Genomic DNA, 56,863 nt, shown 5'->3' on the forward strand with positions numbered 1-56,863 from the left:
AATGCCATGAGCTGGAGTCGCACGGGCAGTAAAGCCCTCGCCGTTTTGAAAGTCGTTGAACTCAACCAACAATGGCCTTCCTTATGGGATTTCGAGGATTTGGCTGCCTAATCTTGATCACAGGATTTGTGACAGAAAGAATTAAACGGCGACATGGAGTCAGTGTACCCGGCCCGTGGCGCGATTGATCAGGTCATGGCGACGTTTTCGGACAAACGCGTCGGCTTTGACTTGAATGGAACTCCATTTGGAAACCTCGCGGATACCAGTTTTTATTCAACGGGTTACGACCGCTTCCACCTCAGTCAACTAGCGGATGGATATATCTACGAAAAGCCGTTTTCCGAATACGAAGCCTGCACGCTGGATGAACACTTTGTGACCGAACGGGACCTGCCCGAAATCCAGCGCCAGTTTCCCGACCCATACTGGCGGCCCCGCCCCAAAAACCTGGCGGAGTACTGGCAACAAATTCGCGACTATGCCGACATCCCCCGGCGCTATGGGAATGTCAAAAAGTAGCCAACGCTTTGGGGTGCAGCGGCTTGACGCAACTTTTCATACCAAAGCGGTGTCAAGCCACCACACTCCAAACATCGGAGTTTTCAACTTATCAGGCTTCTGGTAGAGTGCCTTCACAAACACGTAAATCATCCATTTAATAAGGAAGCACTCTCCAATGGAACGAATCACATTTAACCCGGACCAGTGTGGTGGGCGGCCCTGTATTCGAGGCATGCGCATCCGGGTGACAGACATTCTTGATCTCTTTGCGGCAGGGCTATCCGCAGAGCAAATCCTGGAAGAAATGCCTGATCTTGAAATGGCCGATTTACAGGCGGCTTTAAACCTGAATGAATAAGAAACCCTGAGCCATGAACCTTTCACGTGTAGGTTTCTGGTTTTGCACCTCGAAGAGCTGCAGTTCAGATAGCCGGTCGGTTGCGAGGCTTTGCGAGCTACCACCGGAGCCGATTAGTCTTCTGCCTCCCGCACCAGCCCCGCCCCGTTGGGGCGGGGCTGGTGCGGGAGATACGATGGTAGGCTTTGGGTCCGGTGGTAGGCCCAAAGCGGCCAACCGACCGGCTATCCGAACTGCAGCCTTTCAGGATGCCCACGCCAACACCCTCGCCGAAGACCACCGCATCAAACACAATCTTTGGAGTGCAGCGGCTTGACGCCGCTTTCATAGCAAAGCGTGAAGGAACTGAAATCAGTTTCCCGAAATCAAATTTGGCATTCCCGTCCTGATCTATTATTCTTTGAATATCCAATCAACGGCAGGAGAAATAGACAATGACCGTCGTGACTGAACCCCAGATTCATCTTTGGACCCGTGATGAGTACTACAAAATGACGGAAGCTGGTCTTTTTCAAGGAAAACACGTTGAACTGATTGAAGGACAGGTTATTGAAATGAGTCCAATGGGAAGCCTGCACGCTACGGCAGTCGCACTGGTTGGGAGAGCGTTGGAACAGGGATTCGGACCAGGATTCTTTGCCCGGTGGCAGATGCCGTTGAATGCCGGAAGTAAATCTGAACCGGAACCTGATATTGCGATTATTGAGGGAACGATTCGGCAGTTCAAAAATGCCCATCCACAAACAGCCATCCTGGTTGTAGAAGTAGCCGAAACTTCCCTTGCCTATGACCGGACTGACAAAGCCAGCCTCTATGCCCGGATGGGCATTCCAGAGTATTGGATTGTAAATCTGATTGACCGCCAGCTTGAAGTCCGGCGCAGCCCAGTTGTTAATGAGTTTCAGCCTTTCGGTTTCGGCTATTCCGAGATGATCATTCTCACTGAAGATCAGCACGTATCCTCACTTGAAAAGCCAGCGATTGCAATTGCTATCTCTGATATTTTACCGTGAGTTACAAGGTCTTAATGAGTTCATCTCACCAATTCATTCAATGAATGGATTTTTACCCACAAGACTGCATTTTTAAAGCATCAAACCAGTAGTAGAAAATGAGGCAATTTCCCTAACAAAGCGCTTGACGGATTTTTGCTTTTTCTTTAGGCTGTTTTCACAGCGTCTCAATTCAAAGATCAACCATAAACACTCTCAAAACAATGGGTAGCATCCATACGGAAAACACTACGGAGGGAAAACTAATGCCTTTGCTACAAGTAGGTTACTACCAACCACAGGCATTATTCGGCGTCTTACACGAAATGGACATTCCCAAAGGTGCGGAAATAACAATTGAGAAGGTAGAAAGTGGCATTTTATTAAAGCATCTGACCCCCGATGGAGTCTTAAACCGCCAGGGTTTAAGGGAATTGCTGAAAGAAAGAGCCATCGAAATGGCCGAACGTGACTTACAGATGGCTCAAGGGTGGTTTCCTTGAATAGAGATAGAATAAGAAAGGTTGATAGACCAATAGAAAATGGCTTGAGGTTGGTTGAGTTGTAAAATAGGCAAGAGAAAACGTCCGTTTTAGCTTTACTAAAGATCATGTAAAGGTGTTATTTCTTTACCTATCAGATTTTTTGAATAGTGGGATAGGTTAGGAGATTTTCAGGAGAATAAAAATGTGGAAGTTCACACTTTTAACATCACTGATTCTTGCACTTGGGATTTCCAGTGTTCTGGCTCAAACAGGTAGCCAAATTGCTCCGGGAGTACAAGAAAAAGTAGTTCAACAAATGATACTTGATGGCCAAGTGACAAGGGCTTGTGTCGAGGAAGCGGGTGGATTTACAAAAGTGGTTAGTGTTTTACCCGTTGATTTAAATGGGGATGGCAACCCTGAAATGATTATTTATGGACACAATTGTGCCTGTGTTGGTGCTCGGCGCTGTCAGCAATGGATATACGTCAATACAAAATCTGGTTACAAGCTGGTTTTTGGCCCTGGGCAGGTAGACGAAATTACTCCTCAAAAGACTGTTACAAACGGATATAAAGACCTACTGGTGGGTTTTGTGTCGGGGAATGATGGCTGGCAAGTTATTTATAAGTTTGATGGGATACGCTACCAAGAACAAAATAAAATGCTCTCAGGACTCGGACAAAAAAGTAAGACAAGAGTTAACAAACAATCTCAATCTCTAGGAGTTATACCCAAATTTATTACCGCTCTTCAGAATCAGAATTATAAAACTGTAATAGACCTTACCTATCAGTTTCAGGCTGAAGTAGAAGCAATCAAGAAAAGAAATCCGAAAGTTCTTTGGGAACGCTTAATTCAAGACTATTACAATAAGAAAGTTTCAGATTTTGAAATGAACCCAGGTTTTTGGCAGGATTATTTTGAAACAGTAGCAGGAAGCGGAGGGGATCCAACCAAACAAATTCGTGGTGCCTTAATTTACTTGCCATCATCATGTAAGTGGAAAATTACAGAAACCAGAACTCAAACTACTAGAAGTGTTTGGGATGGGAAAGTATATACCAGAACAACAACCTACGTTTCTGTAGTCTATCCAAATTATAATGATTCACCGGAAGTCGAAAATAGATTATTGAAAGAAACAATTTTGGAGTTTACAGAGGATGTGCCAAGTAAATTAATTTTAGGTATTTCAAGAGTTGCTAATGCTGATATCCAATGGCCTATCCCTCAATTAACTGAGGAATATGCAATTCAATCATTTGCTAATGCGCTTTCCGAAAAAGAAAAAGAACCCTATTTGGTATTAAATAGATTTATTTTTTCAAATGCAATAAGGTCCAGCAGATTAAGAGAACAGTATTCAAAACTATATAAAGATAAAGATAATACCTGGATAATACCTGGGCTTCAATTTACTAAAAATATAGAAGCTTTAAAAGAAATACTAACTAAACATGGCTTTAAAATTTACCCGGAAACATTTTCTCGACCAGGATTGTATGACTCTTATAGTTTTGCTCTGGTTGATCTACCAATTACTTGGAAGTCGTTTTCTTTATCCAGCGAGACGGATTTTCGTATTTTTGAAAAATTATCCTTCTCATTAAACTCATTGAAACAAAAGGAAGAATCAGCTACAGCCATTATTATAATGAACCATGAAGGGTGTACACCGATTTGTCAATTTTTAAGAGAGAGTTGGAAAAATGGAGTTGGTTATGCTTTTTACATTCAACAGGAAGGATACAATGGGAAACCCTTTAGAGACTTTCAAGGAAAACATGATGATGCAGGATATTTAAATGAAGATTTACAAAACTCACAAGAATCAAGAGAAGTATCCTTTTATTGGAAACCTCAGAAAGGCTGGTATATAACAGGAATTAAACATTAATCTTCAAATTACTATTTTCAAAGCTAAATACTCACCATTCGCGTAATAAAAATCTAGTTTGTCGAATTCTTTTTCCAGGTTTCTCCCTTTTTCGTTCAAAACTGGCTGGAAAACTGATATCACAAGAAATTTCTGAGCCTCAGTGCATCAAATTCAGAGATTGAATCTGAACTAATTGATTCAATCCTGTATGATTACAACTCAGAATTGAAGCGGATAAAAAAATTTCTACCTTTCTTGTTTCGTCAGGTATGTGATGAAAGACCAAAAAGCTGGACCAGACTTCATTTTGAAGAAGCTCAGGCTCAATTTTTGAGGGTTTGAGAGTCTTTCAAGACAATTTTAACAAAAACTGGAAAAGAATTTACGAAACAGGATTTTTATTACGCGAACGGTGAGTAAATAGTTGATAAAAACGTTCCTTTTTCCTTTCCATTTTGTTTGGCAAAACTCATAACTTGTTCTTTTCTTTTCTGAAAAGAGAAAATACCAAACTTCGGGTTTCACCGATCAAGACTCTAAACACCACCTATTGATTAGCCTTTTAGAATATCTCCTTTCCCTCTGGAAGCGCTTCCAAGAGTCATTTAAAGTGAAGTTTTCCAGCTCGCTTGTTAACTCTTCCTACAGGAAAAAACTCACCTCTCAATGTACATTAAATCGTTCCAACTCAAGGAGATCAAGGCTTTTTCAGATGTCAAATTCGACTTTGGCAAAGATGACCAGTATGCCGGGTGGAATGTCTTCGTCGGTGGGAATGCTTCGGGGAAATCTACCATTTTGAAAGGCATTGCGCTGGCTCTGGCTGGTCCAGTCGAAGGCCGCGTTTTGCTCCCGACGACTCAAGGGTGGCTTCGCTATTCGGCTGCCAGCGGGACAATTGACCTGGAACTGGTTTTTGACAAAGAGCACGATACCTTCAAAGGCAAAGGGGCGACACCGATTGGTCCCTTTTTTGCCGGGGTTCAGTGGCACAAGCCTTCCAAAGAAGATCAACTCCCCATCTTTGAAGCGAATAAAAAAAGCCGGTCCCCGCTGAAGATTGCAGAGCGAAGCCTGTGGAACACCAATGCTTCAGGATGGTTTTGTGCCGGGTATGGGCCAATGCGCCGGTTGACCGGGACTTCGGCAGATGCGATTCGCTTTACACTTGCCGGAGGAGTGATAAGCCGATTTCTGACGCTTTTCCGCGAGGACGCGGCACTCACCGAAAGTGAAGAATGGTTGAAAAAAGAGCACGCTCGTTCCTTGGAACAAGGAACGAATTCGCAATCAGCTCAACTTTTGGAAAATGTGACCAGCTTCCTCAATGATGGGCTTTTACCGAACAACATGAAGATTTCCAAAGTGACGGTTGATCAGGTGCTGCTGTCAAATCAGGAAGGGCTTGAGTTGCCCATGCGTGATTTAAGCGATGGATTTCGGAGCGTATATGCTCTCCTGCTGGACCTGATTCATAGTTTTGCGGAAGTGTATGGCGTTGAAGGACTTTTTACCAAAAACCCTGATTCTCCGTGGCAAATCAACAAACCGGGAGTTGTGTTGATTGATGAGGTAGAAGCCCATCTCCATCCGGTCTGGCAGCAGACACTCCCGGAATGGTTAAAGAGCCGGTTTCCACTGGTTCAATTCATTGTCACGACCCATAGTCCATTGATTGTGCAGGCAGCCAGTCCAGGTGGAATTTATGTTTTGCCGCTCCAAAATGAACCTCAACGGGCAGCTCGGCGACTGGATGATCATGAATATGAAAAAATCAGACTCGGAAGAGCTGAGAAAATCCTGTTAGGTGAAGCCTTTGGTTTGAAACAAACTCGGAGCACCTGGGCCAAAAAACAAATTGACCAGTGGAAACGACTCAAAGCGAAAAAAGAAGCCGAGGTTGAGCTGACCACTGCTGAGAAAAGCGATTTTGAAAGGTTGGAACGTGACATGCAGCTTGTTTTTGAGTTTCCAGAGAACCAGGAGTAGTGCCAAATGCGCCAGTTGCCTCCGCGAAAACCCTTGCCGCCAAGAACCCAGCTTAAACTTGCGCAAGAAACGACCAAAATCAAAGATTCTGCGGAACCTCAAAAAACAGCGCTTGCCCGCTACAAAAATGCACGTGACTGCAAGTGGTTCATTCCGGTAACCGATACCTTGAAGGAGCTGGCGGCCCCTGGCGAACGATGTATGTTTTGTAGTTCGAACGAACCATCTCAAGTGGAACACTACCGACCAAAAGCAATTTTTCCAACGCTTACATTCGTCTGGGAAAACTATTTGTGGGCTTGTGGTATTTGTAACCTGGCTAAACTCGATCAATTTCCGACTGAGGAACATCAGCGATTGATCAATCCACTTGATGAAAATGTATGGGACTATTTCTTGCTTGATGAGGAACATGGCCAGCCCATAGCCCGATGGGATGTGGCACTCAATGATAAAAATCCTCGGGCAGTTAAAACCTTGGAAATTCTGAACCTGGAACGAGAAGGATTGGAACGACCTCGTAAAGCACGGCTCAAAAACCTGAAACAGCAAATCAATGATAGCCTGAGGTTGTTAGATCACGGAGATCTCACCAGAGAAGACCTTCGTCAACGAATTCAAGACTGGCGTCAGGAGCCGCTTCAACCGGATATCGCCGATTACTTCCTCAACGGCCCAGGAAAAGCCAAAGAGCCCTTTCGAACGTTATTTCAAGTCCTTGAAGCTTGAAAGTTGCAACCACAAGGACGCAGAGGGTAAACTATTACCATCTATTTGAAACAAAAGCACTTATCCTTTCCCTTCTAAGTACAAATCCCCATAAAAGAAGGACGAAATTCAACCACCCGCTGGGAGAAACATTGGTTTTCGCCCGGATGGGCACTGGAACACACTGGTGAGCGAGTCGCCGAAAATCCCACGGAAAACGGAAGTCGGGCCAGTTTCCAGCGCCCATCCGGGCGCGAACCACTGGGAACCGAGATCCGGTGGTGTGCCCAAAGCGGCAAACCACCGGCTATTGTCCGGCGCCCATCCGGGCGAAAGCCAATTCGGAGTCACCGAAATTCCCTCCCCCATTTATAGGAACTTGTACTAAGTGATTGAGAATCTGATACTTCCTGGTTATCTTCACCACGCCCGAACGCCGCGTTTCTCCGCAAAATAAATCAAAATATCGAAATTTCCCGGCGACTGGCCAAGCATTCTTAGCAACAGCGCCACCTGTCCGCGATGGTGGACGGCGTGGTTGGCAGCGTGTTGCAACAATTCTCCAAGCGGCATTGATAGTTGTTCACCTCGATCATTTGGGTATTCAACAGACTGGGTCAGGTCTGCGTCGGTCAGCCCTTTCAAAAACTCACGAATGCTGGCTTCAACCTTGTTCCAACGTTCCATCAGGGATTCAACTGTTGGAAAATCAGCCGGGTTCAGGCGCGGGCCGCGTTTGGGGCCGCCACACCGGTCCGCCCACCCCAGTTCAACACTCAGAATATGGGTCATCGTGTTCTGGATTGACCCATAACTCCCTCCGACAGATTGTGTAAATTGCCCAGGTGGAAGGTGTGAAATCACTTCACAGAGCTTTCGGTTGGCCCAGTAACCATAATCGAACAACATTTCGAGATCTTTGACGGTCATTGCTTCCTCGCGCTTGATAGAAAAATGAAGAAACCCGAATTATGGAGTATAAAGCTGGCTTGTCAAAGTTCGCATTTCTCCGTAGAATGCCCCGGTTACAGCCACCAATCAAAAACCTCAGGACTCCTGACTGATAGTCCAGGCTTGAGAAGTTACGCTTCTTGTTGCTGGCAAGTCAGTCACTGTAAAAAAGGAATACCTTGTTATGACTGATGATACCTTAAAACTCTGGCAGGTCATTGTTTACGGAATCGAATATACGATTGATGAAGAAACACTCAAAGCCTGGATTCTGGCAGGAAAAATCCGCCACGAGGACCGGGTTAAGAAAGCTGGAACGAACTGGACTGAAGCCCGCAATGTTCCCAAACTACGGGAACTGTTAGCCCAGGCGGCGTCACTCCAGGTGAGTAACTCGCCCAGTCAAGAAAAAACCGAGACACCCGATAACTCCACAACGATTCGTCCCGGTACTTTTCCAAAGCAACCACCCCACCAATTCACCCCATCTCCTGGAGCCTGGAAAAAGGGAGATCTCCTCGTGGTTGAAGATGAATGCAAACTTCCCCATCGCTGCCTCAAATGTAATTCTGACAAAGATGTCGTTCGTTTAAATTACCAGTTTAGTTATCGCCCCCGCTGGCCACTGATTTTTATTCCGGTGATTGGAGCACTTCTGGTTATGCTCATCGTGGTTTTGCTTAGTCAACACAGGCAGATGGAAATTTGGCTCTGCCGGTCACACTATGAGACACGATATATGGCCAGTATTTTAGGTTGGGTGGTTTTTGTTCCAGGTTTCATTATTCTGGTTAACACGATGCGAACCAATGCCAGAATTGAATTTCTGATTTGCATGATGACTCTGGGAGCTTTTGGCATCGTGCTGGCCTTCTTTGGTCAAATTGCTCAGGTTCTGGAAATTCGAGATTCAGTCATGTATCTCAAAAAAGTTCATCCAGATTATGTGAAGCAATTCCCAGACTGGCCACACTTTATCTGAAACAAGGGCAGTTTTTGGGTTGGTGTCCAATGCGGACACCAACCGGAATTGCCGGATTTTACCGTGGAGCCAGCGCGGATAACCCAATCGCCGCCAGCCCAATCACAATATCGAGAATCACCACTCCGACAAACAACACAAAATTACAAACAAACCCAAAGATCCCCATTCCTTTTTTGAGCCCGGTTCGGAAGGTTCCGATGATTGACAGCGACAGGCCAATCAGAAACCCAAGCGGACCAAGTGAAAGGGCATAATAAATCAGCGAGATAAAGCACACATCGCTGGTTGTGCGCAGCATCTTGCTCCAGCGCTCGTCTGTGAAGATATCGCGCAGGGTTTCACTTCCCACGACTCCGAGCAACAACAGCACCATCATGCCCAGGTTCACAACGGCGATCAGTACCGACGTTTTGGCGAATTTTGAAGAACGGTTGAGAGCAACAGCGGGAGCAGGTTGGGTTGGTATCATAACTCATTCCAGTTCATAGATTTTTGGTATTCTACTCACGGAAAACACAGAAAACACGGAAAAAATCAACCACAACCTCACCAGCTCAGTATCAAGCCACCGCACTCCACTTTTTCAACTTGTCAGAATTTCAGTTCATCCGTAAGATAGCTGGCCTACCCCAACCGCCCTCACCGGGCAAATGTATCAGTACCTCATTAAAATTCAATATATTCAGCTACTTATATAATTATTCACGAGTTGATTTCAGGAGATTTTTTCTATGTCTGATTCGATGTTTCCATTTCGCTTTACCGATATTCAGCTTTCGACCGGAGTCCGCCTGCACTATGCCGAACAGGGGAACCCAGCCAACCCGCCAGTGATTTTGCTCCATGGGTACTCAGATTCGTGGTTTTCATATAGCCGGGTGATTGATGGGCTGGCCCAAACTACCCACGTTTTTGCCCTCGACCAGCGCGGGCACGGAGATTCTGACCAGCCGGAAACGGGATACAGCGTCCCTGATTTCGCGGCTGACGTCGTGGCCTTTCTGGATGCGATGAACCTTCCATCAGCGACGGTGGTGGGGCATTCGATGGGCAGTCTGGTGGCGCAACACGTTGCCTTTTCCGCCCCGGATCGGGTGGCACGGCTGGTTTTGATTGGTTCAGCCACGAACCTCCGCTGTCCGGAAGTTGCGGATTTACACCAGGCAGTCATTGCGCTGGATGACCCGGTACCAGTTGAATTTATCCGTGAATTTCAGGTCAGCACCATCTATTTCCCGATTCCGGATGCGTTTCTGGAACGCGCCATCACCGAAAGCCAGAAACTGTCAGCCAACGTCTGGCACAAAGTCATCACCAGCCTGGTTGACTTTGATTCCACCACGGAATTGAGCCGGATTCAATCACCAACTCTGATTTTGCGAGGTGATCACGACACAATTTTTCCGGCATCGGCCCAGCAGGCACTCGAAACCGGAATCGCCAATTCAAAAGTGAAAATATATCCAGAGACGGGCCATGCGCTCCATTGGGAGCGACCAGAGCAGTGGCTTGCGGATGTTCAGGAGTTTCTGAGATAACAGGTTCCGGGTTCCGGGTTCCGGGTTCCGGGTTCCGGGTTCCGGGTTCCGGGTTCCGGGTTCCGGGTTCCGGGTTCCGGGTTCCGGGTTCCGGGTTCCGGGTTCCGGGTTTTCGAACCAGTCACCTTATGAGTTTAGTTGAAACGAACAAAACCATTATTCGGGCCTTTGTTGAGGCAATCAATCACCAAGAATGGAATCGGTTGGATGAGCTGGTTTCTGCCGATTTCATTCGGTATAGTGTTGCAGCGGGGTCACCTGGTGTTCGAAGCCGGAATGACCTTAAACACTTTCTGCAGCAGGAGTTTGTCACCTTTCCAGATGCGATTGAAACCATTGAAGATCTATTTGGTGAAGGCGACAAAATCGCCGTTCGGCATCACTTTCAGGGAACGCAGCACGGACCAATGGGAAATTTCCCGCCAACCGGGAAAAGGATGAAAGCTGATTACCTGGCGATTTACCGTCTTGAGAATGGCCTGATTGTTGAAGCCTGGGCCGAATGGGACAACCTGAGTGGCCTGACTCAACTTGGACATCTGTAAATGTGGAATGTAAAATTGAGGATGAAGAATTGATCTGTTCCTGGTGACTGGTGCTTGGAAGGTATTGATCCCTAAGCACTCACCACTCAAAGGTTTCTTCATTCTCAATTCTTCATTCTTCATTCTCAATTCTTCATTCACTACGGAGGATTCACGATGGGTAATCTTGATATATACAAAGACCTGTTGCGGCATATGGAATGGGCGGATGCAACCGTCTGGACAGCGGTCCAGGCCCTGCCTCAATCCGAACCAGATTCCAAATTGCTGGGCTACCTTTCACATTTGCACATTGTCCAACAGGCGTTTTTACTGATCTGGAAAGGTGCTGAAATCGGAAGCACACTTCCCACGTTTGAAACCAATCAGGTTCTCCTTGAATGGGTTCGCTCAAAATACCCTGACATTTTTGCTCATCTTGACACGGTAACGGAGGATGATCTGGGAACGCCAACCCAAATGCCCTGGGCTGCCATGATTGAAAAACAACTGGGGTACAAACCACAGGTACCCACGCTGGGTGAAACCATCCTGCAAGTCGCCTCACACAGCACCCATCACCGTGGACAGGTCAATACGCGATTGAGAGAACTAGGTGGCGAGCCGCCAAGGGTTGATTATATCGCCTGGATTTGGATGGGTCGGCCTGCCCCCAACTGGCCAGGGTAAGGTTCGCTGGAGGTGGTGCCGCTGGGCCATTCGGCTTGCTGAAAAAGTGATCCAGCGGCATACTCTGGCAATTCTTTGCACACCACACAGTATCCTCCCCCAAGTTGATACTGATTGTGCCGGTACCACACGCTCTGATTTTTGAAACCTCAAAAATACTTTTTTCTCAATCATTTACTCAGTACCTCCCCCCTGAAAAACCTGGACGTCAAGCATCACACTGCCCTGCTTTTCCAAAACCAATGAGTCAGTACCACCGGCGTCAGTGGGTGGGGCTGTTTGCTTTCAACCCCACCCGCTCACGCAGGTGGTACTGACAAGTCCTTTATTTTCAACACCAGCCTGGCCTAACACAAAATCCAGTAGAAGCGGCGATACTTGACTGGATTCCACATCACGTTGCCGTTGTTTCCAACCGATTTGATAAGGAGACTTACCATGAGCGAACGCAAAACCCTGACCGATGAATCAGGTGCGCCAGTCGTTGATAACCAGCATTCCCAGACTGCCGGTCCAAATGGTCCGGTGCTGTTGCAAGACCATCACCTGGTTGAAAAACTGGCCCGCTTTAATCGTGAAAAAATCCCTGAACGGATTGTCCATGCCCGTGGATCAGCCGCCTATGGCTACTTTGAAGTTACCCACGATGTCACCAAATGGACCAAAGCCAAGTTTTTTAGTGAGATTGGCAAACGCACGGAAGTCTTCCTGCGCTTTTCAACCGTGGCGCTCGAACGTGGATCCGCCGATACGGTGCGTGACCCGCGCGGGTTTGCCATCAAGTTTTATACTGAAGAAGGCAACTATGATCTGGTCGGCAATAACACGCCGATCTTTTTTATTCGAGATCCACAGAAATTCCCTGATTTCATTCACTCACAGAAACGCGACCCCTACACCCACGTGCAGGATCCAAACAACGCCTGGGACTTCTTTTCCCATTCACCGGAACTGACACATCAATTCACCTGGCTCCACGGAGATCGCGGCATCCCATACTCCTACCGCCACATGGACGGCTTTGGCTCGCATACCTATCAATGGATGAATGCCCAGGGCGAAGCCTTTTGGGTGAAATATCACTTCAAAACCGATCAAGGAATTAAATGCCTGCCAGCGGCTGAAGCGGCCCGGATTGCTGGTGAAAACCCGAATTTCCACCACCTGGATTTGCTCCACGCCATTGACCGGGGTGATTTTCCATCCTGGACGCTCAAAATGCAGATTATGCCGGTGGCCGATGCGGCCAACTATCGGTTTAACCCATTTGATTTGACCAAAGTCTGGCCGTATGCCGATTATCCGTTGATCGAAGTTGGAAAACTGGTGCTCAATCGCAATCCAGACAACTATTTCGCCGATGTTGAACAATCAGCGTTCAATCCGGCGAATTTTGTCCCCGGCATTGGCCCATCACCAGACAAGATGTTGCAGGGCCGACTGTTTGCCTATGGAGACGCCCACCGGTACCGGCTTGGCGTCAACCATACCCATCTTCCCGTCAATCGCCCACACGCCACTGAAGCGCACAACTATGGTCGCGATGGTGCGATGCGTTTTGACGGCAATGGCGGGCGGTCAAAGAATTACGAACCCAACAGCCACGGCGGGCCCGTCCAGTCAAACGAACTGCACTATGCCGGGATTCCGGTTCAGGGCGTGACAGGCTCACATGCCTGGGAACACCATGCCGAAGGTGATGACTTTGTCCAGGCCGGGAGTCTCTACCGGGTGATGAGCGAAGAGGAGAAAGAACGACTGATTGCCAATCTTGCCGGAAGTCTGGCTCAGGTAACCCGTGATGATGTGATCGAGCGCAGCATCGGCTCTTTCCGCAAGGCTGATGCCGACTATGGCGAACGACTCGCCCAGGCGGTGCAGGCATTGCGTTCCGCCTGAGATAAAGTTGAGTTCATCCAAAAATGGGCTGAAGCGATGTGCGCTCCAGCCCATTTTTTTGGAAGTTTTTTTCACCTTGAACCAAAAGTTGTGTCACCCACCAGAAACTACGGTTGATTCAAGGCTTTGCGTACTGGCTGAAATCGGTCGTTGACTGGATAACACCAGGTAGGCCAGCACATAGGCGACTACGCCAAAGAGCGCGGTATAAAAAAAACCAATCGTCATGGCAATCGCCAGGGAAAAAACACTGGCCAACACGCTGGCAATCCCGTTCATAGCCCAAAACCAGGGCATATTCTGGTTTGAGAACAAACCCATTCCAGTCGGGAAAGCAAACCCCATGACCAATCCAGCCGGAAAGAGCAACACCACGCTCACCAGTAAGCGCAGAAAGAAGGTCCACCCAAGCGTGGCTTCAAACACCGGCGTCAGAAGCAGATTCACTCCCAGCACCAGGAGCGGCAGCAACATCCCCCAGTTCTGAATCTTTAACACCGAAAGCCGCGAAGCTGTGAGCGACCCCAAACCAGCACTCAGCAGTAAGGTTGCCAGAACCACGGTCGTGGCATAGCTCGGATGACCAAGATAGAGTACAAACCGTTGCATCCAGGGAACTTCAACCAGCATAAAGGCCAGTCCAATGCACCAGAAATAGCTACTTCCACGCCAAAAATCAGAAGACCTTTCCCAATTCTGCCGGAACAAAAATGGAATCAGGAAAAGTCCAATGGTTAAACCACTAATGAGCCCAAGCAATGTTCTCAATAAAGCAACCGAATGCTCATTTTTTGAAAGTGAACTCAGGATTTGTTTATCAATTGATTTCCACAACGAAATGGTTTGGAAAAAAAATGGTTGATCATCGGTCGGAGGAGCTAAATTCAACCCAGCCGATGTGTATTTTTCGGTGCCTTGCTGAAAGACCTCGGCGATGGGTGAATCAGCCGGGGTTTCAGATGAGACTGGCCAATGACGGACAAACCCACGCTCAGTACAAATCTGATCAATTTTTGCAATTTGCGCTGGATCAAATGGAGTTCGCGAAAGAATCAGCGTACAGAGGGCTCCAGCCTGTAGGGCGCAGAGGTGCTGGCGAGGATCGGCAATTCCTTCTAATTTCAATGCCTGATTGGCCAGGACCATCAGCCGCAGGGTTTCGAGGCGATTTGGTCCGCCAAACCAGCGGCTGATGGAAATCATTCCAGTCGGAGAGGTTCGCTGCCAGTACAATCGAAACGCCTCCACGGTGTACAGATAGTTTTCCGATAAGGTAAAGGCTCCCGCCGCCGTGGCTGCCCAGCTATCAATCAGTGAAATTTGAATCATCCCGTAATTGCCAGCCGAATGCGTCAGGAAGCTGCGCCCCTCGCTTACATAGGGAGTCACCCCTGGTAAGTGATACACATCCCCGGAATATTCGCGAAACGGGCCAGATAAGGCCGCGACAATATGGGCATTGAGTTCAACGGCATCAACCTGCTTCACTCGAGCTTTCACGGCTGTCAAAATGTCACGCCCGCCCCCGCCGCCAATCACACAGGCTCGATTAATCGGGCGAAGTTGATAGCCTACGGTCGTGACGTCAAAATCAAGGAATTTGAGGTCTTGAGGGGTTCCTTTCAGTTGGGTGATTGGTGTGCCAGCCGAGCCGTCTTGTTGGAGCCAAAGCTGGTCAATCGGTTCCGGAACGTACTTCCTTCCGGCGCCCCACAGAAATGAATTGGTTAACTGGTTGCCGAAAAAGGTATTTGGAAAAATTGTAATCCGCGCCGTCGGCGTCCATTTTTCATATAAGGTGGCGGTGCCCTCAACATTAAATTTTGAGTATCGAAGCTGAACGGGTTCTCCCCAGAAAAAAATTCCAATCAGGAAAACCATCATCAGACCTGGTCCCATCGAGATCTTTTTCTTCAATACACAGGCCGCAATCAATGGAAGAAACCCGGCTCCGGCACAAATAACCGGCGTTGGAATCGTGTTCATCAATGGGACAAGGGCCAGGGCGCCACATGTCGCGCCCAGTAAGTCAGCCGCATACATCCGGCCAATATCGGCCCCTCTGGCCTGCATCAACAGGAGGCACACCGCCCCGCCCAAAAACAAGAGCGGCAAAAAGACACAGGCCACCATCAAATAGGTCTCATAATCCAGAAAAATCTGCTGGTCCGGCAACAGATTGGTCCGCGGCGTAATCATTTTCCCCTTCAACAAAACAATGATTGAAAGCGGCACCACCACCCCTGAAACCAGTAACAGTCGCTCTAACCAGGATTCGCCTGGTTTCTTTAATGAAAACCAAACCCCAGGAACGCCAAGGCCAAGCATTGCCAGTGAAACTGCCAGAAAGGCAAAGTGATACCAGGAGACGACACTTAAAATTCGGGTAATGGCGATTTCAAATAACAAAACTGCGCACGAAACAAGGGCAATGGCAATATAAGACCTTACCAGAGAAGGGGTTGACGAAGGATAGGACATAACAAGCAGGTGTTTCCTTAAAGACTGGGGGACACAAAGGCAGGAGGCAGTCTGATGGTTAAAAAGCCCGGTGATTATAGGTGGTTTCAGAATTCAGACAAGCCTCGCGTTTCAGAAAAAAACCAGCGCCTTGTCAGTCAGAGCTATCCGCAGGCACAATTCGGCTCCAGTTGTGAAGAAGTACTATTTTCGGGCCTGGGAAGTATGGCTTTTAAAAAGTAAGGGACTTCCTGACAATTCCAATTCATTTCTAACCACGAAATACACGAAATACACAAAAAATCAACCACTTCCAAAATCTAACCACCTGGTTCACTTATGACAAAGAACCGAATCCCAAAATAAGACGAGTGAATTGTTTATGCAGGAGTTGAATGCCCCAAAGTTGGTTTCCATTCGCAGAGTTGATCACACTCAAACGATCTTTATTGATGGACTTGCGGAACTGCTGATTGATTCAGTCTCCAATGGTGCGTCGGTGGGATTTCTCAACCCGGTCACTTCCAGCACCGCGAAAGCATACTGGCATCATGTGTTTTCAACGCCGGAGGACGAGCTGGTGTTATGGGTCGCAACGTGTGAGGAAACGATTGTTGGTTCGGTGCAACTGGCGCTCTGCCCGAAGGAAAATGGCCGCCATCGAGCTGAAGTCCAGAAACTGATGGTGCATTCAACCGCACGTGGACACCGGATTGCCTCGCGATTGATGCAAACCCTCGAAACATATGCCCTCCAAAACGGTCGGTTTTTGCTGGTCCTTGACACCGAAGCCGGCTCACCCGCCGAAAGCGTTTACCAGCATTTGAACTGGCAGAAAGCGGGTGAAATTCCAGATTATGCCCGGAATGCGGCGGGGCAGTTGCACGCAACAGCCTATTATTTCAAATTGCTGCGATGAAATCGTTTCCAGGTGTTTTCACCTTTATTTTGGTCAGGTTTATTTTCACTGGTCGCTTTAGACGGAAGATGTGATAGGATGGTGCGCCATCTGGATTGGGATCGCTTGAGGTAGGTCAGGTTTTTGCCGCTGCCTCTATCACCGCCAGGTGAAACCGATTTTATAAATTAGAATAAAATTCGGAACTATCCAGGTCTTTCCATTCAGCAGTCAGTTGCCACCCAGTGAACTTTAAGGGAATTGGTACTTGAATCAAAAAGTCTGATCAACAAAGGAGTATGGACGATGCCGATTTCTGTTACCTGTCAATGCGGGAAGTTTTATAGCTTAAAAGATGAATTTGCCGGCCAACTGGTCACCTGCCCAGGCTGTGGGGTCAATTTTCAAGTTGGCAATCCCCAACCATATTCACAACCACCTGTCGTTCCAGGATATGGGTTGCCTGGGGCGCCACCACGCTACCAGCAACCAGCCCAACAATTTACCGGAGATCCGGCCTTTAACCGTAACAAGTTCTTGTTAAATCAAAAGATGCTGACCATCAATGAAAAATACGTGGTGTGCGATGAGAATGGGAATCCCATCCTCTACATTGAGCGACCAGCCCATCTGCTGCGCAATCTTGGGGCGGTTTTAGCTGGAATCGTTGGAGGCGCTCTCGTGGCGGCGTTTTTTATTTTGCTGGCCTCCGTGCTCCCCGAGTCAATCCGATTCATTCCAGGTGTGTTAGCGCCAGTGGGCTTTATTACTGTCCTGCTTGTGCTCATCATTCTGCTCCAGCAAAAACGCCATGTGACAGTCTATCGGGACGAAAGCAAACAATCGCCGCTCCTCACTATTTTTCAGGACAAGAAATTCGAACTGATTGCCGCCACCTTTACAATCAGAGATGCCCAGGGTGTCGAACTGGCCCGGTTTCGAAAAAATTACCTGTACAACCTTTTTCGCAAACAGTGGGAATGTTATACCCCTGACGGCAGAGTCATCTGTAAAGCCAAAGAAGATTCAATTATTTTGTCGCTGTTACGGCGGCTGATTGGCCCACTTTTTGGGATACTGCGAACCAATTTTATTTTCCTCCAGGGCGAGACAGAAAACGTGATTGGTGAATTCAATCGGAAATTCACAATTCAGGATTGTTATGTACTGGATATGAGTGCTGATTATCAGCAAACGCTTGATCGAAGGCTTGCGGTCGCCATGGGCGTCATGCTCGACACGGGTGAGCGCCGTTAAACATAGGTTGTAGAATAATTTATACCATTTTGGAATGAAGTCCCCTTATTACGGCGAGGCTCAACTATTGAAAAAATTGTATTCCCCTTAGCCCTTAGCCCGATACCCTCAGCCCAAAATGGTAGTACCGTCTCTTCCAGACAGACCTCAGGTAAAGCCAATCACCTGTAAACCAAAACAGTGGAGGTGGTCACCGATGATGGATCACAATGATTCCTTCGCTAAACCTCAACCGAACCCGGTCCCTGGTTTCAATCAGACCCCGTTGAAGATCACCGAAGATATGTTGGACGGGCCAGCCCCTGAGACCAGAATTGATTTTGAGCGAGGCATGTCGTATTTCCCACGACTGACGATCCTGCTCATTATAACCAACGTTGTTATCTTTATATGGCAACTGGTATCGGGAGCACTCAATAGCAAAGAAGCCATCATTGCCGGCGGAGCACTGGAACGCGAACGGCTTCTCAGTGGGGAAATATGGCGACTGGTCACCCCGATGGTGCTGCATGGAAGCATTGATCACCTGATTGGTAATTGCCTGGCGCTCTACGTTCTTGGCATGGCCTGTGAACATGTCTTGAGTCTCCCGCAAGTTGGGGTCATTTATCTGGTTAGCGGAATCTGTGGTTCGCTCCTGAGCGTCCTGGCCCAGCCGGGCCCGTCAGTTGGGGCCTCGGGAGCGATTTTTGGACTGATGGCGGCGACCGTCGTGTTTTTGTACCGATACCAGAAAGCATTTTATGTCCGTGACCACCGGATTGGCTTTGTCATTGCTGCCTGGGGACTCTATACCATTGCAACCGGGTTTCTCACGCCCTATGTTGATAATTTTGCCCACATTGGCGGAGCAATTGGCGGGGCAGTGGCGATGTGGGTTCAAACCCCAGCACGATTGATCACCCTTCAGGCAATTGCCAATCCACCACAAACATGATTGAAACCCAATCATCATCAGCAATGCTCAATGAACTCCCGTCCCATTTGAAAATTTCTATCCAACAACTCGCCTATGACGCGAACGCCCGGTGTCAGTATGAATTACTGTCTGGCGGACTTGTCTGGTCAGACGAATTCACCCTGACACTCTTGAACGAACTCTCTCGCCTGGGTGAAGGTCCGATTGCTTCTTTGTTCAGATATCTTTGGGCCTATCGCACATCGTTGATCGAAGGGCAAGAACGCCAGGAATTTCGGCACATCTGGACTGAAATGCAGGCTATATTTCCTGACTGGCCAGGATTTCGACCTGAACGTTCATCCCCTGACTTGAAAGAACGACTCATCAAAGAACAAAAGCAAATGGAAAAACGAATTCGGCGGATAGAGCGACGGTGTTGGGGTGAACAGAGGTAAACTTCTCATCCTCTTCCATGTCTTCATCTTTTTTCAGCAAGGGTGTTTTGGATGTCCTACGATATTGAATTTTTCCGCTTTGACCCTGATAAAGAAACCATCCAAGATGTTATAGAGCGACGCAACGAGGCCATCTTACAGTTACGAGACATTGACTCATTGCCCCGCCCCAGTGCGAAAGAAGACAAGCTCCGCCAGGCCCTGGTACAGGATTTGTTACAGCTTCACCCCTCTTTGCAAATGGAGCCAAATCCGAGAGGGTTCAGGTACGGGTGTGTGATAGAAAGCACTGATTTCGACTCCTCAATTCCTGACATTGAAATTGGGGTGGGGCAAGGTCTTTTGACTTTTTCCTACTCGGCGCCAGCCTCGATCTTTCAGACGGTGTCTCAGATCATTGCTGTTTTTGAAAAGCACCGTTATTTTGCCTGGGATCCGCAAACTGATTCACGGGTCTTACCAGATGGAGTTTTAGCCCAGAGTCGGGACATGTTTGAACAAACGCGTGGCCGGGTAATTGACTTCCTTCACGACCTGGAGGAAGAAATCTTGACCATGCCGTCAGAAAGTGAAGAATTCCCCAAAGAAAAAAAGAAAGACCAGACTAAATCCAAGAAAAAGAAGCACAAATCGAAAAAGAAGTAACCGTTCTCTCAAGTATTTGCTCACATCGGTCAAAAACGAAATCAGGGGAAAAGATGAACTTCCAGATCCATTGAACCCTGAACCCTGAACCCTGAACCCTGAACCCAAGAGGTTTTATGCACTTTCTTCTCTTCTATGATACGGCCCCTGACTACCTGGAACGGAGAGCCGCATTCCGTTCCGAACATCTGGCCCTTGCCTGGGCTGCCCACGAACGTGGCGAATTGATCCTTGGTGGTGCCCTGAATGATCCAGTTGATGGCGCGGTTCTGCTGTTTCAAGGAGATTCGCCCGAGGTCGCGGCTCACTTTGCCGAAGCTGATCCCTATGTGATCAACGGACTCATTGCAAGCTGGCGGGTTCGCCCATGGACTACCGTGGTTGGCGACATGGCTGCCACACCAGTACATCCAGACTGAAAAATCCTCGGGCTGAGGATTTTCAGCCCGACTTCTTCAGCCCTGAGCCCGAGGATTTTTCAGCCCGATGCTTTATGAATCCAAACACCTCACGCGAACACATCACGGTCTGGCACCCAAGCGACCTTCCACAGGTTGAAGTTCGGCGGGGGTTTTCGGTTGCGCGTACAATCCCCCGTCACTGGCACGAGGAGTATCAGTTGTGTTTGATCCAGTCAGGCACCGGGGAACTTCATTATCGAGGAGCGACACTTCTGACGCCTCCAGCCAGTTTATTCATCGTTCACCCCGGCGAAGTCCACGCCAATCGGGCACTTGCGACAATGGGGTGCAGCTACCGGACGCTGTTTCTGACCGCTGACCAGATGCATCAGATAGCGCAAGAGATTCAAGGAGCCGCCGCGTCACTTCCCTTTTTTCCTTCCTCGGTTGTGTTTGACGCTGAACTATTGAAGCGCTTTGAACACCTGCACCAGGCGTTAGAACAATCAACCTCCAGCCTGGAACGCCAGACCCGGTTACTCGATTTGCTCACTCGGCTCATCTCTCATTTTTCGGAAAATCGTTCGGAATTACATCCATCTGGATCAGAACGGAAAGTGTTGAAACAGGCGTGTGAGTACCTGATTGAACATTTTACAGAAAACGTTTCATTACAAACACTGGCCAGCATTGCCAATCTGAGTCCGTTCCATTTTCATCGCGTCTTTTCCGAGCACTTCGGAATGCCGCCGCATGGGTTTCAAACTCAGCTTCGGGTGATGCAGGCTCAGACCCTGTTGCGGCAAGGATGGCCAATCCCACAGGTTGCCAGCCAGATCGGGTTTGCCGACCAGAGCCATCTCAACCGCCATTTCAAACGAGTGACTGGCCTCACGCCAGGACAATACCGCCAAAACCGCAAGAACGTTCAAGACAGCCTCACGCATATCCTCTAAGTTTTGAATTCCAATTCAGCAATTTCAAACTCAAAAGGCCGGCAACCTGCTGTGAGAGGTGTCTTTATGATGCAACATACTCAAAAATTCCTGTTGATTGAACTTCTGCTGTGCCTGTTTGCCATTGGAAGCAGTGTCCTGGTGCTGTCGTTTCCAATTGCCAAACCTGGGCGAGATGTGGCGCCAAAACCTTCGACACCGGCTCAAATTGCTGTTGAGGTTGATTCGCCAAACTGGCAACTCACCGACCCCAAAGCACGTGTCGAAGAGCATCTTGGCCGTAAAAGCCTGTTTATCCAATCGGGGTTTGCTTTGTTAAAAGGCGTTGACTTTGAAAACGGCACACTTGAATTTGACTTCGCCGCGCCGAAAGTTCCGGCCTTTATCGGAGCGGCATTCCGGGCTGAAAATAAGGACGATCACGAAATCGTTTACTTTCGTCCGCATAAGAGCAAGCTGCCGGATGCCGTCCAGTATACGCCGTCATTCAATGGTGGCGCTCCGTGGCAAATCTATAGCGGCAAAGGCTTTACGAATGCAGTCGAAATCCCGAGGGGCGAATGGGTCCACGCCCGGATCGAGATTGCAGGACTCGGAGGCAACGTCTTTTTGAACAATTCCCCCGAGCCCATCCTGGTAATCGAAGACCTGAAACGTGGCTACAGCCACGGCACGATTGGTCTGTGGGCGATTGCCGGCGGTGGGCATTTCTCAAATTTTTCATATCGGGTTGACCCGGTCACCGACCGCCTGGAGAAAAAACCACCGATGTATGATGCTGGGATCCTGACCGAATGGGAACTCTCTGAAGCCCTTGAAGCCAGTGCCAAAAACCCGGAACAACTTTTATCTCCAGCCGAAATGAAGGCCCTGAAATGGCAGGCAGTCGGCGTTGAAATCCCTGGCATGGTTGTCATTGACCGCTATCGCCGCAGTCCAGGTATTGTGCCGTCGTTTGGGACAGTCGCCGAACGCACCGGAAAGCGTGAAACCCGCCGGTTTGTTTTTGCCCGAACCACGATATATTCCGACCGCGACCAGGTGAAGCGCCTGTCCGTTGGCTACACCGACGAAGCAACGGTCTTTCTCAATGGTTCGCCAGTCTTTACTGGTCGGAGCGCCTATCGCTATCGGGATCCAGGTTTTTTGGGAATTATGGATGTCGAAGACGACACACTGTATCTCAATCTGAAAAAAGGCCGCAACGAACTGGTCCTGACTGTGGCGGAGTACTTCGGCGGCTGGGGTTTTATTTGCCGGTTGGATGATATGCAGGGCGTCAGGTTGGGGAATTAAAACGGGGTCAGGGGTCAGGGTTTTCGAAAAGGGCACGGCTTAAAGCGGCTGCACCCTTACCTGCTTTTCGTCTTTTGTGTCTCTTTGTTTTTCAATGTCCCCCCTGATTCTTAGGAATGCTTTGCCGCAGGGTTTCGAGTTCTTTGCGAAAAGCCGTTGGTTTATCCCCCGGAATCAGGCGTAATGCTTCCTCAATCGTAGATAAGGCGGCTTTGTGATTCCCTGACAGCACATAGGCGCGGGCTAAAAGCGTGAGACAGTCAACGGCTTTCCGATTGGTCTTCTCAAACGCCCGCAGAGCAAATTCCAATCCACGAACTGGATCGCGTAGCGACTCCGGCTCACCCGTCACCAGCGTGACGGCATATTCATAAATTTCGTTGATCAGAGCATCTGGGCGGTCTGCAAGGGTGACCTGCATTTCCAGAGCGCGTTGAGTTAACACCCTGGCTTCTTCTGATTGCCCCTGGCGACTGAGTGTACTTGCGAGGGTTCGAAACACAACCGGTAACTCAGCCCTGAACTGTGAATGATTCGGATCCTGTTGAGACAACCGCTCATATACATCTTTTGCCCGACGCAGTATTTTTGTAGCTTTTTCCAGATTGTTTTGTTTGATTTCCAATGTTCCTAGAATAAGCAGTAACTCACTTATGGTACGTTGATGGAGCACATAACCAGGATTGTTTTGGGCAAGGGATTCAGCTATTTGCAAAATCTGCGTATACTCGGTGATGGCTCGTTGAGTATCACCAATCAGCACAAAGGTTCTGGCAAATCCAAAGAGGGTTGTTATTCTCGCGGCCTGGGCTCTCATATTTGTGGGATCTTTCGCAGCCAGAGTGGTTCTGATTTCTTTTGCGTGCTGGTGATATGGAATGGATTGATACGGATCACCAGTGTTCATTAAGAGATTCCCAATCCGAACGTTGGCCAGAGCCAACCCGTTGAGCCAGCTTGTGTTATTTGGATTAAGCTTCGTCACGCGCTCAAGGTGGCGTTTGGATTCTTTGAGTACGTCCAATCCTTGAGGTGCATTTCCAAGTGCATAGATTTGATCGCCGTAGCTACCAAGGCTTTGTGCCAGATCGAATTCAATGTTTGGATTATTTGGGTCTTCCCGATGTAGCGCATGGGCCAGTTCGACACTTTTTCCATAGGCTTCCAGGGCTGCGTCTTGTTTGCCATTATAAACAAGAGTAAACCCATACTGACAATACAAATATGGCAACTTGAGCCGGGCTCGCAGCGAAGTCCGGCCTGCGACCAATAATTCACACAGACCAATTGCCCTTCGATAATACTCAAGTCCATTGGCTGCCTGCCCGGTATACACCATCATGTCCCCGATGCGAGCCAGGTTCTCAGCCAAATCAGATTGAAATTGAGGAGTCTGACTTTGAGGCTGGGTGCCAAGGGCTTCACGAATGACCAGAGCCTGTTGATAACGGATCAACGCTTCAGCAGGGCGACCAAGGTTATTGGTAATTGGATGCCCCTGAATATCCCCAATGCGTTGATAGGCAGTGGCCAGTTCGAGTTGTAATTCAGGATCTGACCCGGCTTCGGTTTGGAGGCGATCCAGGTAGATAAGTGCTTTTTTTACAATCTGTTCACGGGCCGGAGTCGAGCCCGGTAAATCTCGGATTGAGTCGTGGAATTCAAACAAAAATGAGCTGGCCAGTTCGCGCACTTCCTGAAAGCGACGGACTGCCCGCTCTTTTTCAAGTTTTGCCACATATGCCTGATAGAGCGTGGCGCTGATGCCTCCGGTGAGCGTAAGGACAATCAACCCGGCTGCAACGACAAGACCCCGTTGACGTTTGATGAATTTCCGGGTGCGATACCAGGTTGAATCAGGTTGAGCCAGGACAGGCAATCCATCCAGATGTCGGCGAATGTCAGCGGCAAACTGTTCAACCGACGAATACCGTTGGGCGGGATTTTTTTGTAAAGCTTTCAGCAAAATTGTGTCCAGATCGCCTTCCAGTCGCTGTCGCAGGCGTTTTGGACTTGATTCGCTTCGCTGAGAAACGATTTCCTGCGCATTCATCGAACCGGTGGTCGAATCCTGGCGCTCGTGGGTGTTCAACCGATTGATCACCGTGCTTGGTCGGTGCGGGTCAGTGTCACAAATTGCCTGCTCAATCTCGATTCGGTTTGACTGGATGTGCAGGTAGGGGTGAATCCCGGTCAATAACTCAAACAATACAATTCCGAGCGAATACACATCCGTCGCCGTAGTGACCGATTCCCCTCGGATTTGCTCCGGGCTGGCATAGCGCGGGGTCATCATCCGCAACCCGGTTTGGGTGTGTTCCAGCGAGACATCCCAGGCATTTGGATCAAGCAATTTCGCAATGCCAAAATCCAGGAGTTTTGGCTCACCTTCAGCCGTCACCAGAATATTGGCGGGTTTCAAGTCTCGGTGAACAATGAGTTTCTGATGGGCAGATTGAACGGCGGCACAGACTTTGAGAAATACCTGCAACCGTTCAGAAATACTCAACTTATGGTGGTTACAAAAGGTATCAATCGAGGTACCTTCAATATACTCCATTACAAGAAACGGCAATCCAGCGCTCGTTGTCCCGCCATCGAGGACACGGGCAATGTTTGGGTGTTCGAGACCAGCCAGGATATGGCGTTCCTTGCGAAATTGTTGGAAGACAATCGTGTTCCAGTACGTGGGCTTGACGATTTTAATGGCGACCAGCTTGTGGAATTGTTCATCAACCCGTTTCGCCAGATAAACCGCCCCCATTCCACCGCTCCCCAGTTCCCGAGCAATCTGGTATGGCCCAATTCGTTGTTCTGGAGTAAGAATTTCTTCATTTTTCATCAAACCAGAAAAAGCATTCACTCCAGGAGGGGTATCAATAAAGCTCCCCGCTTTCTCAAACGATTCGATCAGTGACTGAACTGCCTGACGCAACAACTGATTTTCCCCACACCGGGCGTTGAGCAGGGCTTCTCTGGTTGATGGAGGGCAATCCACCACCTCATTGAACAGCTCTTTCATTTGTTCCCACTGGGTTGCGGAGTAATTGCTGGACATAAACCTTTCGGGTTCAGGGTTCAGGGTTCAGAGGTTTAAAGGATATAAAGGACATAAATTCGAAAACCCGGAACCTGGAACCCGGGTTATGGTTCAGATTTTGTCAGTTCACGAAACAGCCAGGCTCTGGCAAATTGCAGTTCACGTTTGACGGTGCTCAACGAAATGTTCAAGGTTTGGACAATCTCGTCGAGGCTCAAGCCAACAAAGTAAAAGAGTTCAACCACTTTTGCCTGACGTTCGTCAATAACAGCCAGCCGGGTTAAAGCTTCGTCAAGTAATAAGATTTCTTCCAGATTCTCATCAGAGACGACCAATCGTTCAGCGTCAGCCAGCGTGATTCGCCCGTGTCTGGGAAAGCGTTTCTCCGCGCATTTTCGCCGGGCATAATCCACCAGAACCTGACGCATCACTCTGGCCATAGTCCCCATAAAATGGGCACGATTGTGCCATTCCAGTTTGTGCTGATTGAGAAGCTTGATCAATACCTCATTGACCAATGCCGTTGGTTGCAAAGTATGACCTGCTCGTTCCTGAGAAAGCTGGTATTGGGCTATTCCCTTCAATTGTTCATAAACCAGCGGAAGCAACTGTTCAAGCGCTTCCGGGTTTCCCTGTTCCCACTCTTTGAGTAAGTGAGTAATGGTGTGGGTGTCATCAGTCATAAATCGAAAAGTGATTGACCTGAAAAGATTTGGAAGCCGGAACTTTGATTTTCTCCAAAGCTCAGGGGAAGTCAATTTAATACGTGCGAAACCCCAACAAAAATGGCATTAGGTTGAACCAGCCGCTGAATCACTAAATCCTTGAACGACGCAAATGAAAAATATCGAAAAACACACTTTAGTGTGAGCTGTTTTTTCCTGAATTACGCCATTTCAGTTAGAGAGCAAAAAAATCTGTCACCAACATCTCTCTGGAGAAGCAAGCTCTCATCTAAATACCGCCTCTCCATTTGAGAAATTGTCAAACACGTTGGTGAAATCCCAACAACCTGCTCAATTCAAAGTTTTGTCGAGTTCTCAAGGAGTGTGATTATGATGAACCTGTTCAATCCGCCAACCCTGATTTCAAAAGGAGTCTGGCTTGCCTGTGCACTGGGTTTTATTTTTTTGTTAAAACCTGAAATGCTACGACAACCAACCTTGCCTCCAATCCACCAAACAAGTTCCAAGTCTCATAAACCACAGCCAAAGCCAGCTCCTACTTTCAATCAACTCACTTCACTCCCACTTACATTTGAGAAAAATATGGGGCAGGCAGATTCCAGAGCCAAATTTCTGACTCGGAGCGCCAGCGGGACTGTTTTTTTTACACCTAAAGAAGCAACGGTACTGGTACGCCCAACAGACCACCTGGCTTCACAAGCCAACACACCGGCGAGCGTTACTCAAAAACAACCAGCACACATTGTCCAGATACAGTTCAAAAATGCTCAGTCATCTACAAGATTGTTTGGCATCAATCAATTATCAGCCCGAAGTAACTATTTTATTGGAAATAATCGGGCTCAATGGAAACCAGATGTACCTCATTTTGAAAGTATTTGTTACCAGGAAATTTACCCTGGAATTGATCTGGTTTTTTATGGGAATCAACGTCATCTGGAGTTTGACTTCCAACTCTCGCCTGGGAGCAATCCTCAGAACATCAAACTGATGTTCAATGGGGCTCAGAATCTCGCACTCAATTCAAATGGAGATTTGGTCATTACGACTCAGTCTGGCCAACTCCTCCAACAGAAACCTATCGTCTATCAAGCCATCAACTCGCAAAGAACGGTTGTGGATGGGAACTATATCATTCTTCCCTCAGGGGAAGTTGGGTTTCAACTTGGCAATTATGCGCCTGAATACCCGCTTATCATTGATCCGATTTTATCCTACGCAACTTATTTGGGTGGCACAGGATATGACCAGTGCAATGATATAGCGGTTGATTCCAGCGGCAATATTGTCCTTACTGGATATACCACATCACTTCAATTTCCATTTGGAAACCCAACTCAATCCACTCATTTTCCAACTGATGAAGTTTTTGTAACAAAACTGAACCCAACGGGAACAACGCTCATCTATTCAGTTTATTTGGGAGGAACAAACACCAACAGTTCGGTTACCGTAGACCAGGGTGAAGCAGTTGCAATTGACTCAACTGGAAATATTTACCTCACTGGAGAGACAAACTCGACGGACTTTCCAGTCACGCCTGGGGCGATCCAACCCAACTTAAACGGGTGCTGTAATTCAGATATTTTCATTACTAAGCTCAATGCCGCCGGGAATCAGCTTCTGTATTCAACGTATCTGGGCGGGGATTTTGGAAATGAACAAGGGACAGATATTGCGGTTGATTCAGCCGGAGCGATCTATACAGTAGGGTTTACCAATTCACTCAACTTCCCGATAACACCTGGAGCGTTCCAGACAACGGGTGGAGTTGCTCAGAATGGCGGCATCATTGACGGATTCGCTGTCAAGCTCAACCCAACCACGTCCTCCCTGATTTATGGAACTTATCTTGGTGGTGCCAACGCTGACAAAATCGAAAAAATGGTTTTAACCTCAACGGGTGAAATTCTCCTGGTCGGAGATACCAACTCACCCAATTTCCCAACCAAACCGGGCGCCTACCAGCCAATCCCAAATGGTAGTTGCTGTAATTACGATGCTTTTGTAGCCAAACTCAACTCGAATGGAACGGATCTGGTCTTTTCCACTTACCTCGGCGGAGCAACCGGAAACGATTTTGGAACGGGGATTGGAGTTGACCCTACCGGGAACATTTTGGTTGGCGGGTATACTGGATCAACGGATTTTCCAGTCACAAGCGGAGTGATCCAGCCAACTGGTGGGGTGAATCCAATCTCAGGAATTTATGATGGTTTTGTCACCAGGTTAAACAGTTCCGGGTCAGCACTTGCTTTCTCAACTTATCTCGGAGGAAATGGCACTGACCAGATTTTAGATCTGACGGTTGACTCAATTGGAAATGCGCATATGGCTGGATTAACAGCCTCATCAAACTTTCCGCTGGTTGATCCACTCCAACCAGAATTTGGCGGAGGTGCTTATGATGGATTTGTAGCTGAAATCGGATCAACCGGCACAACACTGGTCCATTCAACCTATCTGGGTGGCTCTGGAAACGAAATCCCCTGGAGCGTGTGTGTAGATACATCACAAACTACCCTTGTTGGAGGAACAACGACTTCGGTCAATTTCCCGACTCACACTCCTTATCAGGCATCGAATCAAGGTGGCAATGATGCATTTCTGGTCAAAATTTCCCCTTGCCCAACATTGGACTTTCAACCATCTATTCTCCCAACGGGCATCATTGGCCTGGGATACAACCAGAGTCTGTCAGTGACAGGTGGCCAATCGCCTTATACCTTTACTGTTTTGAACGGCACGCTTCCAGCAGGACTGGCATTGAGTACGATTGGGGTTATTTCTGGAACTCCCTCAGCTATCGGCACTTCACAATTTACCGTGCAAGTCCAGGAGGGGAATCAATGCCGGGGAAGTCAGACCTACACATTGACAATTTCCTGTCCATCAATTTCATTGAGTCCAACCACACTTCCCGGAGGAGCAAGTGGATCAACCTATAACCAGAGTCTAAGCGCTTCTGGAGGGCAACAACCCTATACTTTTACCATTTCAGCCGGATCGCTTCCGGCTGGGTTGACCTTAAACCCAACCGGACTGATTTCAGGTATTCCGCTGGTTGCAGGAACTGCCCAGGTTTCTATTCAAGTTCAAGACGCAATGGGGTGCGTCGGAAGCCAAACCTATCCCATGGCAGTTACCTGCCCAGCAGCGACGATTCTCCCAGCAACATTACCAACTGGAACAGTTGGAACGACTTATACCGAAACGTTGACGGTGAGCGGCGCACAACTTCCCTTTACCTTTGACTTAGTCAATGGAGTTCTCCCAACAGGTGTAACACTTTCTCCAACTGGCCAGATCAGCGGGCTCCCAACCCAGGGAGGGAATTTTAGCTTCACGGTTCGGGCAACCTCCGAAAGCTGTTGTACCTATCTCCAACCCTTTACCCTGGAGGTCGAGGTTGTTCCAACCATTGATCCAACACCAGACATTGGATTTAACCCTGGTCTCAATGGAGAAGTGGTGGCTTTAGGCATCCAACCTGATGGGAAATGGGTGATCGGCGGATCCTTTACCCAGGTAAATGGGCAGCCCCGAGCCCATATTGTCCGGCTCAATCCAGATGGTTCAGTTGATACTTCCTTTGCTGACCCCGGCTTAAACGGTACGGTTCGCAAACTCATTCTTCTTCCAGATGGAAAAATTCTGATTGGAGGGGATTTCAACCAGGCAGGTGGATTTACCAGAGTGCAGCTTGCTCGACTCAATGCCAATGGCACGGCTGACCCAACATTTCAAGCACCAGTGCTGGCCAATGGAAACGGCGGATTTATCACATTTGCCCGTCAAGTTGATGGCAAAATCGTGGTTGGCGGCGGCTTTTCCCAGGCTGAAGGTCAACCTCACGCCGGTTTAGTTCGATTAACGAGCAATGGCGGGGTTGATACAACGTTTAACCCGCAAGTTTTAAGCCCAGGGTTTATTCCTCTGGTATGGACTATTGCGCTCCAATCAGATGGAAAAATTGTGATTGGCGGAGATTTCTCGCTGGTCAATTATGAGGGCCGTCAAAATATTGCCCGGTTGAACTCTAATGGAACTCTGGACACGACTTTTACCGCTTATTCAACCGCCAGGGTATATGTCATTGCCATTCAACCTGATAAGAAAATTCTTGTTGGTGGTGTGATGGCTGTTCTGAGTGGACACCCAGTCATCAATTTGGGCCGGGTTCACCTAAATGGTTCGCCTGATACTGGATTCCAACCTGCCGCCAATGCCAGTGTTCATACCATGGTGGTTCAGACGGACGGAAAGATCCTGGTTGGCGGATTCTTTAACATCGCAAACGGCGATTACCGCAATTACATCATGCGGCTCAACAGCGATGGAGCGGCAGACAATACTTTTATTGATCCGGGACTGCGCGGACATGTGTGGGGACTTGGACTTGAGCCAAACGGTAGAATTGTTGCCGGCGGAGGCTTTACTCAGGTTGGCTCTTTCAACCAGAAATATCTTGTTCGGTTTGCAAGCCCTTCAACTCCAGCCCAAGAACTCCTCATCGCCCCCAATGGCACTTCAGTTACCTGGAACCGAAGTGGAAATGGCCCTGATGTTTGGCGGACATACTTTGAAGTATCAACCAATGGCGGAACAACCTATTCACTCCTTGGATCAGGCACTCGGATTGGGACTTCAACCAACTGGCAAATAACCGGGTTAAATTTACCGATTGGAACATCTTTTCTGATTCGGGCCCGAGGCTTCACGATTAGCGGTGAAACCAATGGATCAAGTGGATTGATTCAACAAATTCAGGAATCTACTTTTGGAAGGACTGATTTGCCCAGAAGGGAAAATAGATCTGACGCCTGGTGATACCATTCAGGGTTCAGGGTTTTCAGAACAGGGTGCGGTTGCGGTGAACCGCGCCCTGACATTCCTTAGTCCTTCGTATCCCATTTGTCCTTTTTGTCTTTTTCACGCCCTGAGCCGGACACCGCAATACCGGCAATAGACGCCTTCCCGGTCAGTATCCCCAATTGGAAAAACACCATCACATTCAGGGCATCGGTCAATTTTTTCTTTTTTCTTTTGCTGAAAATGGCTTATTGCTCCAAACAGGACCATTATTCCAACAATGGGGATCCACTGACTCTGCCAGTACGCTCCTACCACGAATGCCGCACAAGAGATTATCCCACCGAGGATATAAAGTTGAGGCTTCATCAGCTCAAGCTCTACACCTGTGTTTCTATATTGTGTGATGGTTTGGCTTGTACGCTTCTCCCCGGTCAAGGAGCCACATCGACGACAGTACCCGGATTCAGGATCGAACTGATCTCCTTGATGGCAAACTTCGCACCGGGCAGCCAGTCCTTCATTTTTGATTTGAAATTGAGGTGGAGTTGAGTGAGACATGGGAACCATATGGTCATTTTCGTTCAGTCATTTCTGAGCTGAGTACCACAAAACCGGCAAAATTTTCCTTTTCGACTGCTGCCCAACGGAAACTTTCGACGGCACTGCGGACAAGAATCCGGGTTTAACCCCTGTATCCCAAATATCAAAAGCAACACCAAAGCCAGCCAGCCGGTAGCAAACAACACAAAGCCAAAATAAAAAAAGAACACAAAATACAGAGTCAGTCCGGATAAGATTATGATTTGATTGATTTTTCCGTGTGATACTATTCGCCGGTCAATCTTTGCAAACTGCTGCAGAATTTCTGGCGTGGTTCGCTTCCCTTTTACCGGACCACACGTGCGGCAAACTCCTGTTTGTGAATCACAGGTATCTGGCTGATGGCAAACTGGACATAAAACGGTTGGCGGAACAAGGGTCATGTGGGAAAGTCCCTCAAAGAAAACAACTGGAGGAGCAATGAATTTTTCAGACTACACCGAAGATCGAATATGCCAGGAGTTTGGATTTCCCAGTTTTGCCTCAGACCCTTTTCTCGTTAATAGTTTGCTTTCACTGAGACTCCTGCTTCAACCCTCTTTTGATTCTGAAGTCTGCATTTCACTGGTGATTTGCGGACCGACCGCGACACTTCAAATCGCAGCGTTTGCGGAACCCTACCAGTATCAGCCGTCTCCAGCCTGGCATCCGGCCTTTGACCTCGAATCGTGTGAAATCTCGCTCGAATCAACCCAAACCCTGATCGTCTCGACTGAAGAAGCCCTGCGCAACCTTCCTAAACGTGGGCTTGACGTGTGTGATGGGATGGGCTTTTCCCTGGTGATTCTCAAAAAAGGCTGGCCCTCATTTTTTAAAGGAAATGCTGGTGCAACTCACCTGCAACCGATTATTGCCCCCTTGATTTTGCTGGCACAAAACCACGTTCAAAAACCGCTTTGCACACATGCTGTTCGTCAAGCTGGTTGTTACGTTGGATTCAATGTTGAATCCAGACGCACTTACGAGCCTTTCCCTTCCAATAAGCTGCTCCTTCTGGGTTCTCCAGCAGAAAGCGAAGAGGTCATCCAGGCGCTGCGAAAAGTTCCTCACCACATTGAGGATTGAATCAGACTCGTTTTGTTATTGCATTCTGAAAGTGCATTTTCAATTTATAAGAAGGCTAAATGACTGAAACAATTGTTTTTCCCTGAACCCTGAACCCTGAACCCTGAACCCTAAAGAGTATTATTCCTCGTCTGGGTCAATCCCCAGAGCCTTGAGCCGGGCAGCCAATCGAGCAGCCTTTTCAAGTGCTTTTTCTTTTTCCAGTCGTTGGGCTTCGGCTTCCTGTTGAGCCAGTTCAGCTTTGGTCCGTTCAGCATCGGCTTCCTGTTGAGCCAGTTCAGCGTTGGCCCGTTCAGCATCGGCTTCCTGTTGAGCCAGTTCAGCTTTGGCCCGTTCAGCATCGGCTTTTTGTTGAGCCAGTTCAGCTTTGACTCGTTCGGCTTCAGTTTCTTGCCGGGCGCGTTCTGCGGCTTGTTGTTGCAGTTCAAGGGGTGTGGGAATCCAGTTTCCCTGCACGTCATAAAAACGCAGCCACAGGCGATCTTCTCCGTGATATGTCCCCTGCCACAAGCCCAAACCCAGCTCTAACCCTGGCATCCAAAATCGGCCTTGATGGTCGGTGACTTCGCTAAATCGCCCGCCACGCAATTCAAAAACCCGCGCTTCGTTGGTATAGCGACTGAATGTAACGTAATACGGCACGCGCAAATATTGTTCATACACTTCCCATTTGGTCGGATCCGCTCCAGATTTTACATCCCGGAGTCTTTGCCCAAGATCCTCTTTTTCGGTACCTGGCGACAATAGCTCAACGATCAGAAATGGGTTCACCCCTTCCTGCCAGGTCACATAACTCAATCTCATTTCCTGCTTTTCTTGAACCGGCAACCCAACAGCCGCAAACCAGTCGGGACGTTTGTTCCGGCGTGGATGATGCACGTCATAATAGAGATTGATATCGCTACCGATGAAAATTTCAGCTTCAGGAAAGTTCGCGGGACGAAACGTTTCCTCTAACAAACGCGGCTGCCACAGGTGGAATTCATCCGGCATACCTGATTGTCCAACCTCCTCGTCTGGTAAGTCATACATCGTTGGAAGGGTTTCTTTGGGTGGCAATGGCGGGTCGGTGGCTAACGGGCGACTTGACACGGCAGTGATCTCCTTTCACATTCGCCTGACAGTTTCAGGGAAAGATAACCCAAAATTACACGCTGCCCAACCAAATTTTCAGGTGGAATCCTGGTTTGGGACCATAAAAAATTCACAAAAGCTTGAACTCTGCGCCTGGAAAGAGTATCTGAAACTGTCACGCCACACCATTTTTCGCAGCTTATTCCAGAACTGGTATGCACATTGTCATTTTAGACGACTATCAAGATGCGGTTCGCAGTTTACAGTGCTTCACAAAATTAAAAAATCACCAGGTCACGATTTATCAGGACACGACGCAGGATCTTCATATTCTGGTTGAACGGCTTAAAGATGCCGAAGCCGTCGTACTCATCCGTGAACGAACACAAATCACCCAATCGCTCTTACAACAACTTCCCAATCTAAAACTTATCAGCCAGACCGGTAAAATCAGCAATCATCTGGATTTGCAGGCATGTACAGCGCATGGAATTGCAGTTGCCGAGGGGATGGGATCTCCGGTGGCACCGGCTGAACTCTGCTGGGCACTCATTATGGCCTCCAGCCGCCGATTGCCGGACTATTGCAATGCGCTGCATCACGGACGCTGGCAACAAACCGAAACACCAGGGCTGGGACGGGTTCTCAAAAGCCTGACACTTGGCATCTGGAGCTATGGGAAAGTTGGGCGGGTGGTCGCCACTTATGGCCGGGCGTTTGGAATGGAAGTCATGATTTGGGGACGCGAATCATCCCTGGCCGCAGCCCAATCAGATGGCTTTCGGGTAGCCGGCAGCCAAAACGAACTCTTTTCCAAAAGCGATGTGCTTTCAATTCATTTGCGGCTCAACGCCGCCACACGCGGCTGTATCAAGTACACCGATCTGGCTCGAATGAAACCGGATGCGCTCTTTGTTAACACCAGTCGCGCTGAATTGATTGAACCTGGTGCACTTGAACGGGCACTCAACGAAGGCCGCCCAGGCAGCGCAGCCCTTGATGTGTATGAAAGCGAGCCGATTCTTGACGCCAATCATCCGCTGCTGAAGATGAAGAATGTTCTCTGTTCGCCGCATCTGGGCTATGTTGAAAAAAGCAGCTATGAACTGTATTTCAAAGCGGCGTTTGAAAATATCCTGGCGTTTGCCGCCGGGAAACCACAAAACATTGCCAATGCGCAGGTGTTTAAGTAGGGCCTGGGGCAATCGGAGGGATGAGGGATGAAGGATGAGGGATGAAATAAAACCAATTCTTCAACCCAAAGTACAAGTCCTCATAAATAGGGGATGGAATTTTGGTTCTTTGATCGAATGAAATTGGTTTTCGCCCAGCAGGGCGGTAAGAGTGTCAGATCTTCTGTTCATCCCTTTTGTATGGGGCTTCATTGGTTCCTAAGCACCAACCACGCTTTCGCTGTATGAAAATCAAGCACGAAACCGCTCCGCAACGCTGTGAAATATGCCATCAGTCGGATTGCTTCACTCCGGAAACCGGGGTGTGTCGCCGATGTCAGCCGGTCAGCCAGACGATTCAGGCTGACCGGTTACCGGCGTTGATGCCAGAGACGGAAGCCAACCTGGAATGGCAATTTCTGACTCTTGTCGAGGCTCGCCTGGAGGAGCGCAAGCAGGAACAACTCCAGGTTCAAAAGTGGCGAAAGAGGCTTTCCTGGGTAGGGACTGTTTTCCAGGGAATTCTCTTCTTGCTGATTGTGATGTGGTCCATTGCTTATTTGCTTGCCTTTGATCAAGGATTGAACCCGTTGCTTGGATTTTTGCTGATTGTGATGTTGCTTAGCCCGCTTTTTTTCAACTCTCTCTTCAAAAAAACCAGGCTCTGATCAAAAGTAAAGATGCGTGTTTTCACACCAATGAACCTCCTTGAATTTGAACGTCACCTCAAAATAGCACTGAAAGGCGGAACTCTGAACGAAAGCCTGTCAGATGGGCTGTGAATTGTTGATTGAATGAGCACTCACACCAGTGGCAAGATGCACCCGCATCCTCACAGTTTTTCAAGTTCCACTTCAATTCAGTTCTCAGGAGACCGCCAATGAATATCCGCCTGCCCCGGCCAAAGCACTGGCTTTGGGTTACCACTGTTGTCGTTCTGCTGGCCAGCCCATGTTCCCTTCTCGCACAGGAAAAAGTCCCAGCCCAAAGCTGGAATGACCCACAACTCAAGCCGTCTGACCCACTGACGCCGATGAACAACGCCTTTCGGGTCGCCTATGCGAATCTCCGAAGTCGCATCCTGGCCGAAACCAGCCCGGTTATTGTCCATGCCGGAGACAAATTGATCCTGTTCAGAAACGGGGTTCAAACCGATGTAGCCACCTTTACGCCGCGCTATCACGAACTCAAATCCGTGGCACACGTCCCACTGGCACTCTATGTCATGCTCGTTCACGATGCCGGTTCAAAGGTGACTCCGGACCAACTCAGCCAGTTGCGCGACTACCGGGCACTGGTTGTGGCAGGACGTGAGTCAATCGCCGGGCGCAACTTCGCTTCTGAACAACAAACCCGGCAGTACCGATTGCTGGATCAGGCACTGGCGTTGATTGATGCGACACTGAAAGATGGAATGGTCAGCCGTGATGCCCTGCGCAAATACACCAAAAGTCAGGCTCAGGATGTGCTCGCCAACGCCTATGACGCGGCTACCGACCAGCTTGAAACCATGGACACTCAGGTCAAAGCCTGGCTGGCTCAAATGACACCCGAAGAACGCAAACGCCTGAAAATTGCGGTTGGCTCGGCCCACATGCCCCGGCTTGGGAATCTGGCCATGCAGTATTTTTCGGCAAACTTTAACGAACCCTATGAAGGCAAATTTGAAATCGAAGAAGAAGACAACAGCGATTTCCGAGTGATTTATGCCGAATCCCTCTTCGACGAAAAAGAAATTCTCAAGGTGCTCGGAACCCACATCCTCGATGAAGGCGTCGGGGTGTTTTTCTTCAACGATACCCAGCGCATGCACCGCGACTTGATGGCTGACGCCGGAGAAAAAATCATTCGCAAGAAATTTGGCCGGAAACCAGGGAAGAAGTGAAAAGACCAGGGCTGAAAAAACCAGGGCTTGGGGCTTGGGGCTGAAGACTCGCAAGCTCGGGGCGGAAGAAAACGGGTTCCAAACCCTGAGCCCAACTTCTTCAGCCCAACTTCTTCAGCCCAACTTCTTCAGCCCAACTTCTTCAGCCCGACGTCTTCAGCCCCGAGCCTGCGAGTCTTCAGCCCAACTTCTTCAGCCCGACGTCTTCAGCCCCCGAGCCTGCGAGTCTTCAGCCCCGAGCTTGCGAGTCTTCAGCCCATTTTCTTCAGCCCAGGTTTTATGGAACATCCACACGTTGAACTCATTCGCCGCTTTTATACCGCCCGTGCTGAAAATGACCGCGATACCATTCGCGAAATACTGGCCACTGATGTTGCCTGGCACGATCCGTATCCGCCGCCGCACGGAGGCGACCTGATTGGAATCGAAGCCGTTTTCCGCGAAATCATTGATAAGGCCGGAGAACTCACCGGTGGCACCATCCGGCTCTGGTTGCACGACGTGCTGGCCAATGACCAGCACGCAGTGGCACTCGTCAACTGGTCAGCGACCTATCGTGGAAAAACAATGGAAGGCCGCGAAGTCGCTGTCTATCACGTTCACAATGGCCAAATCACCGAAGCGTGGTTCTACCCGGAAGATAAAGCGGCATCGGACGCCTTTTTTCAATAGCAAGCTCTCTTACATCACTCACTCTTTTGGAGGACCGGTCATGTCAAAACCAAAAATTGAGCTGCAACAGATTTATATTCGGGACCGCCAGGAATGGCGCGACTGGCTGACCCAAAATGGCAGCACCTCGCCGGGAATCTGGCTGGTGTACTACAAAGTCACCACCGGCAAGCCGAGCGTCAAATACACTGATGCCGTCAAAGAGGCGTTATGCTTCGGTTGGATTGATAGCAAGGCAAAGTCCATTGATGCCGAGCGCTATATGCAGATGTTCACACCGCGTAAATCCAAAAGCGTCTGGTCCAAACTCAACAAAAGCTATATCGAAGAATTGATTGAACTTGGCTTGATGGCTGAGGCCGGATTGCAAAAAATCCAGATGGCAAAAGCAGATGGTTCCTGGACAACGCTGGATGCAATTGAGGAACTGGTCGTCCCGATTGACCTCCAAACCGCACTGGAGACCAGTGACGCCGCCAGCAGCTATTTTGAACAGGCCAGCAATTCCACGAAAAAAAGTCTGCTCTTCTGGGTTGAAAGCGCCAAACGCCAGGAAACCCGCGCCAAACGCATTGCCCAACTGGTTGAATCAGCCGCTGAAAATAAAAACCCGGTTGATCGAAATGCCCCACTGGTTTCAACCGCGAGGCTGGTGACGCAAAAAGGCACGTCCAATGGAACAACTCAAAGCTGATGCAAAAAAAATCCATCCCCAGGCCGTCAAGAAAGCCATTACGCGCTGTATCTCGACTACAAGCATAGTATGAAAAGAACTATTGCCATTCTTTTTCATGAAACTGACCACACACGAGATCTGAGCAGCTATATGATCACGGGAATGGCCGACATATGGCGCGAAGATGGTCATGACGTGATTTTTCTGTTTGGCGTCACCAGGTATGTTCCCGCCGATTTGATCCTGGTCCATGTTGATTTATCGGTTGTCCCCGACAAATACCTTGATTTTGCGCACCGCTACCCGATTGTGGTCAACGGCAAGGTCAAAGACATTCGCAAATCAACCATCAGCCAGAACCTGGTCAAACCCGGTGATGCGTACGACGGCAAAGTGATTGTCAAAACTGATCTGAATTATGCCGGTGTTCCTGAACGAATCCGCAACTCCACCTGGCTTTCGGAAAACTACCCGCGTCTGGCCAGACTGACATCATTTGTGCGACCTGCCAGACCAAACCAGCTTGCCGGTGTGGAATCACCCAGTGACTACCGCATTTACGACACGGTGCGTGACGTGCCGCCAGAGATTTTTCAGAACAAACAGTTTGTAGTTGAGAAATTTCTTCCCGAGTTTGAAAATGGCCAGTATTACATCCGGCTGTTTCAATTTCTGGGTGATCGGATGACCTGCCTCCGCCTCTGCGCCGAAACGCCGATTGTCAATGCCAACAGTCGCAGTGAGCGCGAGATTGTCGAACCACATCCTGACATGATTGCCCTGCGGCATCGCCTCAAGTTTGACTATGGCAAATTTGACTATGTGATTCACAACGGTCAGCCGGTGCTCCTCGACGCCAACAAAACCGTTGGCGGCGCCAAGAAGGCAACCGGTTCGATCCAGCAATCGAACCGAAAGTATCGAGCTGCCGGGATTTATGCTTATTTTCGGTAGCGAGAGCCGGGTTCAGGGTTCAGGGTTCAGGGTTCAGGGTTCAGGGTTCAGGGTTCAGGGTTCAGGGTTCAGGGTTCAGGGTTCAGGGTTCAGGGTTCAGGGTTCAGGGTTCAGGGTTCAGGGTTCAGGGTTCAGGGTTCAGGGTGCAGGGCCCAACCCAACAAGAACGTCATTCAATACCAACGGAAAGGGCACGGGCTTTCTTATCCTGGCGCTTAGAGGGTATGCAATTTCATTAAAATCAGTGGTTTAGATCAGGTTTTCTTTATTTCCCGGAGATGATGGATGACACTTTTTCCGCGCCTGGCCGGGACTCAATAGTGAAGCTTTAACTTTTTAAGCGCGGAACAAGTTCGAGCTACACCCATAAACTATTCATAGTAAGAGAATTATTGGAATTTTGGCAAATTATATACCCTCTTATGGGGTTCAGGGTTCAGGGTTCAGGGTTTTCGAACCTCTGGCTGGCCCAGTTTCCGTGGGCTTCGCACCACGGCTATTACACAACAACCCTTTGGGCCTGAAATCCTTTTCCCGGTATATTCGAAATCCCGGAACGGAACCCGGCTTGATTTTTCAAACCCTGAATCCCGAACCCTGAACCCTGAACCCTGTTTTTCAAGCCCTGAACCCTCATTGGTATTATGAATCTCGACTATATCCCTCTTCTTCAGGTTCAACGCGATTTGTACCGCCTGCCGCGTGGGTGGGAGCGATTCCAGGAATATCTGGCTACAATGGTTGACCCGGAAACACGAGATATCAAATTACCGCTTTCTGGAATGAACCCAATGGGGAAAGATCATATCCCGGTGCTCCTTGACCAGTATCTGGCCCTCGAAGCCGATCAGATTGCCGCCCAAACCACAACTGAAGCGATGTCACATCTGGCTGAGGTGCCTGGTGATTTTAAAGTCGCGCTTGTGATTTCAGATGATGCTCACGGAGGCTGGACGAACCGGTATTCAACCGAGTTTTCCCATCGGTTTGAACCCCAGGCGTATCTCAAACGCGGCTGGCTGGTTGGGATTTTGTGGACGAGTGAATCACCGTCAGTTGCAAATCTTCGCGAAGCCGTGCTGACCACAATTTATCGGTCTGCCTACATTCAACAGCATGGATTTGCCCACACGCTGGGCGAAATGCTAAAGCAAGAAGGATATGCAATGACCAGAGCTGGATGCACCGGGCCGGTACTTGATTCGGAAGAACTTGCCTACACGAAAATGGTCATCGAACCCCATCTTTCCACGACCAGTTATCCGCTTCTGATTGCCTGCCTTTTCGGAGACGAAGGCGCCAACTCCCTTGGGTATCAACCACCTGGCCTGAGTCATCGAGCGGGGCTTGCGCTCGCGCTGAAAATGACAGAAACCGAAACCACAGGGTGAAAGATGAAAAATCATTTGGAAATAGGTGGCAAAGGATGGAGTTTTTGGATTGGAGGAACGATCCTGAGTCTCATTTTTTTGAGTGCCGGACACATTTATTGGAAACAATGGCAGTACAACCGTGGCTTTGCTCAAATCCATCCCGGCATGTCACGCCAACAAGTTCTTGAAAAGCTCGACACACCAACACAAATCACAGATTGCACAACAACTTATAGTGGATTTAAGCGTGGTCAATCTGACCCGGCACCTGTTGGGTGTACCCAGGAATACTGGTACGATTCACCCATTTTCCCCGAAGGGTGGTCATACACGTTTGACGCTCAGGGAAAATTGATTGATTCATATCATTGGGTTTCCCCCTGAGTCCTGACCTGTAACCTGATGACAAAAGACTAATCGAAAACCCCGAACCCCGAACCCCGAACCCCGAACCCCGAACCCCGAACCCTGAACCCCAAACCCAATGACCAACTCCCAACCAACTGACACGCGAACCACCGAAGAACTCATCCAGCTTGCGCTTGCTGCCACGGATGAGGAAAACCGCTCTGAAATAATCCGGACGCTCCATCGCCGTGGAGGGCAATCAGAATTTGACGCTGCCGTTCAGCTTTGCCAGAGTGATGACGCTCTGCACCGCGAGCTCGGCGCTGATATTCTGGGTCAACTGAAATCCGATCAACAGGACTTCCAGACAGAAGCCGTTGACGTGTTGCTGACGCTACTCAATGACTCAAATGAAGATGTTTTATATTCCACAATTATCGCCCTTGGTCACCGCCAGGACGAACGTTCAGTTTCGGCGCTGTGTGCATTGGCTGACCATCCCAGTCCAGAGATTCGGTCGGCGGTTGCGATTGCACTGGGCGGTCTGGTAGATGAACTGGCGTTGGAAACATTGATCCGACTCACTGCGGACACAGATCTTGATACCCGAAACTGGGCAACATTTGGCCTTGGTTCGCTGACACCATATGACACGCCGGAGCTTCGCGAAGCCTTTCTTCTGCGGGCAACCGACGAAAACCACGAAGTTCGCGGTGAGGCGCTGGTTGGGCTGGCGCGCAGAGGCGATCACCGGGCGCTGGCCCTCATTCAACGGGAACTGGATCAAGAAGACATCGGGATTCTGGTTCTTGAAGCCTGTGAATATCTGGGTGACCCGGCATTGCTTCCGCGACTTCAAGAACTTGAAGCAAAATGGACGGCAAGCTGGGGAAATACACCAAATCAACTGTTTGAAAGTCAGCTTCGTGAGGCCATTGCGGCTTGTTCCGGAAGCGACGACGAGGAGGGTGGGTGACCTATCAGTGTGCTTACTGTGGTGAAATTCACGATGATCTCCCTGATATTGGGAGTGACCGCCCTGACCTTTGCTGGTCAATTCCTGAAACTGAATGGAATCAACGGGTTGACCTTACTGCTGAAACCTGTGTAATTGATAAAATACACTTCTTGATTCGAGGAGTGATTGAACTTCCAATCCACGACACGCCTGAAACTTTTGGGTTTGGAGTCTGGATTTCCCTCACAAAAGAAGACTTCGACACCTATCTGGAAAATCCCGACACTGATGAGATTGGTCCGTTTTCAGGTCGGTTGGGAACAAACATCCGTTTTTATGCTGAGGATACAACCTCGATCCAAACTCTGGTTCATTTCCTGGGTCACAATGCTCGTCCAATCATTCTGCTGGATCCAATGACAAATCATCCGCTGGGGATTGACCAGCGCAATGGCATCTCATTATCGAAAGCCTGGGAAATTGTTCATTTTTATGGGCTTGGGTGAAGAGCAATTCTCATTGTCCAAATTCAACAAGGCTTATGAATTTAAGAAAGCGATTTACTCAGGTGTATGTTGCGGCGTTGCTCCACATGTCGGCGTGGCTGGCCAGACGCGAATGGCTCAACCGGATAACCCACTCGTTTATGCGGTTTCTAGCCGGAGTGGTCATCCGACAAAAGCAAATCAAGCCCCAAACGACGCTTTCTGAGTTGGGTCAGGCGTGGCAACAGGCGTTTCCGTCGGTCAAACACCATCCGATTACCAAAATTGACGACACGACCGTCTACGGAGAAATTCACACCAACTGCCCGCTCCGAGGAACAGGCGATGTCCACGCCTGTCATCGCATGATGGAATTTGATCGCACGATTGCCCGTCAGGCTGGTGGAGAATTTGTCGTACTCCGGTCACAATCCGAACCCGGCGTCACGGTGTGTCAGGTCGCCATGCGATTGCGTGGCAGTGACACCAGTGATTTGCAGCCGGCTCACCAGCCATCACACGCTCGCTCCTGAAAAACCATGATTACTGTTGGATCAGTCTCACGCGAACAAGCCGCCAGTGTATTTGAGTTTCTCGCTCCGGAATTCCGGAAACGACGGGCGGCAGTCCGCGCATTTACCCACACGGCGCCGGAATTTGTCTTTTGGATTTCACCCGAAGGAACGCTCCTTGATGCCCGAAATAGCCATAAAGCCAACCCTCCCAAAGGGTTTGAATGGATTTTGAAGGATGAACCGGACTACGGCGGCTTTTTGCGCGGTCGGGTCGCTCGCAGGTTTGAACATCAATTGATCGTTGTGTATTGCCGCCCGGAACTACTGGCCAACCAGCCAGAGCCAGTTCAACAATTGCTCAGCGGGCTTGATCAAATGCCGATTCCAATTGATGAACAGGCACTGGTTGTCAGTGACAATGGCGATTTATATGGCACGGTGGCGGATTTGCGGTATCGAATTGAAATCTCTGACGACTGATGGTTTTCCACGGACTTCACTCGCTGACGCTTGTTCCGCCCGAGGCTTTAAGCGATGTCACCCGCTTCGCGGATTCAAAACCAGTCTGTCTTTTGAGTTTTGAGATAAATTCTAAATTTGCTAACAACTTAAATTTCCCTGAGCCTTGAACATCTCAATGACTCCCCAACCCGGTTTTCTCTACATTGGCCAGACCCGGCTTGAATATCGCTGGTTTGGGCTGCCACCAAATGAACGTCCAACTCTGGTTTTTCTTCACGAAGGGCTGGGCTGTGTGTCATTATGGAGAGACTTTCCCGAACAACTTTTTTTGCAAACAGGATGCGGCGCGCTGGTGTATTCGCGGGCGGGCTACGGAAAATCTGATCCGGCTGTGTTGCCTCGACCAGTTCGGTTTATGTACGACGAAGCCGAAATTCTGGGTCTGATTCTGGAGCAAACCGGAATTGAAAAACCGATTCTGGTGGGTCACAGCGATGGCGCTTCGATTGCCCTGATTTATGCCGGTGGGCCCAAAGGTTCGTCAGTATGCGGGTTGATCCTGGAAGCTCCGCATGTGTTCACCGAGCCGCCAGGGCTGGCCAGCATTGCGCAGATTCGCGAAGTGTATCGCACAACTGATCTGCGCCAGCGTCTGGCACGTCACCACGGTGACAACACCGACATTGCCTTTTGGGGCTGGAATGACATCTGGCTCCATCCAGAGTTTCAAGCCTGGAATATCGAATCAGTGTTGCCGGCAATTACCGCTCCGATGCTGATCATTCAAGGCGAAGCTGATGAATATGGCACATGGCGTCAGGTTGCGGCCATTCAAGACCAGAGCGGAGTAGCCGTTGAAACCCTGGCAATTCCGGGGTGCGGACACTCACCCCATCGCGAATTTCCAGACATTGTGTTGAATGCCATGGCTGGATTTATCAACTGCTTCGCGACTTGAAAGCTCACAGGAGTCAAATTCGTGAATCAAACTGCGAAGTGGTGAAAGAGACTTTTGAGTTGTTCTGAGTAGGTGAAACCGATGGTTTTCAAAATCCGAACCGAGCACCACGCCCAACGCTGTGAACTCTGCCATCAAAGCAACCAGTTTGACCCGGAGACCGGGTTTTGTTCTCGATGTTCAGAGATTCAAAACACAGAAGTTCAACATCCACTGGCCGTACCGGAATTTCAAGTCCTGAAACAACATCGGGCAAATCTAAGGTTCAACGCCTTTTTCGCTGCCTGCTTTGGCCTGATTCTGACGATATTTTTTCTTTTTGGGACAGACGGCTTCTTACCATTGCTCTTGATCCCTCTGGTTGCTGGAGCCTGGGTCTATATTGGCCTTTTTATTGGTGGTTATCTGGCAGGTGCTGTTCCAATTGAATGTCCACAATGTCATCAGTCAGTGCTAATTCATGATCAAAATATGAAAAAGGGAGAGCCACTTTACTGTCTTCATTGTGGAGTCAGACTTTCATAAAAAACTCCCGCGTCAAAGATTCCTCAGTCAAAAGGTACAATCCAATGAAACACTTATTCCCTGCTTTCTGCCTTGTTTTGTTCACCGGTATTTCAATTTCAGCTCAAAAACCCAATCTCACCGCCGACGAACTGGCTTACATTCTTGGAATCACAGTTTGGCGAGTACCATCAGTTCAAAATCAGGATTGGGAATGGAGGCTCCAGGTCATTGATGCCACAGAACAAAAAATCATTGATAAACCCCTATCACTCAAAGAGTTGGACTATTCGAAAATGGCGCTGATTGCCTTACGGTTTACTGAGTCTGAAACGTTTGAAGTTACGTTAAGTCAATCATTTGGCCAGAGTCGTTTCAAACTCAAAATTGAACCTTGTTCAGAAAAAGAAAAGAAAGCTGGAGATTGCCCAGAAGCTCTGGGGAGCAATATTACGTTCTACCCCGAACCTAGATTTTTTGCGGATGGCTCAGGTATTGTGCTGGGCGAGGTTGGTTTCATGATCAACTCTCAGGCAAAACCCAAAAAACTCATTATTTTAAAACCGTACCAGTTCCGGCGATCTTTTAATTAACCGAACTCTGGGCTTCTTCTTTTTAGAATTGACTGCAGGTAATACCATTTTGGAATGAAGTGATCGTATTAGAAAACAGTCAAGTAATTCAATCAATTGAAGTTAGTGAACTACTGACTACGATCTACTGACTACAAACTGGTATAAGATGCCGCCGCTCTAAGAGCCATCCAGTTTCCCGAAACGAGGCCCACCGATGTTTTCAATGTTCCCAATTGGATTTGTTCGCTGCCAGTACACTGAAACCAAGCAGATTCCCAAAGGCTGCGGTGCCCAGCACGAAGCCGAAGGAACGCTTGAAATTCTGCCGAAATTTGAAGCCGGGTTGACTGATATTGAAGGCTTTTCACATCTGTTTGTCATTTGGGTGTTTGATCGCGTGGAAGAGTTCAACTTGATGGCCTCGCCGCCGACAGATACCCGCTCCCACGGAGTTTTTGCGACCCGTTCGCCGCAACGTCCCAATCGAATCGGATTGACGGTTGTGCAATTGCTTGGACGTGAAGGCAACCAGTTGCACGTCAAAGGACTGGATATGCTCGATGGAACGCCAATTCTCGATCTGAAACCCTATCTTTCGAGCATTCCAACCGACCAGTTGAAACGTGGCTGGCTGGCCGAAGCCGAGAAATCTTCGGGCTCAGGGCTTGGGGCTGAAGACTCGCAAGCTCGGGGCAATCGAAGGGATGAGGGATGAAGGATGAGGGATGAAATAAAACCAATTTCTTCAGTCCGATGTCTTCAGCCCTCAGCCCCAAACCCCATAAGCGCCAGGATAAGAAACCCTGTGTCCTTTCCGTTGGCATTGAACGACGTTCTTGTTGGGTTTGGGTCTCGTCCTGGCCGTGACCGTAGGCTTCGCACCACGGCTATTGAACAACGACCCTGCGGGCCTCAAACTTCAATACGATGCCGACAAGCTGAAACAGTCATTCAATCACTTTCGGCATGTCACGCACCTTGAACTTGGCTGGGGACAATCCACCGTGATTCCAGTTGAAATTGCCAGCCTGTCAAAACTCCAACACCTGACAATTCTAAATGTTGCGCTCAACGGGTTTCCTGAAGCAGTGCTTGAGTGTTGCTCACTTCGAGAGCTTTGCATTCGCGGCGCTGATATCCCTTTCCTTCCAGACTCTCTGGAACAACTTTCCAATCTCAAAACGTTGCACATTGGGAACTGCGGACTGGTTGAACTTCCTTCCTGTTTGAGCCGAATGTATCATCTGAAAGTCCTTGAGTTTCCTGACAACCGGCTCACCCAGATCCCGTCTTCGCTGAGTTCACTTCCAATTTTGCGCCAGTTGTTTTTGACAGGGAATCCTTTAACCAGGACTACAGTTTCAGATCTCAAGGACCAGTTTCCTCAGGCCATTGCATTCTCGATCTCTGGTGAGCACAAGTAAACTGTTAGAGGCTCATCGGATAAACTGACTTGCCAAACAACTTCGCTTCAAGCATAAAGAATCAAAAGTTTGCCTCGACCTCACCTACACTGAGGAGTGTATCCAAACTCAAGGACTCCCTGACCCATATGGCATTTAGCACAGTTGCTTTTGCGGTTGATATTGAAGTGATTCGCACGGTTTACGGTTCAAACGATCAAACATTGTATTGGACGATTGAAGAAAAATTTTCCTATGAACTTCAGCACAATGACCTCTGGTTTGAAGAGGAAATTCAGCGCGGGGCCATCACGTTGCGCGATGCACTGGTGCACATCATTGAAGGCAGACCCCTGGAGAACCCGGCGACGGCGTTTCAGTATGGATATGCTGTCGAACTCCTGTGCAAACACTTCGGTCATTTTTTAGAAGGCGATGGCCTGATTAACCGGATTGTTGACCTTGAAATCCAAACGGCAATCCTTCAATCAGGAATACCAATCCCGGTTCCGCCACCACCGGATATTCCAATTATCGGGCATCTGAATTCAGAACAGGTCATTGACGAGTACATCCATCTCAAAGAACAAAGCCTGATCCATCCAGATCAATACATTGAAGATGCCCGCCAGGAATTTCGATCTTTTCTGCGACAGGCGCACGAAAAAGGGCTCGGGTTGGTTTCTTTTACCTATTAAAATCTTCCACATCAATTCTTTCAGGAAAGGCACATGACGATTCACCTTCGTCCGATCACACCAGCGGATGCCGAAAACTGCGGGCGCATCATTTTCGAAGCCTTCAAGGGAATTGCCGACCAGCACAATTTTCGACCGGATTTCCCGTCGGTTGAATTTGCCACCCAGTTTGCCAGCGCCTTTATCAACAGTCCGACGACGTTTGGTGTCGCGGCTGAACTTGATGGGGTGTTTGTCGGGTCAAATTTTTTATCCGAAGACGACGCTATTCGGGGCGTTGGGCCAATTACGATTGATCCACAGTGTCAGGCACGCGGGATTGGCCGAAAGCTGATGCAGGCCGTGATTGATCGAGGCCGCGATGCCATTGGAATTCGGCTGGTTCAGGATGCCTTCAACACGGCCTCGATATCGCTCTATACCAGCCTTGGATTTGATATCAAAGAACCGCTGGTCATGATTGAAGGCCAGATCCAGGCTGACCTTCCGGCTGGAGTTGAAGTCCGACGACTCACCGCTGACGACCTTGATGCCTGCGCCGCACTTTGCCACAGCATCCACAGCATTGAACGCACCAACGAACTCCGCCATATGCCGCCAATGTTTCCGTCATTTGCGGCGTTTCGGAATGGACGATTGGTCGCCTATACCTCATCACCACATTTCTGGCCGCTCAATCACGGCGTCGCTGAAACAACCGAAGACATGCAGGCGCTCTTGATTGGCACTTCCCAAATTGTGCCCCAACCATTGTCCTTCCTGATTCCAATCCGTCAATCGGCCTTGTTTCGCTGGTGTCTTGGTCAGGGAATGCGCGTTATCAAACCGATGAACCTGATGGCCATGGGCGAATACCACGAACCACGCGGATGTTTTCTGCCGTCAGTTGGATATTAGGGCTCGGGGCGGAAGACTTCGGGTTGAAGAAATCGGGCTAAAGAAAACGGGCTGAAGAAGTCGGAATCGGGTTGAATCCCCATGTTCTTCAGCCCTTAACCCCATAAGCGCCAGGATAAGGATTTCAGGCCCGGAGGGTCGTCGTTTAATAGCCGTGGTGCGAAGCCCACGGCCACGGCCAGGACGGAACCCAAACCCAACAAGAACGTCATTCAATACCAACGGAAAGGGCACGGGCTTTCTTATCCTGGCGCTTATGGCCCTATAGCCCAATCTCTGATGTTATGTGGAACACATCTCTTTTGGGAAACGATCTCAGCCGTGGATCAGTTGTTGCGGTCTCACCTGTGAATCACGACGAGCAACCTTCAAACTACACTGTTATATTTCCATCAGATTACACGGGTGTATTTACTTTTGATTGAATCAGTTGAAACAAGATAGACTGGCTTCAATCACATGCATTCCAGTGCTAGTATGTCACCAGGGTTGAGATTTCCTTAATCATCCCCGCTCATGTCGAGGCAAGCATGGATGACATCATTAATTCAGTCGCAGACCCAATTTTTGTGAAAAATCGTGAGCATCGGTTTGTCTTGCTCAATAATGCGTTTTGTGATTTTAGCGGTCATTCACGCGAGAAAATGCTGGGAAAAACAGACTTCGACTTTTTCCCAGCTCACCAGGCTCAAATATTTCAGGATAAAGATGAAGAAGTCTTCTTAACCGGTATAGAAAATGTCAATCAAGAGGAACTAACCGACCGGGACGGCAACACTCATATCATCATTACGAAGAAAACACTCCATATCAGCCCAAACGGTGACCCCTTTCTGGTCGGTGTGATCCGCGATGTGACCGAACTCAAACGCATTGAGCGCGAGCGTGAGGAACTGATCCAAAAGCTCCAGACAGCACTTGATGAAGTCAAACTGCTCCAAGGATTTTTGCCGATTTGCTCTTACTGTAAAAAGATCCGACAGGATGAAAATTACTGGCAGCAAATTGAGCAATATATTTTTGATCATCTCGGGACACAGTTTAGCCATAGTATTTGCCCCGATTGCTTTACCAATATTGCTCAAAAAGAACTGGAGCAACTTCGACAGAAATTCAAAAGATGAGGGTTCCGGGTTTTCGGAAGGGATGAGGGATGAAGGATGAGGGATGAAAAAATCACCCTGTCACCTTGTCAGTCGGTCATCTTGTCAGGGGTCCGGGTTTTCGATGAGTTTCAAAAAATCCATCCTGAATGGTGTTTGAGGAAACGCATGATGTTGATTCGAGATATGCGCTCTGATGAAATTGAATTGGTCTCAGATTTGGCTCTCAGATCCTTCTCAACCTTTATCGCTCCTGGATTAACCCAGGAAGGTCAAACAGAAATCCTTCATTTTGCAAATGCTGAAAACCTGGCTGAACGCCACGCCGCTGGACATTTCACACTTGTGGCTGAAATAGACACAGTGTTGGCCGGAATGATCCAGGTCCGTTGTCCCAGCCACGTCCTGATGCTTTATGTTGACGAACAGTTCCACCGCCGCGGCATTGCCCAGCACCTGATGCAATCGGCTGTCGAACGCATTCGCCTTGAGTTCCCTGAAGTTGAACTCGTCACGGTCAATTCTTCGACCTATGCTGTCACTGCCTATCGTCGAATGGGGTTTGAAGCCATCAGCGAAGAACTCTGTACAGGCGGTGTGGTTTATACCCCAATGGTACTGCGACTCCACCCAATCAAAATAACTGGATGACAACCCTGAACCCTGAACCCCGAACCCTAAACCCTGCCTTCCCTCTCCGGAACCGCCTCTGGTACTTTGGGTTCTTCTGCCTGGTTATTGTGGCTGGTTTGGCATCTCGCCGGTTTGGGCCGATCCTTCCAAAGGTTATCGCGGCTTATGCTGGAGATACGCTCTGGGCACTGATGGTTTTTCTGGGCTTTGGAATGCTCTGGCCCAAACGATCAACTTTGTGGCTGGCGGTGATGGCGGCTGGATTTTCCTACCTGATTGAATTCAGCCAGATTTACCACGCACCATGGATTGACGCGATTCGGCAAAACCGCCTGGGTGGGTTGGTGCTCGGACGCGGCTTTTTATGGAGCGATCTTGTCTGCTACAGCATCGGCATCCTGATTGGTTTTGGATTAGAGACCATTTGGAGTAAGATGCGGGCCAATCACCATAATTCCCCCTGATGACAGTTCTCTCCATCTGAGTTTTCCCAATCATATCAGTGGTTTATCCGCTTTCTTCAGGAAAGGAAACGTGCGATGAAATTAACTATTTCCAATGTACTCAACCAGCGTTTCTGTATCATTGGACTGCTTGTCCTTGTGTTTGTGGTGCCATTTGCGGGGTTGATTCCAGCCGCAGCTCAAACCTCAGCCAGCGGAGGAAGTATGGTCAAAAAACACGCCCAATTCAGCTCAAAACTGATTGATCCCCGTGACGTAGACGTGTGGCTGCCGCCAGGCTATGAAACTGATAAAAATAAACGCTATCCAGTGCTCTACATGCACGACGGGCAGAACGTGTTTGACCCAAAGACGTCGTACGGTGGTGTTGATTGGGGTGTGGACGAAACCATGGACCGGTTAATTCGAGAGAAGAAAATTCGCCCGGCCATTGTGGTCGGCATCTGGAATAGCCCCAAACGCTATGCGGAATATATGCCCCAAAAGGCGGCCAAAGATCCGGATACCGCCCACCTGAAAAATATTCCAATCAATGCCACCGGCCCGATTGTGTCGGACAACTATCTCAAATTTCTGGTTACTGAACTCAAACCCTTTATTGATGCTAATTACCGGACACTGACCGACCGTAAAAACACTTTCATTATGGGTTCGAGTATGGGCGGGTTGATTTCGGCCTACGCCATTAGCGAATACCCAAACGTCTTTGGTGGTGCGGGCTGCGTTTCAACCCACTGGCCAGCCGGTGAAGGGGCGATGATTGAGTATTTGAAAAACCATCTCCCTGACCCGCGTACGCATAAGATTTATTTCGACTATGGCACCGCCACGCTGGATTCAACCTATGAACCATTCCAATTGAAAATGGATGAAGTCATGAAACAACGAGGCTACCAAACCGGGAAAAACTGGATTACCAGAAAGTTTGAAGGTGCCGAGCATTCAGAAAAATCCTGGCGCGAGCGGGTTGATATTCCGCTGGTGTTTTTAATTGGGAAATAAAGAGCTTCTCTTTTTGAGCGTTTTTCACGCTCGAACACCAATTCAGCAAGACACGATTTGAAGTGAAATAAGCCTGTTCTCAGTTGAAAAATCTGGTCGTACCCTCTATTCTCTGCTGACTCAAGCGTGGCCGATTTAGTCAGCCACATATACCAATCAAGCCAGACAGGGAGATCAGCCCAAAATTTACACAGAACGAACCCAACTGCTAATTATGCAGTTGGATTCGAGTTGTCTTGTTCAAGCTTCAGGACTGGTTGAACTTCTGGGTAATCAAGCGTTGACGACGCAACTTTTGTTCGAGAGGAACTCTATGAAAACACTTCACTTACGCTTGAAAGCATCTCGTGCTTTGTTTGCAGGAATCTGTTTGTCGGTCTTTTTGTTTTCGGCCTGTGGGGCCGTTCCGGATCCAAATGCGCCTCATGTTCCAAAAAACCAGACTGAAACCAACATTATGAATATGTTGCACAAATTTCTGGATGCGAAAATCGCTGGCAAAACTGATAACCAACAAACCTGCACCGAGGGTACGGCGCTCAATGAATTGGACGTGAAATCGTACACGGTCACGAGTATCAAAAATGAAGAAGCCCACGCTATCGTGATGATTACCGACAGCAAGGGGACCAAACAACCCTACCGTTTTCGATTGATGGCGGCTGACGTTCGAAACGGGGTTTACTGCATTATGTCCTGGTCACCGGAAAAGACGTAACTGGCTGATGACGTCTGGCAAGGAGCGACATGGATTGAGGCTCGCTCCTTGCTTTTGAAAAGCTGATTACTGGGAAAGCTGTGTGAGGTATCGGTCCTTGACAATACTCATGTGGTGCAATTCGTGCCCGGCGATCAAACACACCAGCGCCCGAACGCTCACCGGATTATTGTTTGCCGTTCCCCGCCGGAGCCAGGCATCGGCAGGTAACCCGCTGATCAGACTGACCGTTGCAGCTCGAACCGTGGTGTACTCGGCGAGCAAGTCCGCCCAGGATCGGGCGTCAAACTCACCACCAGCCACATAGTCATCCTGCTCAAAACCTTCGATGGGCGTTTGATCCTTGCGGGCAACCCGCAGCAGGCGATATTGAAAAATCCGCTCGGTATCAATCAGGTGGCCAAGCACCTGTTTTAAACTCCACTTCTCTTCTGCATAGCGAAAGGCTGACTGGGCTTCCGATACCTGACTGAGTTGCTGGTGGATATCCTCACCGTGTTTGATCAGAATTTCCAGAATATGACCTTCCGGCACTTTGCTCAGATACATGGTGTGATAGGGCGTGTGTTCATCTGGTTGGGGGCGCGTTGTAGCATAGGTTGACATATAAAAAAATCTCCAAAAGTTGGCGACGAGCACCTGACTGGTTATGATGCGTAAGAAACGCCTGACTGCGAGCGGACGCTTGTTATCACAGAGCAATATTGCCCTCCAAGCTCTTTTGCCGACCGCTTTTGGTTTTCATTTTCCAGAGTTTCTCTATGTCTGAATATTACAAATCTGATCTGGCTTTTATCCATGACACTGGCTTTGCTGATTTTGCCATCACAGCGGCACCTGGAATTTTACAATGCCTGCGCCAACACCAGATTCACCAGGGATTGATCGTTGATCTGGGATGTGGAAGCGGCATCTGGGCTGAACAATTACACCGTGCCGGTTATCAAGTCCTTGGCGTTGATATTTCTCCAGCCATGATTGATCTGGCGCGAAACCGCGTTCCAGAAGCAGACTTTCGGGTTGATTCCCTGTTTCAAGCTGAAATTCCAACTTGTGTTGCGGTAACTTCAATGGGTGAATGTATCAACTACTTGTTTGACCCTGAAAACACCAAACATCAAATCACCCAGCTTTTCCAACGGATTTATCAGGCGTTAACTCCAGGCGGCATTTTCATATTTGATATCGCCGAACCTGGGCAATGTCCACCCAACACAACCATCAAACATTTTACCGAAGGAACTGACTGGCTGGTACTGGTTGAAAAAACAGAAGACCCGGAAACAGCAACCCTGACTCGTCGCATCATCACGTTTCGACAGGTTGGTGACCTCTACCGACGGGATGAAGAAATTCATCGGCAACAGCTTTACTGGGCCACCGAACTGGCAAAAGAGTTGTGTCAGATTGGATTTGAGGTTTACACTTCGCCAAAGTATGGGGATCAACCACTTCCGCCAGTCCGAATGGCACTTATTGCCCGCAAACATTGAGAGTATCTTCCACGGGTTTAGGCAAATTTTATCGTTAACGTGCCGTTGAAAAGGCCGAACAACGGAAGCAGATCGCCAAAGCGGTTGTGTTTGGTTGGTGAAGACTGAGGGCTGAAGACTTCGGGCTGAAGAAGTCGGGATGGGATTTAAGATTGACCCGATGTCTTCAGCCCCGAGCCTGCGAGCCTTCAGCCCCAGGCCCTCAGCCCTTTCAATCATGCTGGAAAGACTTTTCGGAGAAAATCATGTCATCAACCGTCAAAAAATCTCCTCGCATCACACAAATTTCCTGGGGACACATCGAAGTCGAAGGACTCGGCGCCGGAAAAGATTTTAAGCTCTTCCCTGGCGGCGGACGCGAATGGGACTGGAATGAAACCGGAACGCGCCACGTGCCGGGCATTCAACCGACGGATGTCCAGGAATTACTTGATCACGGCAGCCAGGTGATTGTGCTTTCACGCGGAATGCACCTGGTGCTTCAGACACATCCGCAAACGTTGAAACTGCTAAAAGAAAAGAATATCCAGGTCCACATCGCGGAAACCAAAGCCGCCGTGGTGCTCTATAACAAACTGGCTGAAACCGAACTGGTTGGCGGGCTGTTTCATTCGACTTGTTGAGAGTAAGTAGGCGAGCAGCGAGTCATCAATCCAGGAAAAGGGAGAGGGTTTCGAAAACCCGGAACCCGGAACCCGGAACCCGGAACCCGGAACCCGGAACCCGGAACCCGGAACCCGGAACCCGGAACCCGCTATTTTTTCAGATACGTCGTGTGCATCCGCATTTGGCCACACTTTTGACAGTGCACCATCCGGCGCGGATTCCCTTTTGCTTTCCAGCGAAGACCTCCGGCTTCCCAGACCGACATTTCGTAGCTGCACGTTTCGCATTTCATCATCCAGGCACGAGACTCAGCTTCCATTGAAATGGCCCAGGATTTTGGAACAATTGACAAAATGATATTGCGGACTCCCATAGGCAATACTCCTTTTGTAAATATGGTGAGACTCAACTCTTACCGGCAATCGACCACTCATTTCAAGTTCTATTTATGAAAACGCCCGGTTGTGGAAAGACTGTTTGATCTTGCTTTTCCCGTCCGGAGGACGATGGAGAGTAGCCGGTGGTCGCGCAGCTTTGGGCGCTACCACCGGACCACGGCCCAGTTTCATCCCGCGCCCGGATGGGCGCTGGAAGATTTTGTCGGTCAGGTCCTCGATTCTGCAAACCCGTTGGGAGTTTGATCCAGCGCCCATCCGGGCGCGAATCGTCTTGGCCTGCATTCCGGAGGGCGCGCCTCAAAGCAGGCTTCCCTCCGGCTACTATCCGGCGCCCATCCGGGCGAAAACCGACTCAGATTAGCGTTGCTCCACGAGTTTGAATCGCTTGATTTTGGCTCTTTCAAAATCTGGAAACTCGTTGAGATAACGTGTTCCCTTGCCTGTTTCCAGATTTATGACAAATTTTGCCTCATAACTTCCTGCCCCATCACCTCCGCTAAAGGTTACTGTGATTGTCTCTGCATCAGACTGAAACTGAAATGCCGAATTGACATATCTAGAACCAAAGTGGGGTTCAAACAGCGACCTATACACAGAGTGAGGAACCTCAAATACTTTCCCGGCATGTTTGATGTGAAAAAACTCGATTTCTTCATCTGGAATACTGCCGTCAACACCACTGTGATGAACCCCGTCCACTTTTATCAAAGCCGGATATTCTGCGTCTCGATAAAACGTGAGCCGGTGTTTGGTTCGATCAAACGGGCGAAACCCGATCTCAACGGTACAGAGCGAATTGGTTTGGACAGCTACTCCAGTTCGAGCCGGTGGAGGCCCAGGACGGACAGGCGTTTCCATCACACTTTTTTGGACCGGCGTGGTGGTTGGGAGAACTGGCAGTGGCTGTTTGTTGCGTTCTGGAATGAAAAAAGCAATGAGCAGGAGAAGGACCACCAACAAAGCAATTCGCCAATAGCGCATAAATAGAACTCCAGATTCCTTCATCAATTCAAAAAATACTGAAGACTTCTCCTACCCATCCGCTCAAACAAATACACACCTCCCCTTCAAGGTCAGATGAATTGGAAGAAACACTCAAGGTCACAATGAAACGAAGCAGAAAAAACAGGATGATTGGCCCGCTGGCAATCAAGGTCCCAAGAAAAAATGCTCGAAGGCTCCGTTGATATACCGCAGCATCAAGAGCGAACACCATTCCAATCCCTGGTAAAACAAAAAACAAGCCCGTGGCCAGTTGAAAAAACATCTCTCCAGGATCTTGGGAAAAACGAAGCTCCCTGACGATAACTCCAAGTATATAAATTATATACGGGCTGATTGCCGCCATTACAAAACGCTCAGAGAAGATTTCATATGCCTGCTGCTCCGAGTCGGCATAACGCCTGAGAAACATTGGGGTTTCAACCGGTATCACCGCCGCAGGTGATGGCTTCAGCGAGGTTGGAACGCCATCGCACCGGAAACAGTGGTTGGTTTCCGGGATAAAACTATCTGACTGATGGCAAATTTCACACCGCCGAGCCAGAGTTTCCTGTTTGATTGAAAAGCCAGAATTGGTTGCCATACATGGCCCCCTGCTTGATTGAAGGTAGAAGTTTTTGTGTCCAGATGATTTATGAACTGTGAGTCAGGTCCGAATTTGGGTGAAACCAGTTTCGAACCAGCATCCAACAACCGGCGATGAAGAGCCCAACCAGTGCGATATTGAGAACAGCCAGCTCTTCGGGCAGGAGTGAACCGCCCCTGCGTCGCATCCGCAACAGTTCTGAGCCATTGAAAAATAAAAAATGGTATTCCACAAAGCTCATACCAAAACGACGCTCAATCGCCTGAGCA

The 56,863-nt window shown here is 48.9% G+C and carries 61 protein-coding genes (1 of these 61 cut by a window edge); 48 read left to right on the forward strand and 13 right to left on the reverse strand.

Annotated elements, in window-relative coordinates; genetic code table 11:
* Positions 1-153 precede the first annotated feature (153 nt).
* The 8 genes from HY774_19460 (at position 154) to HY774_19495 (ending at position 6,939) form a co-directional block, all read left to right on the forward strand.
* Entirely contained in the window at positions 154-522 is a 369-nt protein-coding gene (locus HY774_19460) for a hypothetical protein (GenBank protein ID MBI4750669.1), read from the forward strand.
* 157 nt (positions 523-679) lie between these two features.
* Complete coding sequence (locus HY774_19465; protein ID MBI4750670.1) at positions 680-862, forward strand: DUF433 domain-containing protein; 183 nt, start codon at positions 680-682, stop codon at positions 860-862.
* Between the two features lie 175 nt (positions 863-1,037).
* Entirely contained in the window at positions 1,038-1,178 is a 141-nt protein-coding gene (locus tag HY774_19470) for a hypothetical protein (protein MBI4750671.1), read from the forward strand.
* 118 nt (positions 1,179-1,296) lie between these two features.
* Positions 1,297-1,875 carry a Uma2 family endonuclease gene (locus tag HY774_19475; GenBank protein ID MBI4750672.1) on the forward strand — a complete coding sequence of 193 codons (579 nt, stop codon included), beginning with the start codon at positions 1,297-1,299 and terminating at the stop codon, positions 1,873-1,875.
* A 245-nt stretch (positions 1,876-2,120) separates the two neighbouring features.
* Positions 2,121-2,357, forward strand: coding sequence for a hypothetical protein (locus HY774_19480; GenBank protein MBI4750673.1), 237 nt, complete (start codon positions 2,121-2,123; stop codon positions 2,355-2,357).
* Positions 2,358-2,541: 184 nt separating this feature from the next.
* Complete coding sequence (locus HY774_19485; protein MBI4750674.1) at positions 2,542-4,239, forward strand: hypothetical protein; 1,698 nt, start codon at positions 2,542-2,544, stop codon at positions 4,237-4,239.
* 648 nt (positions 4,240-4,887) lie between these two features.
* The gene (locus HY774_19490) at positions 4,888-6,210 is read left to right on the forward strand and encodes an ATP-binding protein (GenBank protein MBI4750675.1); all 1,323 of its coding nucleotides are present in this window, start codon (positions 4,888-4,890) and stop codon (positions 6,208-6,210) included.
* 6 nt (positions 6,211-6,216) lie between these two features.
* Positions 6,217-6,939 carry a hypothetical protein gene (locus HY774_19495; GenBank protein ID MBI4750676.1) on the forward strand — a complete coding sequence of 241 codons (723 nt, stop codon included), beginning with the start codon at positions 6,217-6,219 and terminating at the stop codon, positions 6,937-6,939.
* A gap of 108 nt (positions 6,940-7,047) precedes the next feature.
* Here HY774_19495 and HY774_19500 read toward each other — a convergent pair whose 3' ends face one another.
* Positions 7,048-7,269, reverse strand: coding sequence for a hypothetical protein (locus HY774_19500; protein MBI4750677.1), 222 nt, complete (start codon positions 7,267-7,269; stop codon positions 7,048-7,050).
* Positions 7,270-7,338: 69 nt separating this feature from the next.
* Positions 7,339-7,848 carry a DinB family protein gene (locus tag HY774_19505; GenBank protein ID MBI4750678.1) on the reverse strand — a complete coding sequence of 170 codons (510 nt, stop codon included), beginning with the start codon at positions 7,846-7,848 and terminating at the stop codon, positions 7,339-7,341.
* Positions 7,849-8,053: 205 nt separating this feature from the next.
* Between HY774_19505 and HY774_19510 the strand changes: the two genes are divergently transcribed.
* Positions 8,054-8,851 carry a hypothetical protein gene (locus HY774_19510; GenBank protein ID MBI4750679.1) on the forward strand — a complete coding sequence of 266 codons (798 nt, stop codon included), beginning with the start codon at positions 8,054-8,056 and terminating at the stop codon, positions 8,849-8,851.
* Positions 8,852-8,909: 58 nt separating this feature from the next.
* Here HY774_19510 and HY774_19515 read toward each other — a convergent pair whose 3' ends face one another.
* Entirely contained in the window at positions 8,910-9,323 is a 414-nt protein-coding gene (locus tag HY774_19515) for a hypothetical protein (GenBank protein ID MBI4750680.1), read from the reverse strand.
* A 262-nt stretch (positions 9,324-9,585) separates the two neighbouring features.
* Here HY774_19515 and HY774_19520 point away from each other — a divergent pair, with 262 nt between their 5' ends.
* From HY774_19520 to HY774_19535, 4 genes are all read left to right on the forward strand, one after another.
* Positions 9,586-10,392: an alpha/beta hydrolase gene (locus tag HY774_19520; GenBank protein ID MBI4750681.1), complete on the forward strand. Its 807-nt coding sequence runs from the start codon at positions 9,586-9,588 to the stop codon at positions 10,390-10,392.
* Between the two features lie 128 nt (positions 10,393-10,520).
* Complete coding sequence (locus HY774_19525) at positions 10,521-10,937, forward strand: ester cyclase (GenBank protein ID MBI4750682.1); 417 nt, start codon at positions 10,521-10,523, stop codon at positions 10,935-10,937.
* 156 nt (positions 10,938-11,093) lie between these two features.
* Positions 11,094-11,606, forward strand: a complete 513-nt coding sequence (locus HY774_19530; protein ID MBI4750683.1) for a DinB family protein — start codon at positions 11,094-11,096, stop codon at positions 11,604-11,606.
* Positions 11,607-12,044: 438 nt separating this feature from the next.
* Complete coding sequence (locus HY774_19535) at positions 12,045-13,505, forward strand: catalase (GenBank protein MBI4750684.1); 1,461 nt, start codon at positions 12,045-12,047, stop codon at positions 13,503-13,505.
* Between the two features lie 93 nt (positions 13,506-13,598).
* Here HY774_19535 and HY774_19540 read toward each other — a convergent pair whose 3' ends face one another.
* Complete coding sequence (locus HY774_19540; GenBank protein ID MBI4750685.1) at positions 13,599-15,986, reverse strand: hypothetical protein; 2,388 nt, start codon at positions 15,984-15,986, stop codon at positions 13,599-13,601.
* A gap of 361 nt (positions 15,987-16,347) precedes the next feature.
* On the opposite strand from HY774_19540, the gene HY774_19545 reads away from it, so the two are divergent.
* The 8 genes from HY774_19545 (at position 16,348) to HY774_19580 (ending at position 22,774) form a co-directional block, all read left to right on the forward strand.
* The gene (locus tag HY774_19545) at positions 16,348-16,884 is read left to right on the forward strand and encodes a GNAT family N-acetyltransferase (GenBank protein ID MBI4750686.1); all 537 of its coding nucleotides are present in this window, start codon (positions 16,348-16,350) and stop codon (positions 16,882-16,884) included.
* Positions 16,885-17,169: 285 nt separating this feature from the next.
* Entirely contained in the window at positions 17,170-18,120 is a 951-nt protein-coding gene (locus HY774_19550; protein MBI4750687.1) for a hypothetical protein, read from the forward strand.
* Positions 18,121-18,451: 331 nt separating this feature from the next.
* Positions 18,452-19,057 carry a rhomboid family intramembrane serine protease gene (locus HY774_19555; protein MBI4750688.1) on the forward strand — a complete coding sequence of 202 codons (606 nt, stop codon included), beginning with the start codon at positions 18,452-18,454 and terminating at the stop codon, positions 19,055-19,057.
* 47 nt (positions 19,058-19,104) lie between these two features.
* The gene (locus HY774_19560; GenBank protein ID MBI4750689.1) at positions 19,105-19,476 is read left to right on the forward strand and encodes a hypothetical protein; all 372 of its coding nucleotides are present in this window, start codon (positions 19,105-19,107) and stop codon (positions 19,474-19,476) included.
* Positions 19,477-19,527: 51 nt separating this feature from the next.
* Positions 19,528-20,121, forward strand: coding sequence for a hypothetical protein (locus HY774_19565; protein MBI4750690.1), 594 nt, complete (start codon positions 19,528-19,530; stop codon positions 20,119-20,121).
* Positions 20,122-20,237: 116 nt separating this feature from the next.
* Complete coding sequence (locus tag HY774_19570) at positions 20,238-20,540, forward strand: YciI family protein (GenBank protein ID MBI4750691.1); 303 nt, start codon at positions 20,238-20,240, stop codon at positions 20,538-20,540.
* 74 nt (positions 20,541-20,614) lie between these two features.
* Positions 20,615-21,478 carry an AraC family transcriptional regulator gene (locus HY774_19575; protein ID MBI4750692.1) on the forward strand — a complete coding sequence of 288 codons (864 nt, stop codon included), beginning with the start codon at positions 20,615-20,617 and terminating at the stop codon, positions 21,476-21,478.
* 66 nt (positions 21,479-21,544) lie between these two features.
* On the forward strand, positions 21,545-22,774 hold the full coding sequence (locus tag HY774_19580) for a hypothetical protein (GenBank protein MBI4750693.1): 1,230 nt from the start codon (positions 21,545-21,547) through the stop codon (positions 22,772-22,774).
* 91 nt (positions 22,775-22,865) lie between these two features.
* Here HY774_19580 and HY774_19585 read toward each other — a convergent pair whose 3' ends face one another.
* On the reverse strand, positions 22,866-25,832 hold the full coding sequence (locus HY774_19585; protein MBI4750694.1) for a protein kinase: 2,967 nt from the start codon (positions 25,830-25,832) through the stop codon (positions 22,866-22,868).
* A gap of 86 nt (positions 25,833-25,918) precedes the next feature.
* Positions 25,919-26,497, reverse strand: coding sequence for a sigma-70 family RNA polymerase sigma factor (locus HY774_19590; GenBank protein ID MBI4750695.1), 579 nt, complete (start codon positions 26,495-26,497; stop codon positions 25,919-25,921).
* A gap of 585 nt (positions 26,498-27,082) precedes the next feature.
* Between HY774_19590 and HY774_19595 the strand changes: the two genes are divergently transcribed.
* The gene (locus HY774_19595) at positions 27,083-31,330 is read left to right on the forward strand and encodes an SBBP repeat-containing protein (protein MBI4750696.1); all 4,248 of its coding nucleotides are present in this window, start codon (positions 27,083-27,085) and stop codon (positions 31,328-31,330) included.
* Between the two features lie 1,005 nt (positions 31,331-32,335).
* The gene (locus HY774_19600; protein ID MBI4750697.1) at positions 32,336-32,980 is read left to right on the forward strand and encodes a hypothetical protein; all 645 of its coding nucleotides are present in this window, start codon (positions 32,336-32,338) and stop codon (positions 32,978-32,980) included.
* A gap of 120 nt (positions 32,981-33,100) precedes the next feature.
* Here HY774_19600 and HY774_19605 read toward each other — a convergent pair whose 3' ends face one another.
* Complete coding sequence (locus HY774_19605) at positions 33,101-34,012, reverse strand: Uma2 family endonuclease (protein MBI4750698.1); 912 nt, start codon at positions 34,010-34,012, stop codon at positions 33,101-33,103.
* A gap of 257 nt (positions 34,013-34,269) precedes the next feature.
* On the opposite strand from HY774_19605, the gene HY774_19610 reads away from it, so the two are divergent.
* The 23 genes from HY774_19610 to HY774_19720 all read left to right on the forward strand — a co-directional run bounded on the left by HY774_19610 (position 34,270) and on the right by HY774_19720 (position 52,509).
* Positions 34,270-35,247: a D-2-hydroxyacid dehydrogenase family protein gene (locus HY774_19610; protein MBI4750699.1), complete on the forward strand. Its 978-nt coding sequence runs from the start codon at positions 34,270-34,272 to the stop codon at positions 35,245-35,247.
* A gap of 224 nt (positions 35,248-35,471) precedes the next feature.
* On the forward strand, positions 35,472-35,894 hold the full coding sequence (locus HY774_19615) for a hypothetical protein (protein MBI4750700.1): 423 nt from the start codon (positions 35,472-35,474) through the stop codon (positions 35,892-35,894).
* 212 nt (positions 35,895-36,106) lie between these two features.
* Positions 36,107-37,111, forward strand: coding sequence for a hypothetical protein (locus HY774_19620; GenBank protein MBI4750701.1), 1,005 nt, complete (start codon positions 36,107-36,109; stop codon positions 37,109-37,111).
* A 279-nt stretch (positions 37,112-37,390) separates the two neighbouring features.
* On the forward strand, positions 37,391-37,783 hold the full coding sequence (locus tag HY774_19625; GenBank protein MBI4750702.1) for a nuclear transport factor 2 family protein: 393 nt from the start codon (positions 37,391-37,393) through the stop codon (positions 37,781-37,783).
* Between the two features lie 40 nt (positions 37,784-37,823).
* Positions 37,824-38,477 (forward strand): YdeI/OmpD-associated family protein, encoded by a 654-nt coding sequence (locus tag HY774_19630; GenBank protein ID MBI4750703.1) that lies wholly within the window; start codon positions 37,824-37,826, stop codon positions 38,475-38,477.
* A 132-nt stretch (positions 38,478-38,609) separates the two neighbouring features.
* On the forward strand, positions 38,610-39,413 hold the full coding sequence (locus HY774_19635; protein ID MBI4750704.1) for a hypothetical protein: 804 nt from the start codon (positions 38,610-38,612) through the stop codon (positions 39,411-39,413).
* A 644-nt stretch (positions 39,414-40,057) separates the two neighbouring features.
* Complete coding sequence (locus tag HY774_19640) at positions 40,058-40,804, forward strand: hypothetical protein (protein ID MBI4750705.1); 747 nt, start codon at positions 40,058-40,060, stop codon at positions 40,802-40,804.
* A gap of 3 nt (positions 40,805-40,807) precedes the next feature.
* Positions 40,808-41,170, forward strand: a complete 363-nt coding sequence (locus HY774_19645; GenBank protein MBI4750706.1) for a hypothetical protein — start codon at positions 40,808-40,810, stop codon at positions 41,168-41,170.
* Between the two features lie 100 nt (positions 41,171-41,270).
* On the forward strand, positions 41,271-42,110 hold the full coding sequence (locus HY774_19650) for a HEAT repeat domain-containing protein (GenBank protein MBI4750707.1): 840 nt from the start codon (positions 41,271-41,273) through the stop codon (positions 42,108-42,110).
* A complete protein-coding gene (locus HY774_19655) occupies positions 42,107-42,598 on the forward strand; it encodes a DUF2199 domain-containing protein (GenBank protein MBI4750708.1) in 492 nt (163 codons plus the stop codon). The genes HY774_19650 and HY774_19655 overlap by 4 nt, the downstream gene beginning before the upstream one ends.
* Before the next feature lie 35 nt (positions 42,599-42,633).
* Entirely contained in the window at positions 42,634-43,110 is a 477-nt protein-coding gene (locus tag HY774_19660) for a hypothetical protein (protein MBI4750709.1), read from the forward strand.
* Between the two features lie 6 nt (positions 43,111-43,116).
* Complete coding sequence (locus tag HY774_19665; protein ID MBI4750710.1) at positions 43,117-43,572, forward strand: hypothetical protein; 456 nt, start codon at positions 43,117-43,119, stop codon at positions 43,570-43,572.
* 157 nt (positions 43,573-43,729) lie between these two features.
* Positions 43,730-44,512, forward strand: a complete 783-nt coding sequence (locus tag HY774_19670) for an alpha/beta hydrolase (protein ID MBI4750711.1) — start codon at positions 43,730-43,732, stop codon at positions 44,510-44,512.
* Positions 44,513-45,312: 800 nt separating this feature from the next.
* Positions 45,313-45,609: a hypothetical protein gene (locus HY774_19675; protein MBI4750712.1), complete on the forward strand. Its 297-nt coding sequence runs from the start codon at positions 45,313-45,315 to the stop codon at positions 45,607-45,609.
* A 196-nt stretch (positions 45,610-45,805) separates the two neighbouring features.
* Positions 45,806-46,306, forward strand: coding sequence for a tRNA (N6-threonylcarbamoyladenosine(37)-N6)-methyltransferase TrmO (gene tsaA / locus HY774_19680; GenBank protein MBI4750713.1), 501 nt, complete (start codon positions 45,806-45,808; stop codon positions 46,304-46,306).
* Between the two features lie 175 nt (positions 46,307-46,481).
* A complete protein-coding gene (locus HY774_19685; GenBank protein ID MBI4750714.1) occupies positions 46,482-47,015 on the forward strand; it encodes a leucine-rich repeat domain-containing protein in 534 nt (177 codons plus the stop codon).
* A 128-nt stretch (positions 47,016-47,143) separates the two neighbouring features.
* Positions 47,144-47,692, forward strand: coding sequence for a hypothetical protein (locus HY774_19690; GenBank protein MBI4750715.1), 549 nt, complete (start codon positions 47,144-47,146; stop codon positions 47,690-47,692).
* Positions 47,693-47,725: 33 nt separating this feature from the next.
* Positions 47,726-48,589 carry a GNAT family N-acetyltransferase gene (locus tag HY774_19695; GenBank protein MBI4750716.1) on the forward strand — a complete coding sequence of 288 codons (864 nt, stop codon included), beginning with the start codon at positions 47,726-47,728 and terminating at the stop codon, positions 48,587-48,589.
* A 530-nt stretch (positions 48,590-49,119) separates the two neighbouring features.
* Positions 49,120-49,713 carry a PAS domain S-box protein gene (locus tag HY774_19700; protein MBI4750717.1) on the forward strand — a complete coding sequence of 198 codons (594 nt, stop codon included), beginning with the start codon at positions 49,120-49,122 and terminating at the stop codon, positions 49,711-49,713.
* A gap of 147 nt (positions 49,714-49,860) precedes the next feature.
* The gene (locus tag HY774_19705; protein MBI4750718.1) at positions 49,861-50,343 is read left to right on the forward strand and encodes a GNAT family N-acetyltransferase; all 483 of its coding nucleotides are present in this window, start codon (positions 49,861-49,863) and stop codon (positions 50,341-50,343) included.
* Positions 50,340-50,789 (forward strand): DUF2809 domain-containing protein, encoded by a 450-nt coding sequence (locus HY774_19710; GenBank protein ID MBI4750719.1) that lies wholly within the window; start codon positions 50,340-50,342, stop codon positions 50,787-50,789. Before HY774_19705 ends, HY774_19710 begins: the two co-directional genes overlap by 4 nt.
* A gap of 204 nt (positions 50,790-50,993) precedes the next feature.
* Positions 50,994-51,791 (forward strand): alpha/beta hydrolase, encoded by a 798-nt coding sequence (locus tag HY774_19715; GenBank protein ID MBI4750720.1) that lies wholly within the window; start codon positions 50,994-50,996, stop codon positions 51,789-51,791.
* Between the two features lie 313 nt (positions 51,792-52,104).
* Positions 52,105-52,509: a hypothetical protein gene (locus HY774_19720; GenBank protein MBI4750721.1), complete on the forward strand. Its 405-nt coding sequence runs from the start codon at positions 52,105-52,107 to the stop codon at positions 52,507-52,509.
* 66 nt (positions 52,510-52,575) lie between these two features.
* On the opposite strand, the gene HY774_19725 is transcribed toward HY774_19720, so the two are convergent.
* Positions 52,576-53,115, reverse strand: a complete 540-nt coding sequence (locus HY774_19725) for a DinB family protein (protein ID MBI4750722.1) — start codon at positions 53,113-53,115, stop codon at positions 52,576-52,578.
* A 155-nt stretch (positions 53,116-53,270) separates the two neighbouring features.
* Between HY774_19725 and HY774_19730 the strand changes: the two genes are divergently transcribed.
* Positions 53,271-54,002 carry a class I SAM-dependent methyltransferase gene (locus tag HY774_19730; GenBank protein MBI4750723.1) on the forward strand — a complete coding sequence of 244 codons (732 nt, stop codon included), beginning with the start codon at positions 53,271-53,273 and terminating at the stop codon, positions 54,000-54,002.
* A gap of 245 nt (positions 54,003-54,247) precedes the next feature.
* Complete coding sequence (locus tag HY774_19735; GenBank protein ID MBI4750724.1) at positions 54,248-54,625, forward strand: hypothetical protein; 378 nt, start codon at positions 54,248-54,250, stop codon at positions 54,623-54,625.
* A gap of 131 nt (positions 54,626-54,756) precedes the next feature.
* Here HY774_19735 and HY774_19740 read toward each other — a convergent pair whose 3' ends face one another.
* From HY774_19740 to HY774_19760, 5 genes are all read right to left on the reverse strand, one after another.
* Positions 54,757-54,981 carry a hypothetical protein gene (locus HY774_19740; protein ID MBI4750725.1) on the reverse strand — a complete coding sequence of 75 codons (225 nt, stop codon included), beginning with the start codon at positions 54,979-54,981 and terminating at the stop codon, positions 54,757-54,759.
* A 73-nt stretch (positions 54,982-55,054) separates the two neighbouring features.
* Positions 55,055-55,288 (reverse strand): hypothetical protein, encoded by a 234-nt coding sequence (locus HY774_19745; protein ID MBI4750726.1) that lies wholly within the window; start codon positions 55,286-55,288, stop codon positions 55,055-55,057.
* A 75-nt stretch (positions 55,289-55,363) separates the two neighbouring features.
* Positions 55,364-55,987: a hypothetical protein gene (locus HY774_19750; protein ID MBI4750727.1), complete on the reverse strand. Its 624-nt coding sequence runs from the start codon at positions 55,985-55,987 to the stop codon at positions 55,364-55,366.
* Between the two features lie 28 nt (positions 55,988-56,015).
* Positions 56,016-56,591 carry a hypothetical protein gene (locus HY774_19755; GenBank protein MBI4750728.1) on the reverse strand — a complete coding sequence of 192 codons (576 nt, stop codon included), beginning with the start codon at positions 56,589-56,591 and terminating at the stop codon, positions 56,016-56,018.
* A gap of 49 nt (positions 56,592-56,640) precedes the next feature.
* Positions 56,641-56,863, reverse strand: the 3' end of a protein-coding gene (locus HY774_19760) for a hypothetical protein (protein MBI4750729.1). The gene runs 419 nt beyond the window's last position; 223 of the gene's 642 nt are visible here — the last part of the coding sequence; its start codon lies off the right edge, out of view; its stop codon occupies positions 56,641-56,643.

Source organism: Acidobacteriota bacterium (assembly GCA_016208495.1).
Taxonomy (GTDB): Bacteria; Acidobacteriota; Blastocatellia; order Chloracidobacteriales; family Chloracidobacteriaceae; genus JACQXX01.

What these genes read in the sequence shown, in the direction of transcription:
- HY774_19460 (MBI4750669.1), top strand. Translation starts at nt 154, where the DNA reads ATGGAGTCAGTGTACCCGGCCCGTGGCGCGATTGATCAGGTCATGGCG.
- HY774_19465 (MBI4750670.1), top strand. Translation starts at nt 680, where the DNA reads ATGGAACGAATCACATTTAACCCGGACCAGTGTGGTGGGCGGCCCTGT.
- HY774_19470 (MBI4750671.1), top strand. Translation starts at nt 1,038, where the DNA reads ATGGTAGGCTTTGGGTCCGGTGGTAGGCCCAAAGCGGCCAACCGACCG.
- HY774_19475 (MBI4750672.1), top strand. Translation starts at nt 1,297, where the DNA reads ATGACCGTCGTGACTGAACCCCAGATTCATCTTTGGACCCGTGATGAG.
- HY774_19480 (MBI4750673.1), top strand. Translation starts at nt 2,121, where the DNA reads ATGCCTTTGCTACAAGTAGGTTACTACCAACCACAGGCATTATTCGGC.
- HY774_19485 (MBI4750674.1), top strand. Translation starts at nt 2,542, where the DNA reads ATGTGGAAGTTCACACTTTTAACATCACTGATTCTTGCACTTGGGATT.
- HY774_19490 (MBI4750675.1), top strand. Translation starts at nt 4,888, where the DNA reads ATGTACATTAAATCGTTCCAACTCAAGGAGATCAAGGCTTTTTCAGAT.
- HY774_19495 (MBI4750676.1), top strand. Translation starts at nt 6,217, where the DNA reads ATGCGCCAGTTGCCTCCGCGAAAACCCTTGCCGCCAAGAACCCAGCTT.
- HY774_19505 (MBI4750678.1), bottom strand. Translation starts at nt 7,848, where the DNA reads ATGACCGTCAAAGATCTCGAAATGTTGTTCGATTATGGTTACTGGGCC.
- HY774_19510 (MBI4750679.1), top strand. Translation starts at nt 8,054, where the DNA reads ATGACTGATGATACCTTAAAACTCTGGCAGGTCATTGTTTACGGAATC.
- HY774_19515 (MBI4750680.1), bottom strand. Translation starts at nt 9,323, where the DNA reads ATGATACCAACCCAACCTGCTCCCGCTGTTGCTCTCAACCGTTCTTCA.
- HY774_19520 (MBI4750681.1), top strand. Translation starts at nt 9,586, where the DNA reads ATGTCTGATTCGATGTTTCCATTTCGCTTTACCGATATTCAGCTTTCG.
- HY774_19525 (MBI4750682.1), top strand. Translation starts at nt 10,521, where the DNA reads ATGAGTTTAGTTGAAACGAACAAAACCATTATTCGGGCCTTTGTTGAG.
- HY774_19530 (MBI4750683.1), top strand. Translation starts at nt 11,094, where the DNA reads ATGGGTAATCTTGATATATACAAAGACCTGTTGCGGCATATGGAATGG.
- HY774_19535 (MBI4750684.1), top strand. Translation starts at nt 12,045, where the DNA reads ATGAGCGAACGCAAAACCCTGACCGATGAATCAGGTGCGCCAGTCGTT.
- HY774_19540 (MBI4750685.1), bottom strand. Translation starts at nt 15,986, where the DNA reads ATGTCCTATCCTTCGTCAACCCCTTCTCTGGTAAGGTCTTATATTGCC.
- HY774_19545 (MBI4750686.1), top strand. Translation starts at nt 16,348, where the DNA reads ATGCAGGAGTTGAATGCCCCAAAGTTGGTTTCCATTCGCAGAGTTGAT.
- HY774_19550 (MBI4750687.1), top strand. Translation starts at nt 17,170, where the DNA reads ATGCCGATTTCTGTTACCTGTCAATGCGGGAAGTTTTATAGCTTAAAA.
- HY774_19555 (MBI4750688.1), top strand. Translation starts at nt 18,452, where the DNA reads ATGTCGTATTTCCCACGACTGACGATCCTGCTCATTATAACCAACGTT.
- HY774_19565 (MBI4750690.1), top strand. Translation starts at nt 19,528, where the DNA reads ATGTCCTACGATATTGAATTTTTCCGCTTTGACCCTGATAAAGAAACC.
- HY774_19570 (MBI4750691.1), top strand. Translation starts at nt 20,238, where the DNA reads ATGCACTTTCTTCTCTTCTATGATACGGCCCCTGACTACCTGGAACGG.
- HY774_19575 (MBI4750692.1), top strand. Translation starts at nt 20,615, where the DNA reads ATGAATCCAAACACCTCACGCGAACACATCACGGTCTGGCACCCAAGC.
- HY774_19580 (MBI4750693.1), top strand. Translation starts at nt 21,545, where the DNA reads ATGATGCAACATACTCAAAAATTCCTGTTGATTGAACTTCTGCTGTGC.
- HY774_19585 (MBI4750694.1), bottom strand. Translation starts at nt 25,832, where the DNA reads ATGTCCAGCAATTACTCCGCAACCCAGTGGGAACAAATGAAAGAGCTG.
- HY774_19590 (MBI4750695.1), bottom strand. Translation starts at nt 26,497, where the DNA reads ATGACTGATGACACCCACACCATTACTCACTTACTCAAAGAGTGGGAA.
- HY774_19595 (MBI4750696.1), top strand. Translation starts at nt 27,083, where the DNA reads ATGGGGCAGGCAGATTCCAGAGCCAAATTTCTGACTCGGAGCGCCAGC.
- HY774_19600 (MBI4750697.1), top strand. Translation starts at nt 32,336, where the DNA reads ATGAATTTTTCAGACTACACCGAAGATCGAATATGCCAGGAGTTTGGA.
- HY774_19605 (MBI4750698.1), bottom strand. Translation starts at nt 34,012, where the DNA reads ATGTATGACTTACCAGACGAGGAGGTTGGACAATCAGGTATGCCGGAT.
- HY774_19610 (MBI4750699.1), top strand. Translation starts at nt 34,270, where the DNA reads ATGCACATTGTCATTTTAGACGACTATCAAGATGCGGTTCGCAGTTTA.
- HY774_19615 (MBI4750700.1), top strand. Translation starts at nt 35,472, where the DNA reads ATGAAAATCAAGCACGAAACCGCTCCGCAACGCTGTGAAATATGCCAT.
- HY774_19620 (MBI4750701.1), top strand. Translation starts at nt 36,107, where the DNA reads ATGAATATCCGCCTGCCCCGGCCAAAGCACTGGCTTTGGGTTACCACT.
- HY774_19625 (MBI4750702.1), top strand. Translation starts at nt 37,391, where the DNA reads ATGGAACATCCACACGTTGAACTCATTCGCCGCTTTTATACCGCCCGT.
- HY774_19630 (MBI4750703.1), top strand. Translation starts at nt 37,824, where the DNA reads ATGTCAAAACCAAAAATTGAGCTGCAACAGATTTATATTCGGGACCGC.
- HY774_19635 (MBI4750704.1), top strand. Translation starts at nt 38,610, where the DNA reads ATGATCACGGGAATGGCCGACATATGGCGCGAAGATGGTCATGACGTG.
- HY774_19640 (MBI4750705.1), top strand. Translation starts at nt 40,058, where the DNA reads ATGAATCTCGACTATATCCCTCTTCTTCAGGTTCAACGCGATTTGTAC.
- HY774_19645 (MBI4750706.1), top strand. Translation starts at nt 40,808, where the DNA reads ATGAAAAATCATTTGGAAATAGGTGGCAAAGGATGGAGTTTTTGGATT.
- HY774_19650 (MBI4750707.1), top strand. Translation starts at nt 41,271, where the DNA reads ATGACCAACTCCCAACCAACTGACACGCGAACCACCGAAGAACTCATC.
- HY774_19660 (MBI4750709.1), top strand. Translation starts at nt 42,634, where the DNA reads ATGAATTTAAGAAAGCGATTTACTCAGGTGTATGTTGCGGCGTTGCTC.
- HY774_19665 (MBI4750710.1), top strand. Translation starts at nt 43,117, where the DNA reads ATGATTACTGTTGGATCAGTCTCACGCGAACAAGCCGCCAGTGTATTT.
- HY774_19670 (MBI4750711.1), top strand. Translation starts at nt 43,730, where the DNA reads ATGACTCCCCAACCCGGTTTTCTCTACATTGGCCAGACCCGGCTTGAA.
- HY774_19675 (MBI4750712.1), top strand. Translation starts at nt 45,313, where the DNA reads ATGGCGCTGATTGCCTTACGGTTTACTGAGTCTGAAACGTTTGAAGTT.
- tsaA (MBI4750713.1), top strand. Translation starts at nt 45,806, where the DNA reads ATGTTTTCAATGTTCCCAATTGGATTTGTTCGCTGCCAGTACACTGAA.
- HY774_19690 (MBI4750715.1), top strand. Translation starts at nt 47,144, where the DNA reads ATGGCATTTAGCACAGTTGCTTTTGCGGTTGATATTGAAGTGATTCGC.
- HY774_19695 (MBI4750716.1), top strand. Translation starts at nt 47,726, where the DNA reads ATGACGATTCACCTTCGTCCGATCACACCAGCGGATGCCGAAAACTGC.
- HY774_19700 (MBI4750717.1), top strand. Translation starts at nt 49,120, where the DNA reads ATGGATGACATCATTAATTCAGTCGCAGACCCAATTTTTGTGAAAAAT.
- HY774_19705 (MBI4750718.1), top strand. Translation starts at nt 49,861, where the DNA reads ATGATGTTGATTCGAGATATGCGCTCTGATGAAATTGAATTGGTCTCA.
- HY774_19710 (MBI4750719.1), top strand. Translation starts at nt 50,340, where the DNA reads ATGACAACCCTGAACCCTGAACCCCGAACCCTAAACCCTGCCTTCCCT.
- HY774_19715 (MBI4750720.1), top strand. Translation starts at nt 50,994, where the DNA reads ATGGTCAAAAAACACGCCCAATTCAGCTCAAAACTGATTGATCCCCGT.
- HY774_19720 (MBI4750721.1), top strand. Translation starts at nt 52,105, where the DNA reads ATGAAAACACTTCACTTACGCTTGAAAGCATCTCGTGCTTTGTTTGCA.
- HY774_19725 (MBI4750722.1), bottom strand. Translation starts at nt 53,115, where the DNA reads ATGTCAACCTATGCTACAACGCGCCCCCAACCAGATGAACACACGCCC.
- HY774_19730 (MBI4750723.1), top strand. Translation starts at nt 53,271, where the DNA reads ATGTCTGAATATTACAAATCTGATCTGGCTTTTATCCATGACACTGGC.
- HY774_19735 (MBI4750724.1), top strand. Translation starts at nt 54,248, where the DNA reads ATGTCATCAACCGTCAAAAAATCTCCTCGCATCACACAAATTTCCTGG.
- HY774_19740 (MBI4750725.1), bottom strand. Translation starts at nt 54,981, where the DNA reads ATGGGAGTCCGCAATATCATTTTGTCAATTGTTCCAAAATCCTGGGCC.
- HY774_19745 (MBI4750726.1), bottom strand. Translation starts at nt 55,288, where the DNA reads ATGCAGGCCAAGACGATTCGCGCCCGGATGGGCGCTGGATCAAACTCC.
- HY774_19750 (MBI4750727.1), bottom strand. Translation starts at nt 55,987, where the DNA reads ATGCGCTATTGGCGAATTGCTTTGTTGGTGGTCCTTCTCCTGCTCATT.
- HY774_19755 (MBI4750728.1), bottom strand. Translation starts at nt 56,591, where the DNA reads ATGGCAACCAATTCTGGCTTTTCAATCAAACAGGAAACTCTGGCTCGG.